At 67.0% G+C, this 53,675-nt stretch carries 59 protein-coding genes and 1 pseudogene (1 of these 60 running past the window's edge); 34 read left to right on the top strand and 26 right to left on the bottom strand.

Features of this window, described 5'->3' with window-relative positions:
* From GGQ97_RS00300 to GGQ97_RS00285, 4 genes are all read left to right on the top strand, one after another.
* Positions 1-470 carry the 3' portion of a carbohydrate ABC transporter permease gene (locus GGQ97_RS00300; protein WP_342448410.1) on the top strand. The gene continues 418 nt to the left of window position 1, outside the view, so 470 of the gene's 888 nt are visible here — the last part of the coding sequence; its start codon lies beyond the left edge, outside the window; it ends in the stop codon at positions 468-470.
* Positions 460-1,302 carry a carbohydrate ABC transporter permease gene (locus tag GGQ97_RS00295; protein WP_342448409.1) on the top strand — a complete coding sequence of 281 codons (843 nt, stop codon included), beginning with the start codon at positions 460-462 and terminating at the stop codon, positions 1,300-1,302. The genes GGQ97_RS00300 and GGQ97_RS00295 overlap by 11 nt, the downstream gene beginning before the upstream one ends.
* Positions 1,299-2,606 carry an ABC transporter substrate-binding protein gene (locus tag GGQ97_RS00290; RefSeq protein ID WP_168067112.1) on the top strand — a complete coding sequence of 436 codons (1,308 nt, stop codon included), beginning with the start codon at positions 1,299-1,301 and terminating at the stop codon, positions 2,604-2,606. The genes GGQ97_RS00295 and GGQ97_RS00290 overlap by 4 nt, the downstream gene beginning before the upstream one ends.
* A gap of 139 nt (positions 2,607-2,745) precedes the next feature.
* Positions 2,746-5,496: a TonB-dependent receptor gene (locus tag GGQ97_RS00285; RefSeq protein WP_168067111.1), complete on the top strand. Its 2,751-nt coding sequence runs from the start codon at positions 2,746-2,748 to the stop codon at positions 5,494-5,496.
* A gap of 45 nt (positions 5,497-5,541) precedes the next feature.
* Here GGQ97_RS00285 and GGQ97_RS00280 read toward each other — a convergent pair whose 3' ends face one another.
* Both GGQ97_RS00280 and GGQ97_RS00275 read right to left on the bottom strand, forming a co-directional pair.
* The gene (locus GGQ97_RS00280) at positions 5,542-6,534 is read right to left on the bottom strand and encodes a glycoside hydrolase family 43 protein (protein ID WP_168067110.1); all 993 of its coding nucleotides are present in this window, start codon (positions 6,532-6,534) and stop codon (positions 5,542-5,544) included.
* A 46-nt stretch (positions 6,535-6,580) separates the two neighbouring features.
* On the bottom strand, positions 6,581-7,942 hold the full coding sequence (locus GGQ97_RS00275; protein ID WP_168067109.1) for a glycoside hydrolase family 43 protein: 1,362 nt from the start codon (positions 7,940-7,942) through the stop codon (positions 6,581-6,583).
* A 103-nt stretch (positions 7,943-8,045) separates the two neighbouring features.
* Here GGQ97_RS00275 and GGQ97_RS00270 point away from each other — a divergent pair, with 103 nt between their 5' ends.
* A complete protein-coding gene (locus tag GGQ97_RS00270) occupies positions 8,046-9,083 on the top strand; it encodes a glycoside hydrolase family 43 protein (RefSeq protein ID WP_168067108.1) in 1,038 nt (345 codons plus the stop codon).
* Here GGQ97_RS00270 and GGQ97_RS00265 read toward each other — a convergent pair.
* Genes GGQ97_RS00265 through GGQ97_RS00255 form a run of 3 tightly spaced genes read right to left on the bottom strand, consistent with a single transcriptional unit; the run spans position 9,080 to position 11,513 of the window.
* Entirely contained in the window at positions 9,080-10,009 is a 930-nt protein-coding gene (locus GGQ97_RS00265; protein WP_168067107.1) for a Gfo/Idh/MocA family protein, read from the bottom strand. The two genes, GGQ97_RS00270 and GGQ97_RS00265, sit on opposite strands and share 4 nt — an antisense overlap.
* Positions 10,006-10,635: a 2-dehydro-3-deoxy-6-phosphogalactonate aldolase gene (locus tag GGQ97_RS00260; protein ID WP_168067106.1), complete on the bottom strand. Its 630-nt coding sequence runs from the start codon at positions 10,633-10,635 to the stop codon at positions 10,006-10,008. The genes GGQ97_RS00265 and GGQ97_RS00260 overlap by 4 nt, the downstream gene beginning before the upstream one ends.
* The gene (locus tag GGQ97_RS00255; protein ID WP_245197772.1) at positions 10,632-11,513 is read right to left on the bottom strand and encodes a 2-dehydro-3-deoxygalactonokinase; all 882 of its coding nucleotides are present in this window, start codon (positions 11,511-11,513) and stop codon (positions 10,632-10,634) included. The genes GGQ97_RS00260 and GGQ97_RS00255 overlap by 4 nt, the downstream gene beginning before the upstream one ends.
* Before the next feature lie 83 nt (positions 11,514-11,596).
* On the opposite strand from GGQ97_RS00255, the gene GGQ97_RS00250 reads away from it, so the two are divergent.
* Genes GGQ97_RS00250 through dgoD form a run of 3 tightly spaced genes read left to right on the top strand, consistent with a single transcriptional unit; the run spans position 11,597 to position 14,983 of the window.
* The gene (locus tag GGQ97_RS00250) at positions 11,597-12,463 is read left to right on the top strand and encodes an SMP-30/gluconolactonase/LRE family protein (protein WP_168067104.1); all 867 of its coding nucleotides are present in this window, start codon (positions 11,597-11,599) and stop codon (positions 12,461-12,463) included.
* 58 nt (positions 12,464-12,521) lie between these two features.
* Complete coding sequence (locus GGQ97_RS00245; RefSeq protein WP_168067103.1) at positions 12,522-13,829, top strand: family 1 glycosylhydrolase; 1,308 nt, start codon at positions 12,522-12,524, stop codon at positions 13,827-13,829.
* Complete coding sequence (gene dgoD, locus GGQ97_RS00240; RefSeq protein WP_168067102.1) at positions 13,826-14,983, top strand: galactonate dehydratase; 1,158 nt, start codon at positions 13,826-13,828, stop codon at positions 14,981-14,983. Before GGQ97_RS00245 ends, dgoD begins: the two co-directional genes overlap by 4 nt.
* A 39-nt stretch (positions 14,984-15,022) precedes the next feature.
* On the opposite strand, the gene GGQ97_RS00235 is transcribed toward dgoD, so the two are convergent.
* Positions 15,023-15,334: a hypothetical protein gene (locus tag GGQ97_RS00235; protein WP_168067101.1), complete on the bottom strand. Its 312-nt coding sequence runs from the start codon at positions 15,332-15,334 to the stop codon at positions 15,023-15,025.
* Between the two features lie 124 nt (positions 15,335-15,458).
* Between GGQ97_RS00235 and GGQ97_RS00230 the strand changes: the two genes are divergently transcribed.
* The 3 genes from GGQ97_RS00230 to GGQ97_RS14485 are packed head-to-tail and all read left to right on the top strand — an operon-like array spanning position 15,459 to position 17,925.
* Entirely contained in the window at positions 15,459-16,346 is an 888-nt protein-coding gene (locus GGQ97_RS00230; protein ID WP_168067100.1) for an aldose 1-epimerase, read from the top strand.
* Positions 16,347-17,132, top strand: coding sequence for a ZIP family metal transporter (locus GGQ97_RS00225; protein ID WP_168067099.1), 786 nt, complete (start codon positions 16,347-16,349; stop codon positions 17,130-17,132). It begins immediately after the preceding gene.
* Between the two features lie 37 nt (positions 17,133-17,169).
* Positions 17,170-17,925 carry a TonB family protein gene (locus GGQ97_RS14485; RefSeq protein WP_168067098.1) on the top strand — a complete coding sequence of 252 codons (756 nt, stop codon included), beginning with the start codon at positions 17,170-17,172 and terminating at the stop codon, positions 17,923-17,925.
* Here the strand turns inward: GGQ97_RS14485 and GGQ97_RS14480 are convergent.
* Positions 17,922-18,725: an energy transducer TonB gene (locus tag GGQ97_RS14480; protein ID WP_168067097.1), complete on the bottom strand. Its 804-nt coding sequence runs from the start codon at positions 18,723-18,725 to the stop codon at positions 17,922-17,924. The genes GGQ97_RS14485 and GGQ97_RS14480 overlap by 4 nt on opposite strands.
* A gap of 12 nt (positions 18,726-18,737) precedes the next feature.
* On the bottom strand, positions 18,738-19,880 hold the full coding sequence (locus tag GGQ97_RS00210; RefSeq protein ID WP_342448408.1) for a potassium channel family protein: 1,143 nt from the start codon (positions 19,878-19,880) through the stop codon (positions 18,738-18,740).
* Between the two features lie 253 nt (positions 19,881-20,133).
* Between GGQ97_RS00210 and GGQ97_RS00205 the strand changes: the two genes are divergently transcribed.
* The gene (locus GGQ97_RS00205; protein ID WP_168067096.1) at positions 20,134-21,867 is read left to right on the top strand and encodes a glucosamine inositolphosphorylceramide transferase family protein; all 1,734 of its coding nucleotides are present in this window, start codon (positions 20,134-20,136) and stop codon (positions 21,865-21,867) included.
* An 8-nt stretch (positions 21,868-21,875) separates the two neighbouring features.
* Here GGQ97_RS00205 and parE read toward each other — a convergent pair whose 3' ends face one another.
* Both parE and GGQ97_RS00195 read right to left on the bottom strand, forming a co-directional pair.
* Complete coding sequence (parE, locus tag GGQ97_RS00200) at positions 21,876-23,858, bottom strand: DNA topoisomerase IV subunit B (RefSeq protein ID WP_168067095.1); 1,983 nt, start codon at positions 23,856-23,858, stop codon at positions 21,876-21,878.
* Between the two features lie 58 nt (positions 23,859-23,916).
* The gene (locus GGQ97_RS00195; RefSeq protein ID WP_168067094.1) at positions 23,917-24,408 is read right to left on the bottom strand and encodes a nuclear transport factor 2 family protein; all 492 of its coding nucleotides are present in this window, start codon (positions 24,406-24,408) and stop codon (positions 23,917-23,919) included.
* Between the two features lie 222 nt (positions 24,409-24,630).
* Here GGQ97_RS00195 and GGQ97_RS00190 point away from each other — a divergent pair, with 222 nt between their 5' ends.
* Entirely contained in the window at positions 24,631-25,119 is a 489-nt protein-coding gene (locus GGQ97_RS00190) for an Hsp20 family protein (RefSeq protein ID WP_168067093.1), read from the top strand.
* Positions 25,120-25,190: 71 nt separating this feature from the next.
* Here the strand turns inward: GGQ97_RS00190 and GGQ97_RS00185 are convergent, their stop codons facing one another.
* Positions 25,191-25,916, bottom strand: a complete 726-nt coding sequence (locus GGQ97_RS00185; RefSeq protein ID WP_168067092.1) for a GcrA family cell cycle regulator — start codon at positions 25,914-25,916, stop codon at positions 25,191-25,193.
* Positions 25,917-26,017: 101 nt separating this feature from the next.
* Between GGQ97_RS00185 and GGQ97_RS00180 the strand changes: the two genes are divergently transcribed.
* The 4 genes from GGQ97_RS00180 to GGQ97_RS00165 all read left to right on the top strand — a co-directional run bounded on the left by GGQ97_RS00180 (position 26,018) and on the right by GGQ97_RS00165 (position 29,688).
* Positions 26,018-26,845, top strand: a complete 828-nt coding sequence (locus tag GGQ97_RS00180) for an ABC transporter permease (RefSeq protein ID WP_168070555.1) — start codon at positions 26,018-26,020, stop codon at positions 26,843-26,845.
* A 121-nt stretch (positions 26,846-26,966) separates the two neighbouring features.
* Entirely contained in the window at positions 26,967-27,536 is a 570-nt protein-coding gene (locus GGQ97_RS00175) for a hypothetical protein (protein WP_168067091.1), read from the top strand.
* A 107-nt stretch (positions 27,537-27,643) separates the two neighbouring features.
* Entirely contained in the window at positions 27,644-28,834 is a 1,191-nt protein-coding gene (locus GGQ97_RS00170) for an aspartate aminotransferase family protein (protein ID WP_168067090.1), read from the top strand.
* Complete coding sequence (locus GGQ97_RS00165; protein ID WP_168067089.1) at positions 28,831-29,688, top strand: tetratricopeptide repeat protein; 858 nt, start codon at positions 28,831-28,833, stop codon at positions 29,686-29,688. The genes GGQ97_RS00170 and GGQ97_RS00165 overlap by 4 nt, the downstream gene beginning before the upstream one ends.
* 64 nt (positions 29,689-29,752) lie before the next feature.
* Here GGQ97_RS00165 and GGQ97_RS00160 read toward each other — a convergent pair whose 3' ends face one another.
* Positions 29,753-30,364 (bottom strand): YceI family protein, encoded by a 612-nt coding sequence (locus GGQ97_RS00160; RefSeq protein WP_168067088.1) that lies wholly within the window; start codon positions 30,362-30,364, stop codon positions 29,753-29,755.
* A gap of 299 nt (positions 30,365-30,663) precedes the next feature.
* On the opposite strand from GGQ97_RS00160, the gene GGQ97_RS00155 reads away from it, so the two are divergent.
* The 6 genes from GGQ97_RS00155 (at position 30,664) to queE (ending at position 34,005) form a co-directional block, all read left to right on the top strand.
* Positions 30,664-30,870 (top strand): cold-shock protein, encoded by a 207-nt coding sequence (locus tag GGQ97_RS00155; RefSeq protein WP_168067087.1) that lies wholly within the window; start codon positions 30,664-30,666, stop codon positions 30,868-30,870.
* Positions 30,871-30,967: 97 nt separating this feature from the next.
* On the top strand, positions 30,968-31,159 hold the full coding sequence (locus tag GGQ97_RS00150; protein ID WP_168067086.1) for a hypothetical protein: 192 nt from the start codon (positions 30,968-30,970) through the stop codon (positions 31,157-31,159).
* Positions 31,160-31,197: 38 nt separating this feature from the next.
* A complete protein-coding gene (gene hslO / locus GGQ97_RS00145; RefSeq protein WP_168067085.1) occupies positions 31,198-32,091 on the top strand; it encodes an Hsp33 family molecular chaperone HslO in 894 nt (297 codons plus the stop codon).
* A 26-nt stretch (positions 32,092-32,117) separates the two neighbouring features.
* A complete protein-coding gene (locus GGQ97_RS00140) occupies positions 32,118-32,519 on the top strand; it encodes a DUF3617 domain-containing protein (RefSeq protein ID WP_168067084.1) in 402 nt (133 codons plus the stop codon).
* Positions 32,520-32,695: 176 nt separating this feature from the next.
* Positions 32,696-33,382, top strand: coding sequence for a 7-cyano-7-deazaguanine synthase QueC (gene queC / locus GGQ97_RS00135; protein WP_168067083.1), 687 nt, complete (start codon positions 32,696-32,698; stop codon positions 33,380-33,382).
* Positions 33,379-34,005, top strand: a complete 627-nt coding sequence (gene queE / locus GGQ97_RS00130; RefSeq protein ID WP_168067082.1) for a 7-carboxy-7-deazaguanine synthase — start codon at positions 33,379-33,381, stop codon at positions 34,003-34,005. The genes queC and queE overlap by 4 nt, the downstream gene beginning before the upstream one ends.
* Positions 34,006-34,012: 7 nt before the next feature.
* Here the strand turns inward: queE and GGQ97_RS00125 are convergent, their stop codons facing one another.
* The 3 genes from GGQ97_RS00125 to lipB form a co-directional block, all read right to left on the bottom strand.
* A complete protein-coding gene (locus GGQ97_RS00125; RefSeq protein ID WP_168067081.1) occupies positions 34,013-34,273 on the bottom strand; it encodes a hypothetical protein in 261 nt (86 codons plus the stop codon).
* Between the two features lie 108 nt (positions 34,274-34,381).
* The gene (locus tag GGQ97_RS00120; RefSeq protein ID WP_168067080.1) at positions 34,382-34,642 is read right to left on the bottom strand and encodes a hypothetical protein; all 261 of its coding nucleotides are present in this window, start codon (positions 34,640-34,642) and stop codon (positions 34,382-34,384) included.
* Between the two features lie 74 nt (positions 34,643-34,716).
* Entirely contained in the window at positions 34,717-35,388 is a 672-nt protein-coding gene (lipB, locus tag GGQ97_RS00115) for a lipoyl(octanoyl) transferase LipB (RefSeq protein ID WP_168067079.1), read from the bottom strand.
* 82 nt (positions 35,389-35,470) lie between these two features.
* Between lipB and GGQ97_RS00110 the strand changes: the two genes are divergently transcribed.
* Positions 35,471-36,274: a hypothetical protein gene (locus tag GGQ97_RS00110; protein ID WP_168067078.1), complete on the top strand. Its 804-nt coding sequence runs from the start codon at positions 35,471-35,473 to the stop codon at positions 36,272-36,274.
* A 3-nt stretch (positions 36,275-36,277) separates the two neighbouring features.
* On the opposite strand, the gene hemF is transcribed toward GGQ97_RS00110, so the two are convergent.
* Entirely contained in the window at positions 36,278-37,123 is an 846-nt protein-coding gene (hemF, locus tag GGQ97_RS00105) for an oxygen-dependent coproporphyrinogen oxidase (RefSeq protein WP_168067077.1), read from the bottom strand.
* A 235-nt stretch (positions 37,124-37,358) separates the two neighbouring features.
* Here hemF and petA point away from each other — a divergent pair, with 235 nt between their 5' ends.
* From petA to GGQ97_RS00085, 4 genes are all read left to right on the top strand, one after another.
* Positions 37,359-37,916 carry a ubiquinol-cytochrome c reductase iron-sulfur subunit gene (petA, locus tag GGQ97_RS00100; protein ID WP_245197969.1) on the top strand — a complete coding sequence of 186 codons (558 nt, stop codon included), beginning with the start codon at positions 37,359-37,361 and terminating at the stop codon, positions 37,914-37,916.
* Positions 37,917-37,927: 11 nt separating this feature from the next.
* A complete protein-coding gene (locus GGQ97_RS00095; protein ID WP_168067075.1) occupies positions 37,928-39,244 on the top strand; it encodes a cytochrome b in 1,317 nt (438 codons plus the stop codon).
* A 16-nt stretch (positions 39,245-39,260) separates the two neighbouring features.
* Positions 39,261-40,205: a cytochrome c1 gene (locus GGQ97_RS00090; protein WP_168067074.1), complete on the top strand. Its 945-nt coding sequence runs from the start codon at positions 39,261-39,263 to the stop codon at positions 40,203-40,205.
* A 77-nt stretch (positions 40,206-40,282) separates the two neighbouring features.
* A complete protein-coding gene (locus GGQ97_RS00085) occupies positions 40,283-40,816 on the top strand; it encodes an adenine phosphoribosyltransferase (RefSeq protein WP_168067073.1) in 534 nt (177 codons plus the stop codon).
* A 21-nt stretch (positions 40,817-40,837) separates the two neighbouring features.
* On the opposite strand, the gene GGQ97_RS00080 is transcribed toward GGQ97_RS00085, so the two are convergent.
* A complete protein-coding gene (locus GGQ97_RS00080; protein ID WP_168067072.1) occupies positions 40,838-41,203 on the bottom strand; it encodes a VOC family protein in 366 nt (121 codons plus the stop codon).
* A 79-nt stretch (positions 41,204-41,282) separates the two neighbouring features.
* Positions 41,283-41,466: pseudogene (locus GGQ97_RS00075) on the bottom strand (DUF933 domain-containing protein); the annotation flags it as partial.
* Positions 41,467-41,517: 51 nt separating this feature from the next.
* Here GGQ97_RS00075 and GGQ97_RS00070 point away from each other — a divergent pair.
* The 3 genes from GGQ97_RS00070 (at position 41,518) to GGQ97_RS00060 (ending at position 42,495) form a co-directional block, all read left to right on the top strand.
* On the top strand, positions 41,518-41,868 hold the full coding sequence (locus GGQ97_RS00070) for a hypothetical protein (RefSeq protein ID WP_168067071.1): 351 nt from the start codon (positions 41,518-41,520) through the stop codon (positions 41,866-41,868).
* Positions 41,869-41,939: 71 nt separating this feature from the next.
* The gene (locus tag GGQ97_RS00065; protein ID WP_168067070.1) at positions 41,940-42,107 is read left to right on the top strand and encodes a hypothetical protein; all 168 of its coding nucleotides are present in this window, start codon (positions 41,940-41,942) and stop codon (positions 42,105-42,107) included.
* Between the two features lie 67 nt (positions 42,108-42,174).
* On the top strand, positions 42,175-42,495 hold the full coding sequence (locus GGQ97_RS00060) for a hypothetical protein (protein WP_168067069.1): 321 nt from the start codon (positions 42,175-42,177) through the stop codon (positions 42,493-42,495).
* A 43-nt stretch (positions 42,496-42,538) separates the two neighbouring features.
* Here the strand turns inward: GGQ97_RS00060 and ychF are convergent, their stop codons facing one another.
* On the bottom strand, positions 42,539-43,639 hold the full coding sequence (ychF, locus tag GGQ97_RS00055; protein ID WP_168067068.1) for a redox-regulated ATPase YchF: 1,101 nt from the start codon (positions 43,637-43,639) through the stop codon (positions 42,539-42,541).
* Positions 43,640-43,782: 143 nt separating this feature from the next.
* Here ychF and GGQ97_RS00050 point away from each other — a divergent pair, with 143 nt between their 5' ends.
* Positions 43,783-45,528 carry a sensor domain-containing diguanylate cyclase gene (locus GGQ97_RS00050; protein ID WP_168067067.1) on the top strand — a complete coding sequence of 582 codons (1,746 nt, stop codon included), beginning with the start codon at positions 43,783-43,785 and terminating at the stop codon, positions 45,526-45,528.
* Here GGQ97_RS00050 and GGQ97_RS00045 read toward each other — a convergent pair.
* The 4 genes from GGQ97_RS00045 to GGQ97_RS00030 all read right to left on the bottom strand — a co-directional run bounded on the left by GGQ97_RS00045 (position 45,525) and on the right by GGQ97_RS00030 (position 48,431).
* Positions 45,525-46,112, bottom strand: coding sequence for a TIGR02466 family protein (locus GGQ97_RS00045; protein ID WP_209022869.1), 588 nt, complete (start codon positions 46,110-46,112; stop codon positions 45,525-45,527). The genes GGQ97_RS00050 and GGQ97_RS00045 overlap by 4 nt on opposite strands.
* The gene (pth, locus tag GGQ97_RS00040) at positions 46,109-46,681 is read right to left on the bottom strand and encodes an aminoacyl-tRNA hydrolase (protein WP_168067065.1); all 573 of its coding nucleotides are present in this window, start codon (positions 46,679-46,681) and stop codon (positions 46,109-46,111) included. Before pth ends, GGQ97_RS00045 begins: the two co-directional genes overlap by 4 nt.
* Before the next feature lie 48 nt (positions 46,682-46,729).
* Positions 46,730-47,365, bottom strand: coding sequence for a 50S ribosomal protein L25/general stress protein Ctc (locus GGQ97_RS00035; protein WP_168067064.1), 636 nt, complete (start codon positions 47,363-47,365; stop codon positions 46,730-46,732).
* A 118-nt stretch (positions 47,366-47,483) separates the two neighbouring features.
* Positions 47,484-48,431 (bottom strand): pseudouridine synthase, encoded by a 948-nt coding sequence (locus GGQ97_RS00030; protein WP_425338704.1) that lies wholly within the window; start codon positions 48,429-48,431, stop codon positions 47,484-47,486.
* Between GGQ97_RS00030 and GGQ97_RS00025 the strand changes: the two genes are divergently transcribed.
* On the top strand, positions 48,415-48,894 hold the full coding sequence (locus GGQ97_RS00025; protein ID WP_168067063.1) for a response regulator: 480 nt from the start codon (positions 48,415-48,417) through the stop codon (positions 48,892-48,894). The two genes, GGQ97_RS00030 and GGQ97_RS00025, sit on opposite strands and share 17 nt — an antisense overlap.
* A gap of 3 nt (positions 48,895-48,897) precedes the next feature.
* Here the strand turns inward: GGQ97_RS00025 and GGQ97_RS00020 are convergent, their stop codons facing one another.
* Complete coding sequence (locus GGQ97_RS00020) at positions 48,898-50,043, bottom strand: aromatic ring-hydroxylating oxygenase subunit alpha (RefSeq protein ID WP_168067062.1); 1,146 nt, start codon at positions 50,041-50,043, stop codon at positions 48,898-48,900.
* A gap of 109 nt (positions 50,044-50,152) precedes the next feature.
* Here GGQ97_RS00020 and GGQ97_RS00015 point away from each other — a divergent pair, with 109 nt between their 5' ends.
* Positions 50,153-51,895 carry an AmpG family muropeptide MFS transporter gene (locus GGQ97_RS00015; protein ID WP_245197768.1) on the top strand — a complete coding sequence of 581 codons (1,743 nt, stop codon included), beginning with the start codon at positions 50,153-50,155 and terminating at the stop codon, positions 51,893-51,895.
* Here the strand turns inward: GGQ97_RS00015 and GGQ97_RS00010 are convergent.
* The gene (locus tag GGQ97_RS00010) at positions 51,892-53,187 is read right to left on the bottom strand and encodes a bifunctional folylpolyglutamate synthase/dihydrofolate synthase (protein ID WP_168067061.1); all 1,296 of its coding nucleotides are present in this window, start codon (positions 53,185-53,187) and stop codon (positions 51,892-51,894) included. The genes GGQ97_RS00015 and GGQ97_RS00010 overlap by 4 nt on opposite strands.
* 33 nt (positions 53,188-53,220) lie before the next feature.
* The coding region (locus GGQ97_RS00005) for an acetyl-CoA carboxylase carboxyltransferase subunit beta (RefSeq protein ID WP_280740492.1) at positions 53,221-53,675 on the bottom strand (455 nt) is incomplete at its 5' end.

The following is a 53,675-nucleotide window of genomic DNA, read 5'->3' as shown; positions in this document are numbered from 1 at the left end:
CGATCGGGGCCGAGCCGATCCCGTTCCTGTCGTCGCCCGACCTTGCGCTGTGGGCGCTGGCGATCACCACCATCTGGTGGTCGATCGGCCTTCCGATGCTGCTGTTCCTGGCCGGGCTGCAGCAGGTCCCGGCCGACCTCTACGAAGCCGCGGCGCTTGACCGTGCAAGCCGGTGGCGGACCTTGCTCAGCATCACGCTTCCCTCGCTCAAGCGCACCACGATCCTGGTCGTGATGCTGCAGACCGCCGCGCAGCTGCAATTGTTCGGGCAAGCGCAACTGCTGACCGCCGGCGGACCGAGCGGCGCGTCGCGAACGGTTGTGCTGTTCATGAACGAGGTGGCGTTCGGGCGCTGGGAGCTCGGCTATGCACAGGCCGCCGCCGAAGTGCTGTTCGCGATCATCCTGGTGGTGACGCTGACCCAATATTGGCTGACCGGCCGGGCAGGGGAGGGCGAGGGTGGCCGCTGATGCCGTAGCCGCCCGCACCCGCCTGCCCTTGCCGGCGGCGATCGCGCTGGGCATCGGTGCTGCGATCATGCTTGCGCCGCTGCTCTGGACGCTGGCGCTGAGCTTCAAGGAAAATGCCGCGCTGGTCGGCAACAGCGGGGCGGCGCTGACCCCGCCGTGGACGCTGGAGAATTACGGCGCGATCCTGGGCAACGGGCAGACCCTGCGCTGGCTGTTCAACAGCCTGATCGTTTCGGCTGGGACGACGCTGGGCGTGCTGATCCTGACCAGCCTCGCCGGCTATGGCTTCGCCCGGCTCGAGTTTCGCGGGCGGCGGGCGCTGTTCCTGTTCGTGCTGATGGGGCTCGCGATCCCGGGGCAGGCGGTGATCCTGTCGCAGCATCAGCTGTTCGCCTGGGCCAACCTCCACAACAGCTATCCGGGGCTGATCCTGCCGGGGCTGACCACCAGCTTCGGCGTGTTCTTCATGACCCAATATATGCGGGCGATCCCGCGCGAACTGGACGAGGCGGCGCTGCTCGACGGGGCGAGCCACTGGCGCATCTTCACCCGCATCATCCTGCCGCTGACGGTGCCGGCGCAATCGACGCTGGCGGTTTTCACCTTCCTCGGGTCCTGGAACGATTACTGGTGGCCGCTGATCAGCGTCACCCGCAGCGAGATGTACACGCTGACCGTCGGCCTGGCGGCGGCGCAGATGAATTACGCGCAGACCAGCGGGCTCGGCTTCCTGATGGCGCAGGCGGTGTTCGCGTCGCTGCCGATCTTCATCGTTTACCTGATCTTCCAGAAGCAGATCATCGCGGCGATGGCCGGGACGGCGCTGAAATGAGGCGCGTGCTGGCGCTTGCCGCGGCGGTGCTGCTCGGCAGCTGTACGTCCGACGAGCGCGGGCAGGGGCTTTATATCCAGCGCTTCTTCGGCGAGTGCACCAGCGCCTATGGCACCGCGACCGACGTCGCCAGGGCGGAAGGCGAATGCGGGATCGTCACCACGATGATCAACGCCTTCCGCGCTGCGCATCCGGAGGCGCGGGTCAGCCAGAATGTGGTCGCCTGGCCCGGCTACAGCCAGCTTACGGCGCAGCTTGCCGCGCGCCAGCCGCCCGACCTCGTGACGATGCACAGCGGCGTCATTCCCGATTATGCCGGCAAGGGCCTGCTGGAGCCGGTCGAGCCCTATCTCGCGGCGGCGGGGCTGGCCCCCGGCATCTTCACGCCCGCCGCGCGGCAGGGGGTGACGTGGGACGGCCGGATGTACGGCCTGCCGTGGGACACGCATGGCGGGTTGTGGCACATCAACCTGGCCCTGTTCCGCAAGGCCGGGCTGGTCGACGCCGACGGCAAGCCGATCCTTCCGCGCAGCCCGGAGGAACTGCTCGCGCAAGGCCGCCAGTTTCGTCAGCGGACCGGCAAGCCCTACCTGATCCAGAGCCTGGTCGGCGATCCGGCGGGGGCAGCGCGGATCCTCTACACCTATATGATGGCGCAAGGCGCGCCGCTGTTCAGCGACCCCCGGCACATCCGCTTGAACACGCCCGAAGGACGGCGGGTGGCCGAGCTGTTCGCGCAAGTGACGCGCGAGGGGATCGGCACCAGCAACATGGACACGCCCGCCGCGATCGCCGCCTTCATGAGCGGCGAGGGCGGGGTCTATCCGACCGGGACATGGATGATCGGCCAGTTCGAAACCGAGGAGAAGACCCGCGGGCGGCCACTGTTCGGAAGCTATTCGGTGCAGCCCTTTCCGCAGCTTTACGGAAAGAACCTGATGTTTGTGTCGGGTCATGCCTGGGTCGTGCCCAGGCGTGAGCGGACCGCGACGGAAAAGCAGGCGATTGCCGACTTCTTCCGCTTCATGGCGGCGCGCAACGGCGACTGGGCGCGGACCGGGCATCTGCCGGCGATCCAGGCACAGGTCGACGGCCCCGCCTTTCGCTCCTTGCCGCATCGCCAGGACATTGCGGTGGTCGCCACCATCGGCCGGGCGCTGCCGGACGGGGTGCTCCGGCAGAATGCGATCGAGGGGCTGGTGGGTGAGGAAATGGCGGCGGCGATCACCGGGCAGAAGCCGGTGCCCCAGGCGCTCGCCGATGCCGAGCGGCGGGTGAACGAGTTCCTGGCCGAAGTGCAGTAGTCACCTTTCTGCAACAGCGGCCTGACGATAGGAAAGTTAACCGCCCCTCTCATTGTCGCTTTCGCGAAAGCGGGTGTAGCGTTGCCCCAACAGGGGCGTTTGGGTGTTCCCGGCGCCAGGAGGCCTGGGGGAGAAACATATGCGCATCCGGACATTCGCCCTCGCTTCAGCGAGCTTCACCGCGATGGCGGTTGCCACTCCGGCCGCCGCGCAACAGCAGCCCGCCGACCCCGCGGTCGAACAGACCAGTGAAGCGGACGATGCCGCTGCTGCCGACGACGACACGATCGTCGTCACCGGCCTCCGCCGCTCGCTCCAGTCCGCGGTCAATCTGAAGCGCAACAGCGAGCAGCAGATCGACGCCATCGTCGCCGAGGATATCGGCAAGCTGCCCGACATCGCCGTGTCCGAAACCGCTGCGCGCATTCCCGGCCTGCAGGTGACGCGGCGCGGGGGCGAGGCGGACACGGTGCTGGTCCGCGGCCTCCCCGATTTCGCAACGACCTACAATGGGCGGGAGATCTTCACCGCCGAAACCCGCGTCGTCGCCCTGCAGGATTTCCCGAGCGCCAACATCGCCGCCCTGGAAGTGTACAAGACCACCACCGCGAACCTGGTCGAGGCCGGCCTTGCCGGTGAGGTCAACGTCCGCTCGCGGCGCCCCTTCGACTTCCAGGGTCTCGAGATCGCGGGGTCGGCCTGGGCGCTGTATACGAAGCAGGCGGGCAAGTGGAACCCGAACGTCAACCTGCTGGTGTCCAATCGCTGGGGCTTCGGCGATGGCGGCGAAATCGGCGTCCTCCTGAACTACAGCCGGACCGAGCTCGACTATCTCGACAGCGAGCCGAGCAACACCGACTTCATCGCGCCCGGCCCGGCCGGACGCTTTCCCGACATCCAGCGCTTGTTCTACCGCAGCGGCAACCGCGTGCGCCCGTCGATCAATGGCGCGATCCAGCTGAAGGTGTCGCCCGACGTCCAGTTCTATGTCGAAGGATTGTGGCAGGGCTTCCGCAACAAGGTCAGCGATCGCCTGTGGGAGCAGCCGCTGTACGGCGGCACCTTGTCGAACGTCGTCCTGCGCCCCGGCACCGACCTCCTTTCCAGCGGCACCGTCACCAATCCGGGCGGTGACATCTTCAGCTTCCAGGGTGCGACCTTCAACAAGACCGACACCTATCAGTTCGCCGCCGGCGGCAGCGCCGACCTCGGCCGGCTGAGGCTGACCGCCGATGTCGCCCGCACCCGTTCGACCTTCCGCGGATCGACGGAGTCGGTCGACACGGTGTTCCGCCCGACCGGACCGTTCAGCGTGAACTTCAACAACGAGGTTCCCGAGTTCAGCTACGGCACGCTGCCCGGCCTCGACAATGTCGCCAACTACCGCTTCCGCGGGCTCTACGAGGAAGACCAGAAGTCGCAGGGCGACGACTGGCAGTTCCGGGTCGACGGCCAGTATGAAACCGGGTTCGGCTTCCTTCCGACGATCGAGGCGGGCGCCCGCTACACCACCCGCGATGCCGCGCGCCGGTTCGGCAATCGCTATGCCTTCCTGCTTCCGCTGAACATTCCGGCAAGCGCGCTTCCGATCGATTACGCGTTCAACCGGCCGGGCTTCCGCGGGACCGACGTGCAGGGCTTCCGCAGCTTCCTGACCCCGACCTACAACAGCGTGCGCGACAGCCTTGGCGAGCTTCGCCAGTTCATCATCAGCCGCTGCCCGAGCATCCTGCCGGGCGATCCGGGCAATGGCTGCGCAAGCTACACGCTGGACCCGGTCGCGGCCGATCCGCGCTCACGCTACACCGCCAGCGAAGATTCGCTCGCCGGTTACGTCCAGGGCCGCTTCGCCTTCGGTGAGAATTTCGACGGCGTGCTCGGCCTTCGCGCTGTTCGCACCGAGAGCGAGGTCAAGGGCACCAGCCGGATCAACAACGTCTTCACCCCGGTCGATGTCGGCAACAAGTACACCGACTGGCTGCCCAATGGCTCGGTCCGCTGGCGCTTCCTGCCTGGCGCGCAGCTGCGGCTGTCGGCAACGCAGACGCGCACCAAGCCGACCTTTGCCGACCTCAACCCGGCATCGGATACCGGTGCTCCGGTCGGCCAGTGCAATGCGGCGGGGCAGTCGACGACGTCCAACCCGTTCGATTGCGTCCGGCGCGGCGGGGGCGGCAACCCGTTCCTGCAGCCGTTCAAGTCGAACAACTATGACGCTAGCCTGGAATATTATTTCGGGCGCGGTGGCCTGCTCGCCGCCGCCGTCTTCCGCCGCGACCTGAAGGGGTTCTTCCAGAACCAGACGTTGCGCTACATCGACCCCAATCTGGGCGCGCTTGAACTGAATGCGCCGGTCAACACCAATGCGGCGAAGATCGACGGCGCGGAGGTGCAATTCTCGAGCTTCTTCGACTGGGGCTTCGTGCCCGGCTTCTTGCGCAACTTCGGCGCACAGGCGAACCTCACCTATCTCGAAACCGAGATCACCGACCCCAACACGATCATCGGCCAGCGGGATATCTACGGCGTCAGCAAGTGGACCTACAACCTGGTCGGAATGTACGAGAATGCCGGTTTCTCGGCGCGGGTGAGCTACAACAAGCGGGGCAAGTTCCTCGGCTTCATCGACATTCGCGACAACAACAATCCGGCCAGCTTCGGCGGCGACTATTACTATCAGTATGGCAAGCCGTCGGGCCGCCTCGACATGTCGGCAAGCTACACTATCAACGATCGCCTCACCGTGTTCGGCGATTGGACCAATATCCTCGAGAAGCCGTATCGCGAGTATCTGAGTTCGGCCCGCAACGGTGCGGCGCGGGCGGAGTACATCCGCTTCCTGCGCTATGACGAGACGACCTTCAGCGTGGGCATCCGCGCCCGCCTCTGATGGGCACGAGGGGGCTTCTGCACCGGTGGTGCGGAAGCCCTTCCGTCAGCGGGCCGGGCGCAGGCTTGGCGCGATAGCGGGGGCGTTATTCTCCCATCCGAACGGTGCGACGTAGAGGAAGCGCTTGCCCTCGCCCTTGCGGCAGCCCTTGGTGGTCGACCAGCCGTGGAAGCTGATAAAGGTCCCGCCATTGGCGCGGAACACCGACTGGTGGCCGGGGCCTGACAGGCAGCCTTCCTTGCCGGGGCGCGCATAGCTGTTGAGGATCGGGGTGGGGCCGGCGTCTGTGCAGGGGCCCAGCGGACCCGCACAGCGCGCCCAGTTCATCGCATAAGGCGACAGCCGCTGGTCGTCGTTCCACCCGAAATAGCCGCCCGAATAGAGCATCGCGTAACCGTCGGGCACGCGGAGCATGGTCGGGGCCTCGATCACGCGCTGCTCCCACGCGTCCTCGTCGGTGAGGCCGATGTCCTTGGCCGCGGCGGCAAGCTTCAGGCCGTCGGGGGTGAGCGGCGCGCCCCACAGGCGGCTGCGCTTGCCGATGCGGTTCCCGTCGGCCTTCCAGTAGAGATAGAGCTTGCCGTCCTTGTCACGGAACGGGTTGGCGTCGATCGATCCGCCAAGCTCGAACTGGCAGACCATCGGTTCGGCCGAGCGGTCGACGAACGGCCCGCGCGGCGACGTGCTGACGGCGACGCCGAGGCACTGCTTGTCCTGCGCGCGGTGATTGGCGGTGTAGTAGAGGAGGTAGTTGGCGCCGACCTTCATCACCTCGGGTGCCCAGGTGAAGCCCTGCTTCACCCACGGGGCGAGGGTCGGCATGGCGTCCTGCTTCTTGCCCGCAGTGTCGCGCACCGGGGTCCAGCTGATCAGGTCGCGGCTGACCGCCATCGGCACGTTCTCGCCGTCGTTGGTGGCGTAGGCGATGAAGCTGCCATTGCCCTCCGCCATCACAAAAGCGTCGGGGAAGTTGTCGCGCAGCACCGGCTCCATGATCGGTTGCTGCTGGGCCGTGGCGGCGGTGCTTGCCAGGATCAACGCACTCAAAGCCAGTCGCCGCACGCTTACTCTCCCCATCGGTCCGTCACGGAACCAGCGTTACCTCGTCGCCGCTGAACGCCAGGCCAACGGTCATCAAGGCGCGGAACACGTTATAGCCGCCAGTGCCGGGATGAAAGGCGTGGAAGAACAGCCGCGGCTCGCCGTCGCTTCCGACCGACACCGAGGCATGGCCGGGCGCCGTCCAGTCGGGATGCGAGCGCAGCAGCGGCTGGTCGGCCTTGCGCCACGGTCCGGTCAGCCGGTCGGCGACGGCATAGCCGATACCGTAGCTGGGCGAGGTGAAGTCGTTGCCGGCGTAGAACAGGTAGTAGCGGCCATCCTGGCGGGTGAGATAGGGCCCCTCGATCAGGTGGCCTTCCCAGTCGAGGTCGTTGGCGAGAAGCAGGTGCTGATCGCCGACGAGGCTGCGGCCGTCGGCGCCGATCTGCCGGGCGTAGATGGGGGTCGCCATATTCTCGATGACGTGGGCGGCGATTCCGCTCCGCTCCAGCGCGGCCTTGACCCTGCGCCAGTTGGCAAGCGCCGCGCGGATCAGCGGCTGCATCAGGAAGAAGCGCTCCATCGGACGGCGGCTATTGGCGAAGGGCTGGATCGCGGCACAGAAAGCGGCGGTGCGGCGGTCGCCTTCGTCGTCGAACAGGGCGGGGATGAGATCCAAATTCTCGCGCAGCAGCGCGGCGAGCGGGCGCGGCCAGTGGCTGTTGCTGTCCTTTTTCCAGAGCAGCCACGGCGTGCCGTCCGCATCGACGTAGACATGGCTGTCGATCACGGTGCCGGTCAGCAGCGGCGCGCCATTGTCGGTCCACGGCCCGGCGGGATGGGCTGCGCGGGCAAGTCCGATGGCAAGGGTGCGGTCGAGGCCGCGGGCGGTGTAGCTGAGCCAATATTCCTCGCCGACGCGGGCGATCTCGGGCGCCCAGAAATCGCCGACCTTGAGCCCGGCGGCGGTCCAATCGGGCGTCTGGCCTTCCTCGAACACGAAACCCATCGGCTTCCAGCTCTCGAGGTCGGTGGAATGGAGGATGGGAAAGGCGTCGGGTGCGTCGTTGGAGGTCGCGACCAGCCACCAGCCGTCGCCGGTGCGAAGCACGGCGGGATCGCCATAGCCCGACAGGATGCGGGGGTGGAGGTTGCCGGTGATCAGCGGACGCCAAGGGGGTGCGGCATAGTCCTGCGGCGGCTCGGCATGGTGCGGGCGGCGCGTGCCGAAGTCGGCGTGCAGCGCGTCGAACATCTCGGCAAAGGCCTCGGGCTCGGGTCCGTCGACGCGGTAGGACCGGACTCCGCTGCCGTCGCTGGGTGAGACGTTGAGCGCGAAACCCTCACCCTCCTCGACCGGTTCGACAGCAAAGGTCAGCAGGGGGGTGCCGGGCGAGAGGGCCATACCGTCCACTTCGTGTGATTTCATGAGCTTGGGATCGGTCGCGAGCATGGCGGCGGCAATCCCCCTAGGCAAGGCTGGGCCGCGAAGCCTAGGCTGCCGGCCCATGAAAGACATCCTGCCCGGCCTGCTCCTGCTGCTGTCCGCCTGCGCCACGGTGTCGCCGCCGGTCACTTATCAGAACCCGGTGATCGACCAGGACTTTCCCGATCCGGCAGTGGTCCGCGCGCCCGACCGCAGCTTCTATGTCTATGCGACGCAGGGCGGTGATCCGATGCGCAACATCCAGGCGGCGCGGTCGAGCGATCTGGTGAGCTGGACGCAGCTGCCCGATGTCCTGCCGGTCAAGCCACGGTGGGCGAGCCGGACGCAGGATTTCTGGGCGCCCGACGTCATTCGGCGCGGCGCAAAGTGGCTGCTCTATTATTCGGCCAAGCCAGATGCAGCGTTGAGCGACGACAAGCGCGGGCTTTGCCTGGCGGTAGCGAGCGCGGACCGGCCCGAGGGGCCGTTCACCGACATGGGCAAGCCTTTGCTTTGCGGCCAGGGGTTCGTGAACATCGATCCGTTCGCGTTCGACGATCCGGCGACGGGCAAGACCTTGCTCTACTGGGGATCCGGCTTCGGACCGATCAAGGTGCAGGAGCTTGGGGCCGACGGCATGTCCTTTGCGCCGGGCAGCACGCCCGTCAACCTGGTGCCGGTGGTCCGGACCGAGGATGCGCGCGAATATCGCCGGCTGGTCGAGGGTGCGTGGGTGACCGTGCGCGACGGCTGGTATTACCTGTTCTTCTCGGGCGACAATTGCTGCGGGCCCAAAGCGCATTATGCGACCATGGTGGCGCGCAGCCGATCGGCGACCGGGCCGTTCGAGGTGCGGACAAGGCCGCTCTATCTAGTGCTGGAAGCGAACGAGCGCTGGGTCGCACCGGGCCACAACAGCGTCATCCCTGACGATGCGGGAAGTGACTGGATCCTCTATCATGGGGTCGATGCGCGGCGGCCGAGGACCAGGCCGACCGATGACGTGAACACTCGGCGGGTGATGCTGCTGGATCGGTTGGAATGGCGCGACGGCTGGCCGGAGATTGCCGGCAAAAGCCCCACCAGTTCGTCGCAGCCTGGGCCAGTGGTTCGGCGCTAGACGGTCACTGCCTCCACCGTCTCGCGCTTTCCAACCAGCAGCGAGTCGGCGACCAGGCGGAGGGGTTCGACGTCGACCAGGCTTTCGCGGCAGTCGATCAATTGGGCGAAGCGGGCGTAGAGGTCGGGATATTCGCCGATCCCGCTTGCCGCGACCTCATCCCCGTTGAGCAGCAGCCGCGCGCCGCCGTCGAGGAGCTTCAGGGTGGCACCGTCGGCGGTCTCGATCTCGATGGTCCATTCCTCGCCGTCGGTCTTGCGCCAGTCGAGGCTTGCGCTGAGCGGTCCGTCGGCGGCGGGTGAGGTGAAGGCGAGTTCGGCCGCGATCGGGGTGTGGGCATTGGCCGGGTAGAAGAGGGTGCCTTCGCGCACGAACAAGGGCGCGGGAAGGATTGCGGTCGCGACCGAGAAAGCGTTGATGCCGGGGTCGAACACGCCGAAGCCGCCCGCGTCGAACACCCATTGCTGGCCCGGGTGCCACTTGTGCACGTCTTCATGCCAAATGATCTTCATCGTGGCGATGCGCTGGCCGGCGAGCAGCCTCGCCGCCGCCGCGACTCCGCCGTTGTGCTGGGCGTGCCAGGTGGTGAAGAGGGTAGTGCCCGCGGCTTCCGCCAGGCGGCGCAGTTCCTCCACCTCGCCAAGGGTCGCGCAGGGTGGCTTTTCGAGCAGCAGGTGGAGACCGCGCGCGATGCACAGCTTCGCGATCTCGTAACGCGGGCCGGGCGGCGTGGTGATCGCTGCCGCATCGAGGTCGGGAAGGGCGGCGAGGAGGTCCTCGGCCGAGGTGAAGTTGGGCGCGGGGCCGTTGCCCTGGCGGCTGACTGAAGCAGCCAGTTCGAACCGGGGATTGCCGGCGATCGCGGGGACATGCTGGTCCTCGGCGATCTTGCCGAAGCCAATGATGGCGGTGCGGAGCGGCTTCATGCCTTGCATCCCGCGACATAGGCCGCGGCGCGCGCGTGCACTTCGTCGGCGCTGCGACCCGGGGTGTAGAGGCCCGAGCCAAGCCCGAAGCCATTGGCGCCCGCCTTGAGCCAGGCCTGCATCGAATCGGGCTGGATTCCGCCGACGACCAGCACCGGCACCGCCTTGGGCAGGACCGCCCGCTGCGACTTGAGAAGCGCGGGCGTGGCGCCTTCGGCCGGGAACAGCTTCAGCGCCTGCGCCCCGGCGTCGAGCGCGACAAAGGCCTCGGTCGGGGTGAAGTAGCCGGGAGCGGCGACCATGTCGGCCTGCACCGCGGCGGAGATGACCTGGGCGTTCGTGTTGGGGGCGACGACAAGCCGCCCGCCGGCGTCCTTGACCCGGGCGACGCTGAGCGTGTCGAGAACGGTGCCGGCGCCGACCAGGGCGCGGTCGCCGAGGGCCTGCGCGAGGCGGTCGATGCTTTCGAAGGGGTTGGGGCTGTTGAGCGGTACCTCGATGATGGAGATTCCGGCCGACAGGATCGCTTCACCCACCGCGACGACCTCGTCGGGGGTTACACCGCGGATGATCGCGACCAGCGGGCAGTCGCCGAGATAGCGGGTGAAATCCTCTTCGGCGGTCATGACAATTGCTCCACGGTGGCGTTGGTCCCGGCGAGGAAGGCGGCTTCCCCGTCGACCTGGTGGTTGGGCCGGCCGAACTGGGTCAGCGCGGCGGAGTAGAGCCGCGTCAACGCACCGCGCCCCATGACGACCACCTCGCCGTCGGGCATGCCCTTGACCCCCGTGCGCAGGTCGGCGCCGATCAGAAGGCCGCTGACGAAGCTTGCGACTTCGTCCTCGGCGAGGCTGCCGAGCAGCACCCGGGCGCGGACGGTGAACAGGTCGGCGGTGAGCGCGCGCCCCTCGAGCCCGCGGGAGACGCCTTCGGAGAACATCTCGCCGGGTTGGGCCTCGACCTCGAGCCACGACTTGAGCAGACTCTGTGCCTTGAGGATGGAGAACATCTCGCCGGTCATGACGGTTCGGAAGCGGGTCAGGCGGCCGCCCTGCATCAGCGCCCACTTGTTGTGGGTGCCGGGGTGGCAGATGAGCGCGTCGGCGCCGCACAGGCCGGCCGCGACCGCGCCGAAGAACTGGGTTTCCTCGCCCCGCATCACGTCGCCGCGAAGGCCGTCGACGAAGGAAGCGCCGGGAACGATGAAGGCCCGGGCCTCTGGCACTTCGACCAAGGAGGCGGCGAGCGTTGCGAGGTCGAGCGGGCAGGGCAAGTAGGGGGCCGGGACCCACCCGCCGCGCGCGCCGACCATGCCGGCCATCAGCAGGGGCAAGTCGCCGAGGCGTTCACGGACGGTCGCGACCTCCGCCGGGAAGCCGCCGGGGGGGACGCTGGTGAAGCCGAGGTCGTCGGCGAACTCCGCCTCGACCGCGCCGGCTCGCACCCGCCAGGCACGCCGGTTGGTGGTGCCCCAGTCGACCGCGATATATCCGTCTGTCCACATGCCCGTGCTCATGCCAACAAAAGCGACAAAGGGCGACAAGGGTTCTACCCAAAGGCGTCAGGCGCGTTATTTTGGAAGGTGCAATGGAAGTCACCTGCATAGCCGATGTGAAAGCGTTGCTGGGCGAGGGCCCGCATTGGGACGCCGAGACCGGGCTGCTTTCCTTTGTCGACATCAAGGGGCGGCGGCTGTTCCTGGTCGAGCCCGACGGCGCCAACCTGCGGGAGATCGCTACCCCATTCCGGATCGGAAGCCTGATCCCGCGGGCGAGCGGCGGCCATATCGCCGGGACCGAGCATGGGATCGCGCACGTCGATCTCGGCCTCGAGCGGTTCGAACTGATGTTCGATCCCGAGGAGGATCGCGAAACCAACCGCTTCAACGACGCCAAGGTCGATCGCAGCGGCCGGCTCTACGCCGGGACCATGGACGACGAGGAAAGGGCCGCGACCGGCGCCTTGTACCGGATCGACAAGAAGCTTGCCTGCACCCGGATCGACGACGGGTTCCGGGTGACCAACGGCCCGGCGTTCAGCCCCGACGGAAAGACCATGTACGTCAACGACAGCGGACGGCAGGTGACCTATCGCTATGACCTGGCGCCCGACGGCACTCCGCTCAACAAGCTGGAGCTTGCCCGCTACGGCGAGGGTGAGGGCTATCCCGACGGGATGACGGTGGATTCCGAAGGGTGCCTGTGGATCGCCTTCTGGGACGGCTGGTGCCTGCGCCGCCTCAGCCCCGGCGGCGAGCGGCTGCAGGAACTGCGCGTTCCGGTGCAGCGGCCGACCAGTTGCGCCTTCGGGGGCCCATCGCTCGACCGTCTTTTCATCACTTCCGCCCGCATCGGGCTCGACGAAGCGGGCCTTGCTTCGCAACCTTATGCCGGCGGGCTGTTTATGACGGTACCCGGCGTCGTCGGCCTGGTGGAGCAGCCGTTCGCGGGCTGACCTCGATCACCGTCAATCGACCTGCCGCAGCTGCCAGGAGGCAATAATCGCCAATTTCATGTTTGCCACGGGGATCGAGAACAGCATCCCCACCATCAACGGCGGCAAGACCCGCGTCGACCAGATGGAGGCTTCAGATCATTATCGCCGCTGGCGCGAGGATTTCGATTGCGTCGAGGACATGGGGATCGAATATCTCCGCTTCGGCCCGCCGCTGCACAAGACCTTCCTCGGCCCCGGCAAATATGACTGGGAGTTCGCCGACCTCACCCTGAACGATTTGAAGCGGCGCGAGATCACGCCGATCGTGGACCTCTGCCACTTCGGCGTGCCCGACTGGATCGGCAATTTCCAGAATCCCGATTTCAGCCAGCAATTCGCCAATTACGCCGCCGATTTTGCCGAGCGTTATCCGTGGATCCAGCTCTACACGCCAGTGAACGAGATGTTCATTTGCGCCGCCTTCAGCGCCAAATATGGCTGGTGGAACGAGCAGGAGCGGACCGACCTCAGCTTCGTCACCGCGATCAAGCATATCGTGAAAGCCAATGTGCTGGCGATGGTGGAGATATTGAAGCGGCGGCCGGACGCCATCTTCATTCAGTCGGAATCATCCGAATATTTCCACGCCGACAGCCCGGCCGCGATCGGCCCGGCCGAGGTGCTGAACAGCCGCCGTTTCCTGACGCTCGACCTCAATTACGGGCGCCGGGTCGACAGCGAGATGTACGAATATCTGATGGATAACGGGATGACCCGGGAGGAATATCACTTCTTCCTCGGCAACCGGCTGAAGCAGCACTGTATCCTCGGCAACGATTATTACCGCACCAACGAGCACCGCGTACACGCCGACGGGCGGACCGAAGCGGCGGGCGAGACCTTCGGCTATTGCGAGATCACGCGGCAATATCACAACCGCTACCGCCTCCCTATCATGCATACCGAGACCAACATGCGCGAAGGACCGACGGGGCAGGAAGCGGTGCAGTGGTTGTGGAAGGAATGGGCCAACGTGCTGCGCCTGCGCAATGTGGGCATCCCGACCGTGGGCTTTACCTGGTACAGCCTGACCGACCAGGTCGACTGGGACACCGCACTGCGCGAGAAGAACGGCAACGTGAACCCGCTCGGGCTGTACGACCTCAACCGCAATCTGCGTAACGTCGGCAAGGCCTACAAGCAGCTGATCAAGGACTGGCGCGACGTGCTTCCCGCTTCGTCCGTGTGCCTGGCGGTGCCGATCAAGCCGATCGGCCACGATTGCTGGCCGCCGCGCGATGATTATGCCGGCAAGCAGGTCGAAGCGCAGGACAAGGGCCTGGCGCTCGGCAATCAGTCGCAATCGACCCCGGAGTCCGCATGATGGCGCTTCCCGAGCTCAAGATCGGTCGGATCGAGACCTTCCTCGTGCCGCCGCGCTGGCTGTTCGTGCGGGTGGAGACGGTGGACGGGGCGCACGGCTGGGGCGAGGCGAGCCTCGAGGGCCATGCCGAGGCTGTGAACGGCGCGTTCGAGGCGATCCGCGACCGCTTCCTCGGGCATGACGCGCGGCGGATCGAGGACATCTGGCAGATCGCCTATCGCGGTGGCTTCTATCGCGGCGGCGCGGTCCTGATGAGTGCGCTGTCGGGGCTCGACCAGGCGCTGTGGGACCTCAAGGGCAAGGCGCTCGGCGTGCCGGCGTGGGAGCTGATGGGCGGGCGCGTGCGCGACAGGATCCGTGCCTATGCGTGGATCGGCGGCGACAAGCCGCACGAGATCGACAGCGCCGCCGCGGCGCGGAAGGCGCAGGGGTTCAGTGCGGTCAAGATGAATGCCACCGCCGAGCTCGACTGGATCGGCACGCCGAGGCTGTTCGACGAGGTGATCCGGCGGGTCGAGGCGGCGCAGGCGCAAGGCATGGACGTCGGGCTCGATTTCCACGGGCGGGTCCACCGCCCGATGGCCAAGCAGCTTGCCAAGGTGCTGGAGCCCTTGGGGCTGCTGTTCATCGAGGAGCCGCTGCTGAGCGAGAACCCCGAAGGGCTGGCCGAGATCGCCGGACTGGTCTCGACCCCGATCGCGCTTGGCGAGCGGCTTTATTCACGATGGGACTTCAAGCAGTTCTTCGAGCGCGGCGCGGTGGACATCATCCAGCCCGACCTCAGCCACGCCGGCGGGATTTCGGAATGCCGCCGGATCGCGGCGATGGCCGAAGCCTATGACGTGGCGGTGGCGCCGCACTGCCCGCTTGGACCTCTGGCGCTCGCCGCCTGCCTGCAGCTTGCCGCCAATGCCCCCAATGTCGCGATCCAGGAAATGAGCCTCGGCATCCACTACAACGTCGGGCACGACCTGCTGGAGTTCATCACCGATCCCGAAGTGCTGACCCCGGTCGACGGTTTCCTGCCGATCCCGCAAAAGCCCGGGCTTGGCGTCACCATCGACGAAGACAAGGTGCGTGCGGTGGCCAAGGAAGGCCATCGCTGGCGCAACCCGATCTGGCGCCACGCGGACGGCAGCTTCGCGGAATGGTGAACAGGCGTTCGTCCCGGACGTGACCGGGACGAACGGGGCTCAGGCCGCCCGGCGCTTTGCCGGTGACGCCTGCTCGAACGGCACTTCGTCGAGCTGCGCGGCGATCGCGGCGATCGCTTCGCCAGCGGCGGAGTCGGCGCTGTACTTGGCGTCGGCGGCCTGTTCCTCGGCGGTCAGTTCACGCCAGTAGCTGATCGACAGGCGGCGACCGAACACATCGTCGCCACGCATCTTGAGCTCAGGCTCGGCGATGTCGGGAAGACTGTCACGAATGGCAGTCAATGTCGTGATCAACCGGTCAAGCGACGTGTACTCGCTGACTTCGATATAGTCTTTGACGCGTGTGCGCATGATCGCATCCCTCCCCGGAGCGGGGCTGTTGTTTCGCGCCGTGATTCCAACATCGCAAGCGCTGCGACGACAATTATCCCCAGATCAGTTGCGATGCTCTGAACAAATGGCCAAGAACCGGTTCATGTTGCAGGACGACCACATGCTTGCGCTCCGCGCCGGCGATCTCGAACTGGTGCTGAGCCCGGCGCTTGGTGGGGCGATCCGCGACCTGAGCTGGACGCGTGACGGACGCCGCATTCCCCTCATGCGGGCGAGCCGCGAGGCGGCGGACAGCGTGCTCGACATGGCGAGCTTCCCGCTGGTCCCTTTCGTCAATCGCATTCGCGGCGGGCGGTTCACGTTTCGCGGGCGCGAGGTGGTGCTGAAGCCCAATATGGCGGGCGACATCTCGCCGCTGCACGGGCAGGGCTGGCTTGCGCCCTGGACGGTGAAAGACGCTGGCGAAAATCATGCCGAACTGCATTTCACCCACGAGGCAGGCGAATGGCCGTGGGCCTATGAGGCGGTGCAGGTGGTGACGCTGGACGAACGCGGACTGTCGCTGCGCTTGCAGTGCCGCAACCGCGACAGCGAGCCGATGCCCTGCGGACTTGGCCAGCATCCTTACTTCCCCTGCACCGCCGAAACCCGCATTGCCACCGCGGTCCGCAGCACCTTCGAGATCGACGAGCATGTCCTGCCGACCGGCGAGGTGCCGGCGACCGGGCGCTATGACCTCAGCGACCGGGCGGTCTGCGGGCAGGACCTCGACCACGGGTTCGGCGGCTGGGGAGGACAGGCCGTGATGACCGATCCGGCGTGGCCGGCGCCGCTCCGGCTTTCGAGCCCGGATGCTCGCTTCTTCCAGCTTTATTCACCGAGGGAGGGGGGCATTTTCGTGGCCGAGCCAGTGACCCACGCCAATGCCGCGCTGAACGAGCCCGAGGAGCGCTGGGGCGAGCTTGGGCTGCGGGTGCTCGCGCCGGGCGAAGAAATGCATCTGGACATGCGGCTGGAGCTCGCTTCCTAAGTGGCCGGGGACCTTATCGCCGCAGGTACGCTTGCGAGCTTCCTGGCCGGGCAGGCCACTACGCTTGGGGCGCTCCCGGTCTTCTTCCTCAAGGGGATCAGCCAGCGCACGCAGAACATCTTCCTCGGCTTTGCCGCTGGGATCATGCTGGCGGCGAGCTTCTTCTCGCTGATCATTCCCGGGCTCGAGGCTGCGGGAGATCTGCACGGCGGCAACAAGACGATCGCCGCGCTGATCGTCGCATCGGCGGTCCTGCTCGGTGCCGGCACCCTTCACCTGCTCAACCGCGTGGCGCCGCACGAGCATTTCATCCTTGGGCCGATGAGCGGGGCCGAGCGAAGCAAGCTGGCGCGCATCTGGCTGTTCGTGATCGCCATTTCGCTGCACAACTTCCCCGAAGGACTGGCGGTCGGCGTGAGTTTCGGGAGCCCCGATCATACCGCCGGCTACGCCACCGCGTTCGGGATCGGTCTGCAGAACATTCCGGAGGGCCTGGCAGTAGCGCTCAGCCTGGCGGCGGTGGGCTACGGGCGGATGTTCTCCTTCGTCATCGCGGTGCTGACCGGGCTGATCGAGCCGGTCGGAGGCTTTCTCGGCATCTCGGCGATCTCGCTGTCGAGCGAGTTGCTGCCGTGGGGCCTGGGCTTTGCCGGTGGCGCGATGATCTGGGTGGTGTCGAGCGAGATCATCCCTGAAACGCACCGCGACCACCAGGAAGGCACCGCGACCTTTGCGCTGATGATCGGGCTGGCGGTGATGATGAGCCTCGACTGGATCTACGGTTAACGGAGCAGTCGGACCTGTTCCGCTAGACAGTCGGCCGATGCAGCCTTCTCCCCTCAATAGTCGCGAGCGCATTGGAGCGATCACCCTGGTGATCCTTGTCCACGTCGGGGTGATTGCCGGGCTGCTGACCCTGGGATCCTCGCCGGGGGTCCGTGAGAGCCTGCAGAAGCCGCTCGAGATCTTCGATGTCGTGCTGCCGCCGCCCGAGCCGCCGCCACCGCCGCCGGTGGTGGTCGAGAGCCGTGCCGCGCCGAAGGAGGAAGGGGCCGCAGCGCCGCCGGCTCGGCAGGCCGAGGCCGCGCCGGTCAAGCGGGTCGAGCCGGTGGTCCAGCTTCCGCCGACCCCGCCGCCCGTGATCGCAGCACCGACGCCGGGTGCCGGAGCCGCGCCGACTGCGGGGGCCGCACCGGTCGATGGGCCGGGAAGCGGCGCCGGGGGGCAGGGCAACGGGACCGGGTCCGGAGGCTCGGGAACGGGTCCCGGAGGCGGCGGAAACGGCGGCGAGGGTGCCGGGCCGTCGGTGATCCAGAGCACGACGCTGACCGGTCGGAGCTATCCGCGCGAGGTGCTGCGCGCGTGGCCGCGGGGCGGGCGGGTGTTCATCGCGGTGCGGGTGCAGGTCGATGGCCGGGCCACCGACTGCAAGGTCAACCGGTCGAGCGGCAATCCGATCGTCGACCAGTGGACCTGCCGGCTGGTCGAGGAGCGGGTGCGGTTCCGGCCGGCGGTCGACGGGCAGGGCCGTCCCGAGGTGCGCTGGTACGGCTACATCCAGGCGCCGGTGAACTTCTAGTCGCGGACCTCGACCGGATCGACCCAGCGGTCGGCGCCGGGACGGGGGATCCACTCATTGCTCCCGGGGATCCACGCTTCGACCGGCTGGCCCGCGGTGTTGGTCGCGGGATACCAACGGAGCCGGCGGATGGCCGCGTTGCAGGTGGCGGCATCGAGGCCCGGGAAGCCGCTCGAGCGGGTCACGCGGCAATCGCGGACCCGGCCGTCGGTCGCGACCAAGATGCGGAAGCGTACGAGGCCGCGCGCGCCCTGCGCCTGCACCTGCGGAGGGACATCGCGCCATTCCATCCTGCCGCTGCGATATTCGGGCTCCTGCGCCATCCCGCCCGCACCACCGCCGCCGGTGCCATTGCCGAAGCGTCCGGCGCCGAGGCCGTCGCCTTCACCGCCGCGGCCGGTGCCGGGGCCGTCGACCGGCGCGGCGCCGGGATTGGGGGCGGTGCCGGTGCCGGCGATCGGCGCAGCGGGAAGCGGTGGGGGAACGGGCAGGCGGATCACCGGCGGCGGAGCGACCACGGGGGTCGGGGTGTTCTTCAGCGCCGGCGGGCCGGCGGCGCCTTCGGGATCGGCGGCACGCTCGGTCGGCTTGGGCGCGGGCTCGGGAAGCATCGGGACGGCGGGCGGCTCGGGCTCTGGCCGGTCGGTGATGTCGAGAAGGGTCAGCGGCTCGGCCAGCTTGGCCGGGACGGGGGTGACGCCGAGCCCGGTCAGCAAGGCATAGCCGATCCCGAGGTGGATCAGCGCGGCAAGACCGACGGAACGGGCGCGATCGGCGTTCGAGGCGAGCTGGCGGCGCATCACCGACGGTCCCTAGGCGGGCAAGGCTGAACCCCGACTTGCTCCCTTCGCCGCGCGGGCGTGCTGGCCGGGAGCGCCTTCGCCGAACAGTTCGATGATCCGGTCGCCCTCCTGCAGCGTGCAGGCGCCGGGATCCTCGAAGCTGATCGCCTCCCCGTCGCGGATGATGCGCAGGCCGACGCCGGTGTCGATCTCGGCCAATTGGCGGCCGACTTCTTCCGCCCCGACCATCCGCTCGCGCAGCTGGACCCGGCCGCGCGCCGAGGCGAGGTCGGCGAGATAGTCGGCGACGCCCGAGCCCTGCGCCGAGCCGGCCATCAGCAGGCCCGAGAAGCTGACCGGGTTGATCACGGTGGTGGCACCGGCGGCGCGGGCCGGAAGCTCGTTGTCGGAAGCCCGCACCGAGACGGTGATCCTGAGGTCGGGAGCGAGGTGCCGGGCGGTCAGGCAGACCAGGATCGAGGTGTCGTCGCGGCCGGCGGTAACCAGCAGCGCGCGCGCCCGCTCGACATGCACCGCCTGCAGCGTGGCGTCACGGGTGGCGTCTCCCTGCAGCACCATGCAGCCATAATCGTGGGCGTGGGTGAGGGCTTCCTCGTCGCAGTCGATCACCACCAAAGAGGACGGCTCGCTGCCGCGGGCGACCAGTTCGGCGACCGCTTCGGAGCCGCTGCTGCCGAACCCTGCGACGATGATGTGGTCGGTCAGACCAGCTTGAAGTCGGCGCATCAGATATTTGTCCCACAGGCGTTTGATGAAGAAGCTGTATGCGGTCCCGGCGAGGATCAGCAGGAAGAAGATGCGGATCGGGGTCACCACCAGGGCATCGAACAAGCGCGCCCGTTCGGTGATGGGCACGATGTCGCCGTAGCCGGTCGTGGTGGCGCTGATCATGGTGAAGTAGATGATGTCGGCGAGGCTGATCTTGCCGTCGTACATGTCCTTCAGGCTGTCGCGCTCGATCCAGTGGAAGCCGATGATCAGCGCCAGCAGCAGCGCCATGATCCCGAGCCGGATGGCAAGCTGGGTGCGGATCCCGAACTTCGAGCGGCGGCGCAACTGCAACTGGCTGATCGCCCACGGCACTTGGCGATTGGTCAGCACCCGTGCCGAGGCGTGGGCGAAACGGCTGGGCTGTGGCGAGCGGGCGGACACGGGGGCGAAACGATGTCAGGCGCACTAAGGTCCGGCGCGATCGTGCAGTGATGAATTCAAGGCGATGCGGCGTTGCTGCGCTTCTCAGTAACAAACAAAGATTACCGGTAATCACGGGCGGCCTTACTTCCACTTGTGGGACGAACGTTTAAAGACAGTTGGCGATCATGCTCCCTGCAATTCGCTTCGGGGTCGGTTCGGTAAAAGGGTGCAGGTTCACGTGACATCTCCCGGCATCCCGGAAACCAGTACCTTGGAAAAGGAGATCAGCGAGCAAACGTCGGACAAGGGCGGTCGCCGAGTCCTGCGATTCGGCGTGATGTGCGAAGAGCAAGGTCTTACCGACTGGCAGGCTCGGTGCATCGAAGATCTGCTGAAGGTCGATGGCGTGGAAGTAGCGCTGCTGATCATGCGCGACGGGCAGCCTTCGGCGCCGCCCCCCGCTCCTCCTCGCCGACCCGGCGGCAAGCGCCTTCTGTGGCGGGTCTATCGCCGCTTCATCCTCGACCGGTCGTCGCAGGCGGCGAGGCTGGTGCCGTGGCCAACATGGCAGCAGGACGTCGCCGTGTCGCGGGTTCGCGTCGAGCCGGTGGGACGCTTCGGAGAGCGATTCGCCCCGGAATCAGTCGCCGATATCCGGTCCCACAATCTGGATTTTCTGCTTCGCTTCGGATTCGGGATCTTGAAGGGCGAAGTGCTGGAGGCGGCACGTTACGGTATCTGGTCATTCCATCACGGCGATCCCGCAAGCTACCGCGGAATGCCGCCGGGCTTCTGGGAGATCCATGACGGCAATCCCGTCACCGGAGCGGTGTTGCAGCGGCTGACAGAACGTCTCGACGCCGGGGTTGTCCTCCACGCCGGACATTTCCAGACCCGCCACGCCTCCTATGTGCGAAGCCGTGACGACCTGCTGTTCGGAACGGGCGAGTGGCCAGCCCGTATCTGCAAGGAGATCCTGAGCGGCAACGATGCCGCGCTGCACGCCGACCCCATCAGGGACGAGGGACCCATCAAGTATGAGCCTGGAGACCGGGCGATGCTGACCTTTCTGTGGAGGCAGGCACGGGCATGGGTCGCCAATCAGGTCCGCTTCACCTTCTTCCAGCAGCAATGGACAGTCGGAATTCTCCCGGCGCCCGTGCACGAGGTGGCTCTTGCCCCGCCGGGAGCGGAAGCTCGCCAGGTGCAATGGCTCCCCGAGCCCCGTGGCCGGTTTCTCGCCGATCCGTTCGCGGTGGAAATGGCTGATCGGTCAGGATTGCTGATCCTCGCCGAGGACTTCGACTGGAACCAGAACATTGGACGAGTTTCCGCCGTCCGCATAGCCGGAGGTAAAGCCAGCGAGCCGCGCCTCGCACCGAGCTTGCCTTACCATCTTTCCTACCCCTATCTCGTTCGTCACGCCGACCGCTTGTACTGCATTCCCGAGTCCAGTCAGTCGGGACGCGTCGAACTACACTTGCTCGACGAAGAGGGCCTCGACTGGAACCTCGAGGCGATCCTGATCGAGGGGCGGCATTTGCTGGATTCGACGGTCTTCCAGCATGACGGCAGATGGTGGTTGCTGGCGACCGACGCGGACGATGGAGCCAATCTCAAGCTCCGGGGATGGTTCGCTGATGACCTGCATGGTCCCTGGCAGGAACATGCCCTCAACCCTCTCAAGACCGATGTCCGGTCGGCGCGGCCAGCGGGACGACCGTTCGTCCACGAGGGGGCGCTATACCGCCCGGCACAGGACTGTTCGCGGGTTTACGGCGGCGGGGTCGCGATCAATCGGGTCACCGCGCTGTCCCCCACCAGCTTCGAGGAGGAGACCGTGCGCACGATCCTTCCCGATCCCCGATGGCCCTATCGCGATGGCTTCCACACGATCTGCGGCGAGGGCGAAAGCACGATTATCGATGCTTGCCGCAACGCCTTCAGCTTGCGAGGTGCGGTGAACGAGATCCTTCGAAAAGCACGCTCTTTCGTCCGCCGCTAGCGAGAAGCTCAGGCGTCCAGCTCTTCCCCGCTTATCGCCGCTGCCCGGCTCTGGATGAAGGCGAAGCGGTGTTCGGGGTTCTTGCCCATCAGCCGGTCGACCAGGTCCTTGACCGGCTGGCGGTCCTCATATTGGCTCGGCAGCGTGACCTTGAGGAGCGAGCGGGTGGCGGGGTCCATCGTCGTCTCCTTCAATTGGTTGGGGTTCATCTCCCCCAGGCCCTTGAAGCGGCTGACGTCGACTTTCTTGTTCTTGAACTCTGCCTTCTCCAGCTCGGCGCGGTGGGCGTCGTCGCGGGCGTAGAGGGTCTTGGTGCCGGCGGTCAGGCGGTAGAGCGGCGGCTGGGCGAGGAACAGGTGGCCGCGGCGAACCAGGTCGGGCATTTCCTGGAAAAAGAAGGTCATCAGCAGGGTCGCGATGTGGGCGCCGTCGACGTCGGCGTCGGTCATGATGATGATCTTTTCGTAGCGCAGCGCCGCTTCGTCGAACTTGTCGCGGATGCCGCAGCCCAGCGCCAGCTGGAGGTCGGCGACTTCCTGGTTGGCGCGGATCTTGTCGGCGGTGGCTGACGCCACGTTGAGGATCTTGCCGCGGATCGGCAGGATCGCCTGCGTCTTGCGGTTGCGGGCCTGCTTGGCCGAGCCGCCGGCGCTGTCGCCTTCGACGATGAACAATTCGGTGCCTGCGGGCTCATCGGACGAGCAGTCGGTGAGCTTGCCCGGCAGGCGGAGCTTGCGGGCGGAGGTGGCGGTCTTGCGCTTCACCTCGCGCTCGGCGCGGCGCTTGAGGCGTTCCTCCATCCGCTCGACGATCGAGCCCAAGAGCGCGCGGCCGCGGTCCATGTTGTCGGTCAGGAAATGGTCGACATGGTCGCGCATCGCGGCTTCGACGAAGCGGGCGGCTTCGAGGGAGGTCAGGCGGTCCTTGGTCTGCGATTGGAAGTGCGGATTGCGGATGAAGACGGAGAGATAGCATTCGCAACTCTGCATGACGTCGTCGGCGGTGATGTCCTTGGCGCGCTTGTTGCCGACAAGGTCGCCGAAGGCGCGGACGCCCTTGGTCAGCGCGGCGCGCAGGCCCGCTTCGTGGGTGCCGCCGTCGGGGGTGGGGATGGTGTTGCAATAATAAGAGGTGAAGCCGTCGCTCCACAGCGGCCAGGCGACCGCCCATTCGCAGCGGCCTTGGCCGTCGGGGAAGTCGGCGGCGCCGGCAAAGGGCTGGGCGGTGACGCATTCGCGGCCTTCGAGCTGCTCGGCGAGCGCATCGCCGAGGCCGTTGGCGAACTGCAGGACGGCGCTCTCGGGGACCTTGTCGGAGGCGAGCGAGGGGTCGCACTTCCAGCGAATCTCGACCCCGGCGAAGAGATAGGCCTTGGAGCGGGCGAGGCGGAACAGGCGCTCGGGATCGAACGCCAGTTCGCCGAAGATTTCGGGGTCGGGATGAAAGGCGACGGTGGTGCCGCGGCGGTTGGGGGCGGCGCCGACTTCCTCGAGCGGACCGGTGGCGAGGCCCTTGGCGAAGATCTGGCGGTACAGCTTCTTCTCGCGCGCGACCTCGATCACCGTCTCGGTCGAGAGCGCGTTGACGACGCTGATGCCGACGCCGTGGAGGCCGCCGGAGGTCGAGTAGGCCTTGCCCTCGAACTTGCCGCCCGAGTGGAGCGTGGTGAGGATGACCTCGAGCGCCGACTTGCCGGGATATTTGGGGTGCGGGTCGACCGGGATGCCGCGGCCGTTGTCGCTGACGGTCAGGCGATTGCCTGGTTCGAGCGTGATCTCGATGCGCGACGCGTGGCCCGCGACCGCTTCGTCCATGCAATTGTCGATGACCTCGGCGGCGAGGTGATGAAGCGCGCGCTCGTCGGTGCCGCCGATATACATGCCGGGACGGCGGCGTACGGGTTCCAGCCCTTCGAGCACCTCGATCGCGGAGGCGTCGTAGTCGGATGCAGGCGGAAGCGGTGCCCCCCCGGGCCCAAACAGGTCGGTCATGGTGGGACGGTTGTAGGGGAGTGGACGGGCGAAGGGAACAGGGGGCGAACGCCAGTTCCTAGGGTTTGCCGAGGGGCAGGCCGGCGGCGAGCGCGGCGGTGACCGGGTTCATATATTCTTTCATGCCGCGGATCCGGCCGCGATGAAGATCGAAGCGCAGGACGTAGCGGTTGCGGTAGACGGCCCCGGTGGCGAGCAGCATGTCGCCTCGAGCCTCGACAAACACGGTGCGACCGTCGGCGGAGGGGGTGAAATCGGCTTCGGTCCAGCCGATCCGGGCGATCTTGGCGAACGCGCCGTCGACATAGCCGGTGAGGACCGCGTCACGCCCGGTGAAGCGGCGCCATGAGCCGGCTTCGGTCTTGCCGGAGCGGTCGAAGGGATATTGGAACACCGCCGCGTCATCAATCAGCGCGGCCACCGCCGAGCGATCCTTGGCAGTCATCGCGGCGAGAAAGGCGCGGACCGGGGCGGCGGGGTCGGGCCGGGCGGTAGCCGGTGCGGCGAGGGGAAGCGCGAGAAGCAGGAACAGCAGCAGCCGGCGGGTCATGGCGGTCCTCGGAGGTTACTCCAAGCTTGATAGGCGGGCCGGGCATCTGGCGGGCGGGCCGGGGCGGAAACGGTGGCGGGGCAGGGGTTCGCACCCCCTCTTGAACCGGAAAAAGTGGCCTCCAACATTGCTCCTGCCGGGCGCCGCTTGAGGGCCTGGTGACGGGCCGGGGCTTGTCGCTTCCTGCCCGCCTTGTTGCTCAACTCTTCAGGAGGACAAGACGTGCGTAGTGCTTTTGATTTCACCCCGTTTCGCCGCAGCGCTGTGGGGTTCGACCGGCTGTTCGACATGCTGGAAAGCAGCGCGGCATCCGGAGCGGGGGAGAATTACCCGCCGTTCGACCTCATCCGCACCAGCGAGCATGAGTATCGGATCGAGATCGCCGTGGCCGGCTTCCGCCGCGAGGAGATCGATATCACCAGCCACCAGAACGTGCTGATCATTCGTGGTCGCAAGGCCGACGAAGGCGGCGCCGATTACATCCATCGCGGTATCGCCACCCGCAGCTTCGAGCGGCGCTTCGCGCTGGCCGACCATGTGCAGGTGACCGGTGCCGATCTGGCGGACGGCATGCTGGCGCTGACGCTGAAGCGCGAGATCCCCGAAGCGATGAAGCCGCGCCGGATCGAGATCGGCGGAACGGCCCAGCCGCGGCACGACCGGATCGAGGCCGAGGTGAACAGCGAGACGCGCCAGAGCGAAACCGCCTGACGCATCATCGCCAACGAAAAGGGCTCCGGAGGCGAATGCTTCCGGAGCCCTTTTCCATGTTGGCCGAAGATTTAGCGTACCCGCGGGCCGCCGTAGGGGAGCGGCGGCGGGGGGCGGCGGTCGCGGCGTGGCAGCTGCGCCTGGTAGGCGACGCCGCAATGCTGGACGCAATAAGGATAGCCGGGGTTGGCCTGCTGGCCGCAGAAGTGGAAATCGGGCTCGCCCGGGTGACCCATCGGCCATTTGCAGATGCGGTCGTTGAGGTCGAGCAGGCCGGTCTTGTCGGCGATCTCGGGCGCGGGCTTGGCCGGAACCAGGCGACGCGGCGGGGCCGGGGGGATCGGGGGCTGCTGGTCGCCCGGGCCCTGGCGAACGAAGCCGCCCGGACCGATCGAGCGATAGACCATCACCGTCTCACCGGTCTTGGCGGCGGGAGCGGCGGCGGGGGCCGGGGCGGGCGTGGCGGCAGGCGCGACCGGGAGGTCGTCGTCCGGCATCGGCGCGGCGCTTTCGAGGATGGCGGCAATCGCCGGCTTCTCACGGACCCGCGACGGGGCCGAGCGTTCGGACGCCGGAGCCGCAGTCGAGGCCGGCGCGGCGGCGGCGGCCGTGGCCGATGCGCTCTTGTCCTCGCCCGCCTTGACCGGCGACGGACGCGAATCGAGGCCGAGGCGGTGTGCCTTGCCGATCACCGCGTTGCGGCTGACGCCGCCAAGATCGTCGGCGATCGCGCTTGCGGTCTTGCCTTCGGCCCACATCGCCTTCAGCCGCTCGATTCTCTCGTCAGTCCAGCTCATTCTTTGCGTCGCTTTGCTTCTTCGGGTTAACCGGTTGCCGTCCCAGCCCGCAGCCGATAGGCGCTGATCGCGTGAACGACCAGCCCTCATCCATCCCTGCGATGCCAGGCCAGCCGCGCCGCGCCTTCGCCATGACGCCCGGGGACGTGCGCCTCAAGGGCGTGAACTGGGGCGGCCTCAAGACCCTCTATGTCAAGGAGGTGCGCCGCTTTTTCAAGGTCCAGACCCAGACCATCTGGGCGCCGGCGGTGACCACCCTCCTGTTCCTGGTGATTTTCTCGGTCGCGCTGGGCGGCGCCAGCCGGCAGGTGATGGGCGTCCCGTTCCCGAGCTTCATCGCGCCCGGGCTGATCATCATGGCGATGATCCAGAACGCCTTCGCCAATTCGAGCTTCTCGCTGCTGGTTGGCAAGATCCAGGGGACGATCGTCGATTACCTGATGCCGCCGCTGTCGGTCGGCGAACTGATCGCCGGGCTGATCGGCGCGTCGGTCACCCGCGCGGTGCTGGTCGGCTGCGCGGTGTGGCTGGCGATGGCGCTGTGGCCGGGAGTCGACGTCAGGGTGATCCACCCGCTGAGCGTGATCTGGTTCGGGCTGATGGGATCGCTGCTGCTGAGCTTCCTCGGGCTGATCACCAGCATCTGGGCCGAGAAGTTCGATCATGCGGCGGCGGTGACCAATTTCGTGGTCGCTCCGCTGTCGCTGCTGAGCGGGACCTTCTATTCGGTCGAGGCGCTGAGCCCGCTGTTCCGGGGCATCAGCCATGCCAATCCCTTCTTCTACGTCATCTCCGGCTTCCGCCACGGATTCCTGTCGGAAGCCGATTCGCCGATCCTGTTTGGGGCGGTGCTGCTGCTGGTACTCAACCTTGCGCTGTTCGCGCTCTGCTATGGCCTTCTGAAGAGCGGGTGGAAGATCAAGAACTAGGCTTTTCAGCCACTTGGTCGTTTCGAGCGCTGAACAAGAGATAACGGGCATGTTCAGCCTGCGGAACCATGACGGGGCGTAGAACTTCTCTCATCAAGCCTCGATGAGGGAGAGTAAGCTCATGAAGAAGTTCCTGTTTGCCGCCGCCGGTCTTGCCGCCGTCGCCGCCGCCACTCCTGCCAGCGCCCAGGGCTATTATGGCCAGCAGCCCGGCTATTACCCGCAGTACGGTCAGCAGTACGGCTATCAGAACCAGCAGCAGCTGGTGCAGTTCTACATTAGCCGTGCCGATCAGCTGCGTCAGCGGGTCGAGCGTTTCGACGGACGTGACCGGATCAGCGAGCGTGAGGCCAGCCGCCTGCGCGCCGCCGCGATCGACCTGCAGAACCGCACCCGCAGCTATGCCCGCAACGGGATCAACGCGAGCGAGCAGCGTGACCTCGACAATCGCTTCGCGCAGTTGCAGCAGCGCATCGCGATCCAGGCCCGTGATGGCAACAACCGCTACGGCAACGGCTATGGCCGCGGTGTCGGCGGCGGCCGCGACCGCGACCGGGACGGCATTCGCGACAACCGCGATGGCTATGTCGACCTGAACCGCAACGGCGTCGACGATCGCCGCGAGGGGTTCATCGACAATAACCGCAACGGGATCGACGATCGCCGCGAGGGTTATCCCTACCGCCGCTAAGCGGCACGAGCCGAGGGGTTAACCTTCCCCTCGGCCCGGGCTAAGAGGGCGCGGCTCCCACCTCGGGGGCCGCGCCCTTTTTCTTTTGTTCTCCAGGAGCCCGTTTCATGGCCATCACGCCGCTCATGCCCGTCTATCCGCGTTGCGAGGTGCGGCCGGTCCGAGGCGAAGGCGTGTGGCTGATCGGCGAGGGCGGCGAGCGCTATCTCGATTTCGCCAGCGGCATCGCGGTCAACCTGCTCGGCCACAGCCATCCGCATCTGATCGGCGCGATCCAGAGGCAGGCCGAGACGCTGATGCACGTGTCGAACCTGTACGGCAGCCCGCAGGGCGAAAGCCTGGCGCAACGGCTGGTCGACCTGACCTTTGCCGACACGGTGTTCTTCACCAATTCGGGCGCCGAAGCGGTGGAATGCGCGATCAAGACCGCGCGCCGCTATCATCATGCGGCGGGCAATCCGCACAAGAACAAGCTGATCACTTTCTCCAACGCCTTCCACGGGCGGACCATGGCGACGATCTCGGCGACCGACCAGGTCAAGCTGCGCGACGGCTTCGCGCCGTTGCTCGAGGGCTTCGAGGTGGTGGCGTTCGACGATCTGGACGCGGCGCTTGCGGCGATCGACGAGAATACCGCGGGCTTCCTGCTCGAGCCGGTGCAGGGCGAGGGCGGCATCCGTCCGGCGAGCCAGGAGTTCATGGCCGGCCTGCGCAAGGCCTGCGACGAGCATGACCTGATGCTGGTACTGGACGAGGTGCAGTGCGGCGTGGCGCGCACCGGCAGCCTTTACGCCTACGAACAATATGGGATCGAGCCGGACATCCTTGCGACCGCCAAGGGCATCGGCGGCGGCTTCCCGCTGGGCGCCTGCCTGGCCACCGAAAAGGCGGCGAGCGGAATGGTGATCGGCACCCACGGCAGCACCTACGGCGGCAATCCGCTGGCGATGGCGGCGGGCAATGCGGTGCTGGACGTCGTCTCGACGCCCGAATTCCTGGCGCAGGTCCGCGAGACCGGGCAGCGGCTGCGCGCGGCCCTGGAGCAGATGATCCCCAACCACGACGGCTTGTTCGAAAGCGTCCGCGGCATGGGCCTGATGCTCGGCATCAAGATGAAGACCGACAGCCGTGCGTTCGTCGGTTATCTGCGCACCCGCGGCATCCTGACGGTGGCGGCTGGCGACAATGTGGTGCGCGTCCTCCCGCCGCTGATCATCGACGACAATGACATCCGCGCCTTCGTCGATGGCCTGAGCGCAGCGTCGGCGGATTATGAGGTGCCGGCCGAGGCGGCTTGAGCGTCGACCTGACGCCCTGGCTGATCGCCGGCGCCTTCGCGGCCTTCGGCGTCGGCCTGCTAATCTACTGCGTGCGCGGCTTCCGGCGCGGCCGGATCGTGCCGATGATCCGCTATTATCGGAACGAGCCCTATGATCGGCGGCGCGAACCCAAGAGGTTCTGGGTGTCGCTAATATACAATGGCCTGCTGGCGGGTGGGCTGGTGGTCGGAAGCATGGCCGCTCTGCAGGCGGAACGGCGACGGGTGCACGAGCGCCCGTTCCGCGACGCCTGCCTTGCCGATCGGCCCGACCGCACTCCGTACGACGTCATCGCCGCCTGCGACCGCTGGATCGCCGAAGCAAGGCCGTGGGGCTTCGATCTCGGGCTTGCCCGGGCGACCCAGGCGCATGCCCATTCGTTGCTGGGCGAACGGGAGCAGGCGACGCTTCTGCGGCGGGCTGCGATCGGCGCCTATGGCCGATCGCTCAGCGGCTATCCGGAGGACAGTGCTGCGCACTGGAACAGTGCCGCGCTGATGGTTGCGAACGGCGACTTTGAACAGGCGCGACTGTCCTTAGAGGCCTATGTCGCGCTGGAGCCCGACCGGGGCAACGGCTGGCTGGAACTGGGGATGGTCGACCTGTGGGTGCGAAAGCCGCAGGACGCGATCGTCAACCTGACCCGCGCGGTCGAGCGGCTGCCGGGGGAGGCACGGCCGCTGGCGGGGCGCGGTCTCGCCTTCCTGATGGCCGGGGACCGTGAACGGGCGGCCGCCGACATTGGCGCGGCGCGCAAGTTGGATCCGGATCATCCGTTGGTAACGGACGCGGTTCGGATGCTAGGACCGGAAAGCCCGCAGGCGCCGCGCTGAGCGCCGTCGTGGGTAAGAAGGGCGACCGGAGGCGAGGTGCCGGTCCGGCCGCCCGATCCCTCGCTTACTTCTCAAAGGCGGCGGTGATCTCGAGGTTGACCTCGTCCGACACCGCCGGGACCGCGTAGCCGAGGTTGAAGTCGCTGCGCTTCAGCCTGGCGGTGGCGGAGAAGCCGACCGTCTGCTTCTTGTTCATCGGGTTGGCGCCGGCGCCGTGGAGGCGGGCGTCGAGCGTGAGCGGCTTGGTCACGCCGCGCAGGGTAAGGTCGCCGGCAATGGTCGCCTGGGTTCCGCGAACGGTCACGCTGCGCGACACGAAGCGGGCGGTCGGGAACTTGGCGGTGTCAAACAGGTCGGCGGTGGCGAGGTGCTTGGCGAAGCCGGGCGAGGTGACGGTCAACCCCGACAACGGAATGTCGATCGCGACCTTGGCGGCGCGGGGGTTGGAGGGATCGATGTCGAGCGTCCCGCTCATCGCGCCGACCATCCCGTACAGGCGGCTGAAGCCGAAGTGATCGACCGACCAGACGACCTGCGTGTGGTTGGCGTCCACCGTGTAGCGACCGGCCTGGACGGACTTGGCGGCGGCGGCCGGCGCCGGCGGTGCGGGCTGGGCCGCGATGGCGGCGGTGCCGGCAAGGGTCAGTGCAGCGGCAAAGGCGAGGCGCTTGGTCATGGGGTTCGGAGCTCCTGTTGGATGGTATTCTTTCGTAACCACGTAACTGCGCGTGCCCGGCCCCGATCGCAAGAAGGCACATGGCTGTGACCCGCTCGCAAGGGCTGCCCCCAGCCGCCTTTGAAGAGACCGAACGGGAACCAAGGTTGTAATTTCGGGCGCCGAAGCGTATATGGAGATGGCTATCAGTCGCAAGTTTTGACGGTCTACGGCGCTTTGCGGCTCCTTACTCCTTCTCTCCATGCTGCTCCTAGCGTGCTGCCCGGCACTCGGGTGGCGCTACGAGAAGGACTACCACCATGATCACCGGAACCGTCAAATTCTTCAACGCCGACAAGGGCTATGGCTTCATCTCGCCCGAGGACGGAAGCGGCGACGCTTTTGTTCACATTTCGGCGGTTGAAGCGGCCGGCATGCGTACGCTCGATCGGGACCAGAAGGTTCAGTACGAGCTGCAGAGCGGCCGTGATGGTCGCGCGAGCGCTGTGAATCTGCAGAGCGCTTAAAGCCTGAGTCAAAGGGGAACGGCCCGCTTGTGTGATGGCGTGCGGGCCGTTTTCTTTCACTCTCCTGTCCACCCCCAGCGAAGGAAGACAGCCCCCGATGTCCACCCTCCAATTCTATTCCGAGCGCGCCGCCGAGTGCCGCCGCGACGCCGATGCCGCCAGCCTCGAGAACGTCAAGCGCCGCAACCTGGAAGCCGCCGAAGCCTGGGAAGCCATGGCCGAGCGCCTGACCCGCACCAATGCCCACCGCGATGCCAATGAGGCAGCCCGCGAGGCACGTTCCGTCTAACGGTTGAGGTCGGCAGGGGGGCTTCCTATCTCCCCTGCATGACCCCCGAAATCCTTACTCTCGATGCCGCCCTCGGCGTGACCGTTCCGGCGCGTCACGCCCGCGGCCGTGCCGCCCGCATCGGCCCTGCGCTGCGCACGATCCTGTCCGCCCATGCCTATCCCCCGCCGATCGAGAAGCTGCTGGCCGAGGCGCTGGCACTGACCGCGTTGCTGGGATCGTTGCTCAAGGACCCCGGCGGGCAACTGACGCTCCAGGCGCAGACCCAGGGCGGAGTCGTCGACCTGCTGGTCTGCGACTACAAGGGCGGCGAATTGCGCGGCTATGTCCGCCACGATCCCGTCAAGCTGGCCGATGCCGCCCACGCCCCGACGCTCAAGACGCTGTTCGGCGAAGGCTATCTTGCGATCACCTTCGACCAGCCGGCGACGCAGGAGCGCTATCAGGGCATCGTGCCGCTGGAGGGCGAAAGCCTGGGCGCTGCGGCGCAAAGCTATTTCAGCCAGTCCGAGCAGATCCCCTCGATCGTCCGCCTTGCGGCCGAGCGAAAGGAAGACGGCTGGGTTGCCGGCGGAATCCTGTTCCAGCACCTGCCCGAGGGTGAGGAAGGACGCGAGCGGCTGCACACCCGGCTTGACCATCCGGACTGGGACCATGTCGCGGTGCTGGCCGGATCGGTCCGCCCCGATGAGCTGACCGACGAAACCCTGTCGCTCGACGCCCTGGTGTGGCGCCTGTTCCACGAGGAAGAGGAAGTCCGCGTGGTGCCGGGCGCGCCGCTGTCGCGCGGGTGCCGCTGCGATCCCGACTATGTCCGTTCGGTCATCGCTCGATTTCCCGAGGACGAGCGCGAGCAGATGAAGAATGACGAGGGCGTGATCCGGGTGGATTGCGAATTCTGCTCGACCAGCTTTCCGTTAGTCTTCGATTGAAACGGAAGCGTGATAAAAGCGCCGGAATGAGAGTCGCACCCTTTCTGTTGCTTGCGGTGCTGGCCGGCGGATGGGCCGGGGCTGCGCAGGCACCCTCGGTCCTGCCGGGGGTGGAGCCCGGCCTGTGGGAAGTCAGCCGCGATGCGACCGGGCGCGGGGCCCGGCGCGGCTGCTTGCGCGATATCCAGCTGCTGGCGACCTATGCCCATGCCGGCGACCGCTGCAACCGGACGATCCTGGTCAATTCGCCGCGGCGATTGCTGATGGCGCTGGAATGCGGAGCGGGCGACTTCGGCCGGTCGGAGATCACCGTCACCACGCCGCGCTCGCTCAAGATCGAAACCCAGGGATTTCACCGCGGGGAGCCCTTCGACCTCAATATTTATGCCCGGCGGGTCGGAGAATGTCCTATTTCCGGTCGACGTTAAGGCGCTGTTTAACCATAAGCTGCTAGGAAGATGCGGTGCCCGGCCCCTGGTCGGGCACGCTTTCCTCCCTGACGGGCCATCGAGCCCGAACCTGGGCCGCCCTTCGGGGCGGCCCTTCTTTTTCGGGGCGCCGGATTTTGCCTTTCGAATCCCCCCGTCCTATGGGCCCGCGCGCCATGACTGCTACCCCACCCACCGCCGTTGTCCTGCTGTCGGGCGGGCTCGACTCCATGGTCTGCGCCGCGCTGGCGCGGGAGCGGGGCTTCCGGGTCTGCGCGCTGACGGTCGATTATGGCCAGCGGCACCGGGTCGAGCTGGAGGCGGCGAAGCGGATCGCGGCCGACCTGGCCGACCGTCACGTCGTGCTGCCGCTCGACCTGCGCGCGTTCGGCGGCTCCGCGCTGACCGCCGATGTCGCGGTCCCCAAGGACGGCGTGGGAGAGGGCATTCCGGTCACCTACGTCCCTGCGCGCAACACCATCTTCCTCAGTCTGGCGTTGGGCCTTGCCGAGGCGAGCGGCGCGCGCGACCTGTTCGTGGGCGTCAACGCGCTCGATTATTCGGGCTACCCCGATTGCCGGCCCGATTTCGTCGCCGCGTTCGAGGGCCTTGCCAACCTTGCGACCAAGGCCGGAGTCGAAGGCGATCCCTTCACCATCCACGCCCCGCTGCAGGAGATGACCAAGGCCGATATCGCGCGCGAAGCGGCGCGGCTGGGACTCGATGCAGGGCTGAGTCACAGCTGCTACGATCCGGGCGCCGATGGCGGAGCGTGCGGAACCTGCGACGCCTGCCGCCTGCGCTCCCGGGGATTCGAGGAAGCGGGGCTGCCCGATCCGACCCGCTACGCGGCGGCACCATGACCTATGCGGTCAAGGAATGCTTCCTGACGCTGCAGGGCGAAGGGGTGCAGAGCGGTTCGCGTGCGGTGTTCCTGCGCTTTGCCGGATGCAATTTGTGGAGCGGGCGCGAGGCCGGTCGCGCCGCGGCGCAGTGCCGCTTCTGCGATACCGATTTCGTCGGCACCGACGGGGTGAATGGCGGCAAGTTCGCCACCGCCGAGGCGCTTGCCGACCTGGTCGAACGCCTGTGGGGCGAGGGGCCCGAGCAGCGGCTGGTGGTGGTGACCGGGGGCGAGCCAATGCTGCAGCTGGACGCCGCGTTAGTCGACGCCTTGCATGCGCGCGGATTCCGGATTGCGGCGGAAAGCAACGGGACGCTTGCCGCGACTCCCGGGATCGACTGGCTGTGCGTCAGTCCCAAGGCCGGGACCGAGGTGGTCCAGCGGTCGGGCGACGAGCTGAAGCTGGTCTGGCCCCAGGCGGGAATTGACCTTGCCGAGATCGAGCGCTGGGATTTTCGCCACTTCCTGATCCAGCCGATGGACGGGCCGGAAGGCAGCGTCGAGGCTGCAGTCGCGGTGGCGATGGAGCGGCCGCGCTGGCGGCTGACCCTGCAGGCCCACAAGATCGTGGGCCTCGCCTGAGGCGAACTCAGGCTTCGTTGTCGCTTTCGTTCGCTTGATTGGCCGGCCCGGCGTCGTTCGCATCGAAGGCGGGCGGTGGCATGTCGTTTGCCATGCGCGAATCGTCGGCGGTGGCGGCATCGATCGCGGTGACGTCGCCGGCGACCACGTTCACCTGCTCAAGCCCGGCGTCCCCGACGCTTTCGTTGACCGTGGCGGGCTGCTTGTCGCCGCACCCGGCGAGAAGCAGGAGCGGCACGAGGGCGAGTGGGAGGAAGCTGCGCGACATGGGGGAGGGGCTAGCCGCTTTGTCCGCAACAGAAAAGGGGCCGCCGGCGTGATGCCGACGGCCCCTTTCCCGAGAACATCCGGGTTCCCGAAGGATCCCGGAAGCGACTTACATCGCGTTGTTCATCATCATGTTGGCGTCGTTGGCCATCATGTTGGCGTCGGCAGCCATGTTGGCGTCGGCAGCCATGTTGCTGTCCATGGTCATGTTGGCGTCCATGGTCATGTTGGCGTCCATCGCGTTCATGTCGGCGACGGCGTTGGTGTCGACAGCCATGTTCTCTTCCATGGCGGTGTTGTTGGCGGCTTCATTGCTGCTGCAAGCCGACAGAGCGAGGGCCGCGGTGGCGACCAGGATCAGAGCACGCATTCGATTCACTCCCTAAGAAAGTCGATCTGGCGTGGCCTTCCACGTCGCAAATCAGCGGGCTGTGTAGTGGCTCCTCACGCGCTCGCCAAGAGGGGTGACGAATGACCTAGTTTTGCGAGGAAGGCCGGGAAGGCTTTTTCGAGTGCCCGGTCGAGGTCGGACATGCCGGCGTCGACCCCCAAGGCGGCAATACTGGTGACCCCGTGGGTCGCGATTCCACACGGCACGATACCGCCGAAATGCGACAGATCGGGGACCAGGTTGATCGAAAAGCCGTGCAGCGTCACCCACCGCTTCACCCTGACCCCGATAGCGCCGATCTTGGCTTCGGCCGCGCCTTCGCCGGTCCAGATGCCGATCCGGCCCGGCGAACGATGCGCCTCGACGCCGAGCGCTGCCAGCGCGTCGATCACCCATCCCTCGAGCGCATGGACGAAGCAGCGGATGTCGCGTCCCCGCGCGGCGAGGTCGAGGGTCAGATAGCCGACCCGCTGCCCCGGCCCATGATAAGTATAGCGCCCGCCGCGTCCGGCATCGAAGACCGGAAAGCCCTGCGGGTTGAACAGTTCGGCCGGGTCGGCGCTGGTGCCGGCGGTGAACAACGGTGGATGCTCGATCAGCCAGACCCGCTCGGCGGCGGTACCCTCGCGCACCGCGGCGGCGCGGGCTTCCATGTCGAGGAGGGCCCGGGGGTAGGGAATGAGGCCGTCGCTGACCTGCCATTCGATGCCGTCGATGCTGCGCATGGCGTCTTCCAAGCCATGAAAAGTGGCCAAGGGGCAAGAGGGCGGCTACATCTTGCCGATGCAACAACAGGGTGGGTCAGGGATGAAGCTGTCGATCGGTCAGGCGTGGGACGAGGCGAGGGGCGTCTTCCGGGCCGACGGCAAGGCGATTTTCGCCGTGGCCCTGGCGCTGACGGTGTTGCCGGGAGCAATCCTGGAAACGATCGCTCCGAGCAACCTGCGCACCAACGAGACCCCGTGGTGGATCGCGCTGCTGGGCCTGGTCGCCGCCTTGCTCAGCCTGACCAGCCAGATCGCGATCAGCCGTATCGCGCTTGGACCATCGACCACCGTCGGAGGCGCGCTGGCCCTGGCCTTTCGCCGGATGCCGGCGCTGTTCGGCGCCTTGCTGCTGGCGATCCTGCCGTTCGCGCTGGTGCTGACCACGATCGGCATGACGCAGGGTACCGATCTCACCCCGGCCACTGTCCCGCCGGCGATGGCCGGTGCAGTGCTTCTGATCATGCTGGTCGGCCTGTTCGTCCTGATCCGGCTGCTGTTCCTGACTCCGCTCAGCGCCGAGCGCCGCGAGGGGCCAATAGCGTTGCTGCGATCGGCCTGGCAGCTGTCGCGCGGCCATTTCCTCAAGCTGCTGGGCGTGATCCTGCTGCTTCTGCTGGTCGCCCTGCTGCTGGTCGGCGCGCTTGGCGGCGCGGTGTCGGCGGTGGCGATCCTTGCCCTTGGCCCGATCGCTCCGGGCAACCTTAGCGCCCTTCTGGTGGCGCTGGTCCAGCAGGGGCTTGCGGCAATGGTGTCGGTGCTGTTCGTGGTGGTTGTTTGCCGCCTCTACGCGCAGGCCGCCGGCGAGGGATTCGTCAGGTCGGTGCCGGACGCCGGGCGCGACTAGGCCCTAGCTCCACTTCGCCAGCGGCGGGAGGCTCATCAGGATCGCGTCGACGTTGCCGTTGGTCTTGAGCCCGAAGATCGTGCCGCGGTCGTAGAGCAGGTTGAATTCGGCATAGCGGCCGCGAAATTCGAGCAGGCGGTCCATCTCGGCCTCGTTCCAGCCTTGCCCCATGCGGCGACGGACGATCGGCGGATAAGCGGCGAGAAACGCCTCGCCGACGTCGCGGGTAAAGGCGAAGGCGGCGTCGAAGTCGCCTTCCAGCCGGTCGTAGAAGATCCCGCCGACTCCGCGCGCGACCTTGCGGTGGGGAAGCCAGAAATATTCCTCGCACCATTTGGAATAGCGTTCGTAATAATCGGCGCCGTGCGCGTCGCACGCCGCCTTGAGTTCGGCATGGAAGGCGGCGGTGTCCTCGGGATAGGGAATCGCCGGATTGAGGTCGGCCCCGCCGCCGAACCAGCGCCGTGCGGTGCACAGGAACCGGGTGTTCATGTGGACGGCCGGCACGTGCGGATTGGCCATGTGCGCAACCAGGCTGATCCCGGTGGCGAAGAAGCGATTGCCGTTCTCGGCGCTGCCGGGGATCGATTTCGCGAATTCCTCGGAAAAGGTGCCGCCGACGGTGGAGACGTTGACCCCGACCTTTTCGAAGACCTTGCCCTTCATCAGCCCGCGGACGCCGCCGCCGCCGGGCTCGCCCGAGGGATCCTCGCGGTCCCACGGCAGATAGTCGAAGGAGGCGTCCGAGCCCGCCTCGCGCTCGATCGCCTCGAACTCGGCGCAGATACGGGTGCGCAGGTTTTCGAACCAGGCGCGGGCGGCGGATTGTTGCTCGTCGAGTGCTTCCATGGGCCGGGAGGCTAGCGGCTCGGGCGTGGGACGCCAATGATCGAGATCAAAGGAAGATCGTTTCGGCGCCCTCACCGACCAATGGACCCTTGAGGAGCGATGAACGGCCCGCTATCAGGCGCGCGATCATCCGCTCCGCCTTACCGGCGCGGGACTCACGTCATGCACCCGACCGGTGCGAACAAGCGAGCTCAAGGACCCGTTGATGGCCACCGTCGAAACAACCCAGCCGCTGATGCCCGGCGAGCCAAGCGCGGCCGAAGCCGGCGACCCGGGCGTGCGCCGCCGCGATTTCATCAACATCGCCGCGGTGAGCTTCGCCGGCGTCGGTGCGGTGACCGCGATCGCGCCGTTGCTGATGCAGGCCGCTCCGTCGGCCGACGTCCGCGCGCTGTCGTCGATCGAGGTCGACATTTCCAAGATCATGCCCGGCCAGGGGATCAAGACCAGCTGGCGCAAGCAGCCGGTGTTCATCAAGCAGCTGACGCCGGCCGAAATCCAGGCCGCCAATGCAGTGCAGCTGAGCGAACTGCGCGATCCGCAGAGCCTTGCCGACCGCACCAAGCCCGGCAAGGCCCAGTGGCTGATCACGCTCGGCGTCTGCACCCACCTCGGCTGCGTGCCGCTCGGCATCGGCGAGGGGGAAACCAAGGGTGATTTCGGCGGCTATTTCTGCCCGTGCCACGGGTCGCACTATGACACCGCCGCGCGCATTCGTAAGGGTCCGGCTCCGCTGAACCTGCATGTGCCCGATTATGAATTTGCTAGCGACACCGTTGTCCGGATCGGTTGAGGACTGACACAATGAGCTTTGCCTGGGCCAAGCCCTACGAACCCACCTCGCCGTTCATGCGCTGGATGGACCAGCGCCTGCCGCTGCCGCGCCTGGTTTATGGCGCCATCGGCGGCGGTTATCCGGTGCCGCGCAACCTGAACTATTTCTGGAACTTCGGGGTCCTCGCGGGCCTCGCGCTGATGATCCAGATCATCACCGGCATCGTGCTGGCGATGCATTATTACAGCTATGCCGGCGGCGCGTTCGACAGCGTCGAGCGGATCATGCGCGACGTTAACGCGGGCTGGGTCCTCCGCTACGTCCACCAGAACGGCGCGAGCTTCTTCTTCGCGATCGTCTACATCCACATCTTCCGCGGCCTTTATTACGGTTCCTACAAGGCACCGCGCGAGATGGTGTGGCTGCTTGGCCTGGTCATCTACCTGCTGATGATGGCCACCGCCTTCATGGGCTACGTCCTGCCGTGGGGCCAGATGAGCTACTGGGGCGCGCAGGTCATCACCGGCTTCTTCTCGGCCATTCCGGTGGTCGGCGAGCCGCTCAGGGTCTTCATCCTCGGCGGGTTCGCGCCCGACCAGGCCGCGCTGACCCGCTTCTTCTCGCTCCACTACCTGCTGCCGTTCGTGATCGCGGGCGTCACCATCCTCAAGATCTGGGCGCTGCACATCCCGGGTTCGTCGAACCCGACGGGCGTCGACGTCAAGGACGAGAAGGACACCCTGCCGTTCCACCCGTTCTACACGGCCAAGGACGGCTTCGGGATCGGCGTCGCGCTGCTGATCTTCGCGCTGGTGGTGTTCTTCTTCCCGTACAGCCTTGGCCACCCCGACAATTACGTCGAGGCCAACCCGCTGGTGACCCCGGCGCACATCGTTCCCGAATGGTATTTCTGGCCGTTCTACGCGATCCTGCGCGCCTTCACGGTGGACTTCATCCTGCCCGCCAAGCTGTGGGGCGTGCTGGCGATGTTCAGCTCGATCCTGCTGCTGTTCTTCCTGACCTGGCTGGACCGCTCGCCGATCCGCTCGACCAGCTATCGTCCGGTCTACCGGGTGTTCTTCTGGGTGCTGGTGGCCGACATCGCTCTGCTGGGCTATTGCGGCGTGATGCCGGCCGAGCAGCCGTACATCGCGCTCAGCCAGATCGCGGCGGCTTACTACTTCGCCCACTTCCTGATCATCCTGCCGCTCGTCTCGAAGTTCGAGAAGCCGCGGCCGCTCCCCAACAGCATCTCCGAGAGCGTGCTGCATGGCGAAACCAAGGAGAGCCGGCCTTACGGTCTTGCTCCCTCGGGTCCGACCACCGCTGCTCAGCCGGCCGAATAAGAAAGTAGACAGACCCATGGTCCGCATCATCGGTTTCTTCGTCGGGCTTGGCTTTGTCGGCGTCCTGCTGATCAGCCTCGTCGTCAACGGCGTCGACTATTTCCGGAACCCGCCGGAACACGCCGCTTATTATTACTTCCACAAGGACCCGCGCGAGGCGGAGCTTCCTTCGGACGGCATGGCGGGCAAGTTCGACCGCCAGCAGCTGCAGCGCGGCTTCCAGGTCTACAAGGAAGTCTGCTCGGCCTGCCACAGCCTGAAGTATGTCAGCTTCTACCAGCTGACCGACCTTGGCTATTCGGAAGCCGAAGTGAAGGCGATCGCCAACCAGTGGGCGATCGAGGTGCCGTCGGTGAATCCGGACACGGGTGAAGCGGCGACCCGCAAGGCGCTGGTGTCCGACCGCTTCCCGTCGCCCTATCCGAACGAGACGGCGGCGCGCGCGGCCAACAACAATGCCTATCCGCCCGACCTCAGCCTGATGACCGAGGCCCGTCACGACGGCGCTAACTACGTCTATTCGCTGCTGACCGGCTACGTCGACCAGGCCGGGTACAAGAATTCCAAGGGGCAGGAACTGCTCAAGGAATTCCCGGAAGCAGCAACCCCGCCGGGGCTGTATTTCAACCCCTATTTCGCCAACCTCAACATCGCGATGCCGGCCCCAATCGTGTCGGACGGTCAGGTGACCTATGCCGACGGAACCAAGGCGACCAAGGACCAGATGGCCAAGGACGTCGCGGCGTTCCTGGTGTGGACGGCCGAGCCGACCCTGGAGAACCGCCACCGCACCGGTTGGGCAGTGGTGATCTTCCTTCTGATCGCGACGGTTCTCGCCTACCTTTCGTATCGCAACATCTGGGCCAATGCGAAGCGCGAGGTGTCGATCCGCGGTCCGCTCGATCCCGACTTCCGCGAGCGGATGGACGAGCAGAAGGCCGACCGCGGCATCGCCGGCTAGGCGACGCCATTACGGCAAACGACCGGAAAGGCTCTCGTCGAGGGACGGGAGCCTTTTCTGTTTGGGGACAAAGCCACATGACCCGAGACGATCTGCGCGCGCTGGTTCGCACGATCCCCGACCATCCCAAGCCCGGGATCCTGTTCCGAGACGTCACCACCCTGCTGCTGCACGCGGAAGGCTTCGCCGCCGCGATCGATGCGCTGGCGGCGACGGTGCCCGAGCGGCCTGACCTCATCGCGGGCATGGAAGCGCGCGGCTTCGTGGTGGCGACCGCGCTTGCGCTAAGGCTGGAAGCGGGGCTGCTGCTGATCCGCAAGGACGGCAAGCTACCGGGCGCCACCATCGCCGAGGATTATGCGCTGGAATATGGCACCGACCGGCTGACCATGCATGTCGACGCCTGCGCGCCCGGTGCCACCGTGCTGCTGGCCGACGACCTCATCGCGACGGGTGGGACGGCGCTGGCGGCGGCCCGATTGGTCCGCAGGGCCGGGGCGGTGGTGATCGGAGCGCGCTTCCTGATCGACCTGCCGGACCTGGGCGGCGCGGCAAGGCTTCAGGCCGACGGGATCGAGACTCAGAGCCTGCTCGCATTCGAGGGGCATTGAACCAGCGACGATTACCGGATTCTAGATTTCCCCGGCCCGCGCGGGGCGGCCGATCCGCACCAGCACCCCGTCGGGATCACCGACCGCGAATTCGTACGTGCCCCACGGCTTGCGGTGCGGAGCGCTCTTCTCGATGATGATGTCACGGACTCGGTCGGCAACCGCATCGACATCCTCGCAGAACAGGAACATCCCGTGCGAATTGCGCTCGGGGATGACCCAGCCGGCCTCTGCGGGGCGCAGGATGATTTGCCAGCTCGCGCCATCGGTCATGATCCGGAAACCGGCGTCGCCGCCGCTGACCGAGAAGCCCAGGCGCTCGTTAAAGGCCTGGGTCCGCTCGATGTCATTGCACGGCAGGATCGGGCTGATCTGGTGCTTGGTCATGGCTGCATGATGCCACCATCCACCCAGCCCGTCACCGTACGCGTATTCTGGCGATCCTTCGCCCTACCGGGCGGTCAGCCTAGACGTTGAACTTGAAGTGCAGCACGTCGCCGTCAGCGACGACATATTCCTTGGTTTCCTGGCGCAGCTTGCCGGCGTTGCGCGCGCCCGCTTCGCCGCCCAGCGCGACATAAATCGTCGAAGGCGATGGTTTCTGCGCGGATGAAGCCGCGCTCGAAGTCGGAGTGGATCGCGCCGGCAGCCCGTGCAGGGTTGCGGTTCGCGCCTGCCGGACCATATGGAAGGGCAGGATCATGGACGTTTCTGACACCAGGCGGACGACCCGGCACCGCGGCCTCGCGCTGCTGCTAGCCCTGTTCTACGGGGTCCTGACGGGTGCCAGCCTGGCGCCCGTGCCGGTCGAAGCCCAGCCCAGCGCCGCCGCCTTTACCAAGCGTGCCGTCCTCGCCCCGGCGGCGACCGGCGGCCGGGCGGCGATCAAGAGTCAGCGGCAGGCACCCGATCCGATCATCCTCCCGCCGCTTGCCCGCGAGGTCAGGACGTTTGTCCTTCTCCCCGTCAGTGAGCAGGCGACAGTCTCCCGGCGTCTCGACGCTACCTCCGGCGGCGCGCCGTATCGCGCCAGGGCCCCTCCAGCCGCCTGATCGATCCTTTTCACGCATCGAACAGTTCTTGCCGCAGCCCCGAGTGCTGACGGCAGCAATGGAGATTTGCCATGTCGACCCAGACCCTGCGGCTGACCACGCTCAGCTATGACATCGATCGCGCGCTTGCCGGCGAGCTTCGGAGGGAGCAGCCGAGCCCGCTTCGCGTGTTCCGGCTGCGGCGCCTCAAGCAGGTGATCAGGACGCGGTTCGAGCGGCTGATCCGCCGCCGCCGCTGACGGCGCCTTTCCCAATTCGTTAGACCGGCGCCGGGCGGCGATGTCGCCCGGCGCCGCTGGAGTATGCATGACGTCCCATGACGACGCAGGTCGCGCCCGCTGGGCGGACGACCTTCAATCCCTCACGCGCCTCGAACAGCTGCTGATGCGCTATCCCAAGCTCGACCCCGCCGAGAATCGCGAGGTGGGGCAACTACTTGTGCAGACCGGGCCGCTCGACATGGGCCTGCTGTCCGCCAACCAGGCGGCGTGGACCCAGGCCGAGCGTTATCGCGCGGAGAACCCGCACCTGTTCAGGATGAGCGTCACCAAGCGGCTAGGCCTAGCGGCGCTGGCGCTGCTGACGGTCGCCATCATCTGGTGGCTGGCAGACATCGGCCTGCCGTAAGCGGAAGGGCGGGTGCGGCGACCGGGCCGCACCCGCCGAAGCCTCAGACGTTGAACTTGAAGTGCAGCACGTCGCCGTCGGCGACGACATATTCCTTGCCTTCCTGGCGGAGCTTGCCGGCGTCGCGGGCGCCCGCTTCGCCGCCCAGCGCGACATAATCGTCGAAGGCGATGGTTTCGGCGCGGATGAAGCCGCGCTCGAAGTCGGAGTGGATCGCGCCGGCCGCCTGCGGGGCCTTGGCGCCGCGCTCGACCGTCCAGGCCCGCGCTTCCTTGGGGCCGACGGTGAAGAAGGTGATCAGGTGGAGGAGGTCGTAGCCGGCGCGGATGACGCGGGCGAGGCCGGTTTCGGTAAGGCCAAGCTCGGCCAGGAATTCGAGCTTGTCGGCATCGTCCATACCCGTCAGCTCGGATTCGATCGCCGCCGAGACGACCACCGCATTGGCGCCCTCGGCCTTGGCCTTGGCGAATACCTGTTCGGAAAGGGCATTGCCGTTGGCGGCATCCTCCTCGTTGACGTTGCAGACGTAGAGGATCGGCTTGGCGGTGATCAGCTGGGCCTGGGCGAACACCCGGGCTTCTTCCTCGTCCTTGGGCTCCGTCAGGCGCGCGGGCTTGCCCTCGCGCAGCAGGTCGAGCGCCTGGGACAGGACCGAGGCCGCGATCTTGCTTTCCTTGTCGCCCTGCTGGCCCTTCTTGACGAGATTGGGGACGCGCTTCTCGAGGCTTTCGAGGTCGGCGAGCAGCAGCTCGGTCTCGACCACCTCGGCGTCGGCCAGCGGATCGACCTTGTTGGCGACATGCTGGATGTCGTCATTCTCGAAACAGCGCAGGACGTGGACGATGGCGTCCACCTCGCGGATGTTGCCGAGGAATTGGTTGCCGAGGCCCTCGCCCTTGCTTGCGCCCTTCACCAGACCGGCAATGTCGACGAAGCCCAACTGGGTGGCGATGATCTTGGCCGACTTGGCGATCTCCGCCAGCTTGTCGAGGCGCGGGTCGGGGACCGCGACCTGGCCGACGTTGGGCTCGATCGTGCAGAAGGGATAATTGGCCGCCTGCGCCGCCTGCGTCTCGGTGAGCGCATTGAAGAGGGTCGATTTGCCGACGTTCGGCAGGCCGACTATGCCGCAGCGGAAGCCCATTGGGAGTGTCTCGGATAGGAGGAAGGAAAGTGGCGGCCGTCTAGCCCGCAGTGGCCGCGCGGGCAACGTCCGGTGCCAGTTTCATCCGAAATGGCTGTTATTCCTCACCCGTTCTTAACCCTGATCCGCCACCGATATCCACGATGACCCTGAAGATGATGCTTGCTCGCCAATGGATGCTGGCGCTTGGCTACGCTGTGCTCGCGGGATTGGCGGTGACTCTGACCCGCTTCGACGGTGGAGTAGCCTTCCTGTGGGGGGCGAGCGCCCTGCTGATCGCGGCGCTGGTCCGAACGTCGATGCGCAACTGGTGGGCGCCGCTGCTGACCTGCTCGGTGGTCGGTGTCCTGGTGACGGGCTTCCTCGGTCTCGGCTGGGCGGTGGCGCCGTTCCTGCTGATCGCCAACATGGGCGAGGCGGTGATCGCTGGCTATCTGCTGAAGCGCGACCGCAGCAGCGGCGAACTGATGGCCAGCCTCAGCTGGTTCGGGCGGTTCGTGGTGGCGATGCTGATCGGGCCGGTGCTGATGGCCCCGGTCGCCGGAACGGTCCTGTGGGCTTTTGGCGGCAGTTTCACCGCAACCATGAAACATTTCGCGATCGGCCACGCGCTCGGCAACCTGGCGCTGACGCCGATCGCCTACATGCTGACCGGCCGCGCCGCGCGCCAGGAAACGCGGCGGATCCTGAAGCGGCACAAGAAGACGGCGCTGACGCTGCTTCCGACGGTCGGGCTGATCGTCTTTTTCACCTTCTGGCAGTCGAGCTGGCCGATCCTGTTTTTGCCGGTGATGTGGGTCGTGCTGGTGACCTTCCGCCTCGGCCGGCTCGGCGCCGCAGTCAGCCTTGCTTTGCTGACGGGGGTCGGGGGCCTGCTGACCGCCAAGGGGCTGGGTCCGGTATCGCTGACCGGTGCAACGCTCGGCGACCGGATGCAATTCTTTCAATTCTACCTGGCGGCAACGGTGCTGACGGTGATTCCGATCGCTGCCGACCTGCACAACCGCCAGAAGCTCAATCGCAGCCTGCGCCGGAGCGAAGCCGAATTCCGGCTGCTTGCAGAGCATTGCACCGACGTGATCATGCGCATCTCGGTGGATGGCAAGATCCTCTACGCCTCGCCGTCGGTCGAGCTGGTCACTGGCTACCACCCGAGCGAACTGGTCGGGCGCCACAGCCGGGTCCTGATCGATGCGGCAGACTTTGCGCGCGTCCGGGACGAGCATCGCGCCACCCTTGCGGCGGGCGGCGAAGCGCGGACCTACAGTTATCGCACGGTGGTGCGGAGCGGCGAGCAGCGCTGGTTCTCGACCCACGGCCGCGCCCTGCTCGACGAGGATGGCGAACCGATCGAACTGCTGTCCTACATCCGCGACATCACCGGTGCGAAGGCCGACGAGCGCGAATGGGTGCAGGCGGCGCTGACCGACAGCCTGACCGGCCTGCACAATCGCCGCGCGTTCGAGCGGGCCGCGGGCGGGCGCATGGTTGCCGGGGAGGCGGGAGCGGATTGCGTCGCGCTGCTCGATCTCGACCGGTTCAAGAGCATCAACGACCGCTTCGGCCATGACGCCGGCGACGAGGTGCTGAAGCGTTTCGCGGAGGTCGCGCTGAAGCTGACCCGCCCGGGCGACATGCTCGCGCGGCTCGGCGGCGAGGAGTTCGGCCTGCTGTTCGCGGACACGTCAATCGAGCAGGCGTATGAGATCTGCGAACGGATCCGGCGCGAAGTGAGCCAGACGGTGACGGTTGCGGAGGTTCGGATCACCGTCAGCGGCGGCGTGGCACCGCTCGGCTCCGATGGCCTGGCCGCCGCGCTCAAGTCGGCGGACGAGGCCTTGTATCGCGCCAAGCAGGGGGGACGCGACCAGCTGCTGCTGGCGGCCTAGGCGAAGTTGAAGCTGACGCTCAGTCGTTCGCCGCGCGCGGTGCCCGGCAGCACTTCGTGGCGCAGCCAGCTTTCCCATAGCAGGAGCTGGCCGGGGCGCGGATGAATGGTGACGAAGGGGCGAAGCGGCTCAGGCGCGTCGGGTCGCCGGGTCGGTGCGGCCATCATAATCGGCAGGCGCGGATCCTCGAAGCGGATCGCGCCACTGCCATCGGGAATGTCGATGTAGAGCGTGCCCGACAGGATCGAATGCGGGTGGATGTGCGCGCTGTGATGGCCGCCGGGCTTCAGGACATTGACCCACAGGCTGTCGAGCTTGGGCTTGACGTCCCAGGCGAGGTCGCGCGCGAAGGTGGCGGCGTGGCGGGTCAGGGCCCTGGCAAGGTCGGCGAAGGCGGGATCGCGACGCGGCAGGTCGTTCAGCGAGGCGTAGCTGGTGTAGCCCTTGTAGCCATGCTCCCTGGCCCAGCGGCGGCCCGCGCCGTCGTCCTCGGCAAGGCTGTGGATCGAGTGGGCCAGCTCGTCGAGGTCGAGCTCCAGGTCGGCTTCGTAAAGCGGGGTGGCAAACAGCTGGCGCATGGTCAGTCCTGGTGCAGTCTCATGGCGACGTCTCTCATGAAGCGGGCATCGTCGCCTTTTGCCAGCCAGTCGGCTTCGGACGCGAGGGCGGCGAGGAGATCGGACAGCGGCTCCATCTCGCTCTTGGCGTAATTGCCAAGGACGTACCCGGTCACCCGGTCCTTATGGCCGGGGTGGCCGATGCCGATGCGGACGCGGCGGAAGTCGGGGCCCAAAGCGGCGTTGATCGAGCGCAGGCCGTTGTGTCCGGCAAGTCCGCCTCCGACGCGGACCTTGACCTTCATCGGGGCAAGGTCGAGCTCGTCGTGGAAGACGGTGAGCGCGCCTTCATCGAGCTTGAAGAAATGCAGCGCCTGCTGAACCGCATCGCCGCTGTCGTTCATGAAGGTCTGGGGTTTCAGCAGCAGGATCTTCTGCCCGCCGATACGGCCTTCGGCGATGAGGCCGCGAAACTTCTTCTGCCAGGGAGAGAAGCCGTGCACCTCGGCCAGGGTGTCGAGCGCCATGAAGCCGACATTGTGCCGATGCAGCGCATATTGCGCGCCGGGATTACCGAGGCCGGTCCAGATCTGCATCGGAAGGGGAACTCCCCTCCTGCCATGAAGCAGGAGGGGAGAAACCGGTTACTCGCTGTCGCCGGCGGCTTCTTCGCCTTCGCCGTCGACAGTGGTGTCACCCTCGTCGCTCTTCAGCGCCGACGGGGCCACGATCGTCGCGATGGTGAAATCGCGGTCGGTGATGGTCGGAACCGCACCCTTGGGCAGGGTGACGTTCGAGATGTGGATCGAATCGCCCACGTCGAGCCCCTTGAGGCTGACTTCGATGTCGTCGGCGATTTCCGACGCGTCGCAGACGAGCTCGATCTCGTGCTTGACGATGTTGAGCACCGCGCCGCGCTTGATGCCGGGGCTTTCCTCTTCGTCGGTGAAGCGCACGGGCACGTTGACGGTGACCTTGCTGTGCTCACCAATGCGCAGGAAGTCGACATGGACCGGGCGGCTGGTGACAGGGTGGAACTGCACGTCCTTGGGAAGGGTGCGCGTCGTCTTGCCACCGGCGTCGATCATCACGACCGAGTTCATGAAGTGGCCGGTAGAGAGCATCTTGGCGAGGATCTTCTCCTCGACGTGGATGCTCAGCGGCTCCTGATTGGCGCCATAGACAACGGCGGGGACCCGGCCCGAATTACGCAGCTCACGGGAGGCTCCCTTGCCAGCCCGATCGCGCGTTTCGGCGGTCAGCGTCAGCTGTTCGCTCATACGTGCATTCCTTTGAATTGAATTACAGAACCGCTCCCCACGCCTCCAGGGATGACCATGCAGGAGCGGGCGGGCGCATAGCGCGGGTGGGCCGCAAAGGCAACTTGCGCGCGCCCGCTCAGGGCTGGCGTGGTTCCTTCGCTGCCGGTGTCTTCAGCGTCTGGCGGAAGCGGAACAGCTCCTCGCGCTGGACTTCGCCGACCTGGCCGGGGTCGAGGTCGAGCATGTCAAACGGGCCGTAGCTGACCCGGATCAGGCGGCTGACCTGTAGCCCAAGATGCTCGAGCACGCGGCGGACTTCGCGGTTCTTGCCCTCGGTCAGCGCCAGTTCGATCCAGCAATTGGCACCGGTACGGCGTTCGAGATTCGCGTCGATCGAGCCGTAACGCATGCCCTCGATCTCGATCCCGTCGGCAAGCTCCTCGAGCTGGGCCTGGCTGACCTCTCCGAACGCGCGGGCGCGGTAGCGGCGAACGACGGCGGTGGCGGGTAGTTCAAGCTGGCGCTTGAGTTCGCCGTCGTTGGTGAGGAGCAACAACCCTTCGGTCATATAGTCGAGGCGGCCGACCGGCATCACGCGGGGCAGGCCGCCGGGCAGGCGGTCGTAAATGGTCGGGCGACCCTTGGGATCGTTGGCAGCGGTGAGGCAGCCGGCAGGCTTGTAGAAGCGCCACAAACGGGCGGCAGCAGGCGGGGCGACGGGCTTGCCGTCGACGGTCACGCCGCGCAGATTCTCGAGGAGGGTCGCCGGGGTGGTCAGTATTTCGCCGTCGAGCGCGATCCGGCGGTCCTCGATCATCCGCTCGATATCGCGGCGCGAGGCCACTCCGGCCCTGGCAAGCAGCTTGGCGATCCGCTGCGGACCAGTCTCGCGCGGGGGGCCGGGCGGCTTGCCCCGCGGGCCGCTCGGGATCGGCCGGGCCGGCCTCGCGCCTGTGGCGGTCGGGGCACGACGCGGCGATTTCGCGGGGCCGTGCGGCGGGCGGGGACCGCGGGGGCCCGTCGGTCGTTGGGGGGGCAAAAGGTCAATCCTCTTCGAAGGCGAAACGATGCTGTTCGGCACCAAGGAACGTCACGTCAAGCGCATCCTGATCGTGGAGGACGAGCCGCTGGTGGCGTTCGACAATGAAACAATGGTGAGCAACGCCGGCTACACGGTCGTGGCGACGGTGGATAGCGTGCGTGAAGCGTTGGCGATCCTGGAGCGCGAAGTCGGTCGCGCCGGCGGTGAGGAAGCAGGGACTCCGGAACGGGGGATCGATCTCATCCTGAGCGACATCACGCTGACCGGCCGGCGCAGCGGGATCGATCTGGCTGCCGAGGCGACGGCGCGCGGCATTCCGGTGCTGTTCGCGACTGCAAATCCGCCCGAGGACGGGGGCGGCAACGCGCTTGGCGTCCTGTGCAAGCCGTATAACGAAGGGCGGCTGAAGGCGGCGCTGAAAGCGGTCGAGGAGCTGATCGCGGGCAAGGGCAAGGTCAAGGCACCGAACGGCGTGATCCTCTACAACCGGCCGCTCGCCGCCTGAGGGTCAGCGGGCCAGGGCCCGGTCGATCATCGCGTGGAAATCGGCGAGGCCATGCTCCAGCGTGCCGAGCGTAATTTCGTCGACCAGCCCGCTTGCGAGGCCCCGGTGACAGAGCGCGGCGGCGCGGAAATCCTCGGCCGCGAACGTGCCCTCGTCGAGCAGGGTCCAGCTCTTGTCCCAGTGCCGCTCTTCCTCCGCGTCTCGAGGGGGCGCGGGGATCAGCATGATGTCCTCGACCAGGGTGCGCCCGACATCCTGCGGCCAGCAGGTCAGGATGTTGAGGTAATCGGGGCTCATGACGAGGATGGTGTTGGGGAACAGGTGATAGGTGAAGGTCATCGCCTTGCGGAGTTGGCGCCAGTCGTCGCGATCGATGCGGCCGAGGTAGTCGGTGCGCCCGACTGCGGCGCGCTGGTGCGGGCCGATGCGGTCGGCGACGGTGATGCCGTCGTCGAAGAAGGGCGCGATGGTCTGCGCGTGAAGCCGCTGGACGTGATAGCTTTCGAGGAAGGCGTCGACGATCAGCTTCCAGTTGGCGGCGACCTCGTGCGTGCGCCGCCGGTAGAGGTGGAGGTCGGGCAGGGCGAAGGCGTCGAGATCGGGCGCAAGGGCCTCGGCAGGCGAAAAGTCGGCGGCAGGATCCCGCGCGAACCAGATCAGGCCGCCGCTCTCGATGGCGGGGAAGCGGCGAAGTCCCATGGCGTCCTTGTCGAGGCCGGGAAAACAGTCAGCGCGGGGCAGGCCGGCGAGCGCGCCATCGGGCATGTAAGCCCACGCATGATAGGGACAGACGATCCGCTTGGCCGGGACGATTCCGGTGGCCTCGACCAGCCGGGTGCCGCGGTGGCGGCAGACGTTGGCGAGGACGTGGATCTGGCCATCGCTGTCACGGCTGACGATCAGCGGCAGGCCATAGCCGTCGTGCGCAACGGCGGTGCGCGGGCTTGGCAGCATCGCCGAGGGGCCGAGCACCAGTGGCAGGCGGGCGAACAGGCGTTCCTGCTCGGCCGCGAACCGCGCTTCGTCGGTGTAGACCGCGGGGGGCAGGCGGACGATCCCGTCGCCCAGCAACTCGCCGCCGCTTGCCAGCCGTTCGGCAAGCGCAAGCTGGCCGGGCGTCGGGCGGGTCGACTTGGCCGGTGCGTCCATCGCGGCAGACTGCGCCTAGCGGCAGGCGGGCGCAAGCACTCACGGGCTGTTCAGGGGAATTGCGGCTGCTAGACGAGGAGAAGTGCACGAAGCGGGAAGGGAATAGTCCTTGGCGACAGCGGCGGCAGCGGACGACACGGCAAAGGTTGAGCAGCCCAAGGGCTGGCGCCTGATCAGGACTGCCCTTTCCAACCGCAAGACTGCGGTGATGCTGGCCTTCGGCTTTGGCGCCGGGCTTCCCTTCACCTTGCTGATCGGCACCCTGAACGCCTGGCTCGGGGAATGGCAGATCGACCTTGCCACCATCGGCGTGCTGTCGTGGATCGGACTTGCCTATGCCTTCAAGTTCCTGTGGTCGCCCCTGGTCGATCGGGTTCGCTTGCCCGGTCTGGAACGGCTCGGGCGGCGGCGCGGGTGGCTGCTCCTCTGCCAGATCATCCTCACCCTGACCTTTTTCGGGCTGTCGCTGTCGGATCCGCGCCTGGCGCTCGGCACCTTTGCCTTGATCGCGGTGGTCGGCGCGTTCGCATCGGCGACACAGGACGTGGTGATCGACGCGTGGCGGATCGACGTCGCCGACGAGCAAGCGCCGGTGGAAATCCTGTCGTCCATCTACCAGCTTGGCTTTCGTATCGCGGCGCTGATCGGCGGCGCGCTGGCGCTGGTCCTGTCCGAACGGATGAGCTGGCCGACGGTCTATGCGGTAATGGGCGTGTTCATGGGATTGACACTGATCGCGACGTTGCTCGCGCCCGACACCCCGCGCACCGCGTCCGAAGAGCAGCAGACGGCGCTTCGCCGCACGGGCGCGATTTCGCCCAAGCTGCGCGCGATCGGGCTCGGCATCGTCGGGCTCGGCTGGGCGTGGGCGATCTGGACGGTGGGCGCGTTCATGGCGAACATGCTGGGCGGAGCGGTCGATCCGGCGACTGGAAAGCCGCCGAGCGTGGGCGACTTCACCAAGACCTATGGCCCGCTGATCGTCGGTGCGACCGTGCTGATCCCCGCAATCGTGGCGGCGGTATTCAACTGGCTTGCCGCGCGGCCCGGCTATGTCCTGACCAGCGACGTGCCGGCCTCAAGCGGGCTCGAGCGCACCGCCGACCATGCCTATAGCGCGCTGATCCTCCCACTTGCCGAACTGGTCCGCCGCATGGGCTGGGGCGTCATCATCGTGATGGGACTGATCCTCAGCTATCGCATCACCGACAACATCTGGGGCAGCTTCGCCTTCCCCTTCTATCTCCAGGAACTGAAGTACACCGGCGACGAAGTGGCGTTCGCGTCCAAGATCTTCGGCGTGTTCATGACCATGGCCGGAATCGCGATCGGCGGGATCATGTTCGCGACCGTGGGGCGGATGCCGACCCTGATGATCGGCGCGATCGTGGCGGCGGCGAGCAATCTCCTCTATGCCGACCTCGCATCAGGGGCGGTCTATATCGATGCCTTTGCGCGGACCTTCGGGCTCGACGCCTTCGGGCATGACCTGCGGATGGTGCGGCTGCTGATCGCCATCTCGGGCGAGAATATCGCGGGCGGTCTCGCGGGCGCGGCGTTCGTCGCTTACCTGTCGTCGATCACCAGCCGCGAGTTCAGCGCGGTGCAATATGCTCTGTTGTCGTCGCTTACCTTCCTGATCGGCTCGCTGGGCCGGGCGGCGCTGGGCGAGATGATCGACCAGGTCGGCTATGCGCCGGTGTTCTACCTGACCGCGACGATCGGCCTGGTCGCCGTGGCGTTCGTCGCGCTCGAATGGGCGCGGCAGGGCTGGACGGGGCGGCGCGCGCGGACGAATGGGCCGGTACCGTCGGGCGATGCGGCCCGCGCGGCGGAAGGCGACACCGCCTAGTCCGGCGCTTCCTCGTTGAGCGCGAGGACCTCGCCCGCGAGGTAGAGCGAGCCGGCGATGAGGATCGCGGCGCCGGGAGGCGCGCTGGCGAGCGCGGATCGCAGGTCGTCGGCGGCGTGGGCGGGGAGGCCCTGGGCGGTGGCGGTGGCGGCGAGGGCGTCGGCGGTCATCGCGAGCGGATGGTCGAAGCCGATGGCGTGGACCTCTTCGACCAGCCCGCGGAAGGGGGCGAGCAGGGCGGCGGCGTCCTTGGTGGTGAGAGCGCCCGCGATCAGGTGAAGCGGGCGGCCTTTCGTGAGTTCGGTGATGCTGGCGGCGAGGACTTCGGCGGCCTGTGCATTGTGTCCGCCGTCCAGCCAGACGTCGCGGGTTCCGATCAGCGGGCCGGGGCACAGCTTCTGCAGGCGGGCGGGCCAGCGGACCTCGGTCATGGCGCGGGCGAGGGCCGGATCGGGACAGGCGACCGCATCCTGATGGCGGAGCATGGCGACCGCGAGCGCCGCATTGTCGGCCTGGTGCGGGCCGGGCAGGGCGGGGAGGGGCAGGTCGAGACTGCCGTGGGCGTCGCGATAGCGCAGGCGTCCATCCTCGACCTGGCCGTGCCACTGCCTGCCCTGAACGAACAAAGGCGCGGACCGGGCACTTGCCACCTCGCGGACGCGGACGGCGATTTCGGCCGGATAGCCGAGGGTGACGAGCGGCACGTCCGGTCTGGCGATGGCGGCTTTTTCGCCGGCGATCTCCGCCAGGGTTTGTCCCAGCCATTGCTGGTGATCGAGCCCGAGCGCGGCGATTCCGGTGACGGCCGGGCGAGAAATCACGTTGGTGGCGTCGAGGCGGCCACCCATGCCGACTTCCAGCACCAGCGCGTCGGCGGGGGTGCGGGCGAAGGCGAGGAAAGCGACGGCGGCGGTCGCCTCGAAGAAGCTTGGCGCGATCTCTGAGGAGACATCCAGCACTTCCTCCAGCAAGGCGGCGAGCGCGTCGTCCTCGATCAGCCGGCCGGCAAGGCGGATGCGTTCGTTGAAGCGGACCAGGTGCGGCGACGAGAAGACGTGCACGCGGTGCCCCGCAGCCTCGAGCGCGGCGCGAAGGAAAGCGCAGGTCGAGCCCTTGCCGTTGGTCCCGGCGACGTGAAACACCGGGGGAAGCCGCAGCTGGGGATTGCCCAGCCGGTCGAGCAGGGCGGTGATGCGCTCCAGCCCGAGCCGATCGCCACCGGGGGACAGGGCCTCCAGCCGCGCCAGCTGCGCCGCGACCCCGGGGTGCGAGGAGCGCGCGAAGTCAGCCAATCCGCCCTCCCGCAGGCGGGAGGGGGAGCAGGCTCACGCCGCTGCCCGCGCCGGAACCAGATAATCGATCAGGCTGGCGAGCGTCGCGCGAACGTCGCGGCGGTGGGTGACCATGTCGATCATCCCATGCTCGAGCAGATATTCGGCGCGCTGGAAGCCCTCGGGCAGCTTCTCGCGGATGGTCTGCTCGATCACCCGCTGTCCGGCGAAGCCGATCAGGGCGCCGGGCTCGGCAATCTGGACGTCGCCGAGCATCGCGTAGGAAGCGGTGACGCCGCCGGTGGTTGGGTCGGTCAGCACAACGATGTAGGGGAGGCCCGCTTCGCGCAGCATCTCGATCGCGACGGTCGCGCGGGGCATCTGCATCAGGCTGAGGATGCCCTCCTGCATGCGCGCGCCGCCGGCGGCGGTGAAGATGATGTACGGCGCGTGGGCCGCGATCGCGGCCTGCACCCCGGCGACAAAGGCCGAGCCGACCGCAACCCCCA

Origin of the sequence: Sphingomonas kaistensis (assembly GCF_011927725.1) — a bacterium.
Lineage (GTDB): Bacteria > Pseudomonadota > Alphaproteobacteria > Sphingomonadales > Sphingomonadaceae > Sphingomicrobium > Sphingomicrobium kaistense.
Note: the sequence above shows the minus strand (reverse complement) of the source record. Positions and strands in the feature narration are given on the sequence as shown.

Bases quoted from the DNA above. Each gene is read 5' to 3' on its own strand.
- GGQ97_RS00290 (WP_168067112.1), top strand. From the start codon at position 1,299: ATGAGGCGCGTGCTGGCGCTTGCCGCGGCGGTGCTGCTCGGCAGCTGT.
- GGQ97_RS00285 (WP_168067111.1), top strand. From the start codon at position 2,746: ATGCGCATCCGGACATTCGCCCTCGCTTCAGCGAGCTTCACCGCGATG.
- GGQ97_RS00275 (WP_168067109.1), bottom strand. From the start codon at position 7,942: ATGGCCCTCTCGCCCGGCACCCCCCTGCTGACCTTTGCTGTCGAACCG.
- GGQ97_RS00270 (WP_168067108.1), top strand. From the start codon at position 8,046: ATGAAAGACATCCTGCCCGGCCTGCTCCTGCTGCTGTCCGCCTGCGCC.
- GGQ97_RS00265 (WP_168067107.1), bottom strand. From the start codon at position 10,009: ATGAAGCCGCTCCGCACCGCCATCATTGGCTTCGGCAAGATCGCCGAG.
- GGQ97_RS00260 (WP_168067106.1), bottom strand. From the start codon at position 10,635: ATGACCGCCGAAGAGGATTTCACCCGCTATCTCGGCGACTGCCCGCTG.
- GGQ97_RS00255 (WP_245197772.1), bottom strand. From the start codon at position 11,513: ATGTGGACAGACGGATATATCGCGGTCGACTGGGGCACCACCAACCGG.
- GGQ97_RS00250 (WP_168067104.1), top strand. From the start codon at position 11,597: ATGGAAGTCACCTGCATAGCCGATGTGAAAGCGTTGCTGGGCGAGGGC.
- GGQ97_RS00245 (WP_168067103.1), top strand. From the start codon at position 12,522: ATGTTTGCCACGGGGATCGAGAACAGCATCCCCACCATCAACGGCGGC.
- dgoD (WP_168067102.1), top strand. From the start codon at position 13,826: ATGATGGCGCTTCCCGAGCTCAAGATCGGTCGGATCGAGACCTTCCTC.
- GGQ97_RS00235 (WP_168067101.1), bottom strand. From the start codon at position 15,334: ATGCGCACACGCGTCAAAGACTATATCGAAGTCAGCGAGTACACGTCG.
- GGQ97_RS00230 (WP_168067100.1), top strand. From the start codon at position 15,459: ATGTTGCAGGACGACCACATGCTTGCGCTCCGCGCCGGCGATCTCGAA.
- GGQ97_RS14485 (WP_168067098.1), top strand. From the start codon at position 17,170: ATGCAGCCTTCTCCCCTCAATAGTCGCGAGCGCATTGGAGCGATCACC.
- GGQ97_RS14480 (WP_168067097.1), bottom strand. From the start codon at position 18,725: ATGCGCCGCCAGCTCGCCTCGAACGCCGATCGCGCCCGTTCCGTCGGT.
- parE (WP_168067095.1), bottom strand. From the start codon at position 23,858: ATGACCGACCTGTTTGGGCCCGGGGGGGCACCGCTTCCGCCTGCATCC.
- GGQ97_RS00195 (WP_168067094.1), bottom strand. From the start codon at position 24,408: ATGACCCGCCGGCTGCTGCTGTTCCTGCTTCTCGCGCTTCCCCTCGCC.
- GGQ97_RS00185 (WP_168067092.1), bottom strand. From the start codon at position 25,916: ATGAGCTGGACTGACGAGAGAATCGAGCGGCTGAAGGCGATGTGGGCC.
- GGQ97_RS00180 (WP_168070555.1), top strand. From the start codon at position 26,018: ATGCCAGGCCAGCCGCGCCGCGCCTTCGCCATGACGCCCGGGGACGTG.
- GGQ97_RS00175 (WP_168067091.1), top strand. From the start codon at position 26,967: ATGAAGAAGTTCCTGTTTGCCGCCGCCGGTCTTGCCGCCGTCGCCGCC.
- GGQ97_RS00170 (WP_168067090.1), top strand. From the start codon at position 27,644: ATGGCCATCACGCCGCTCATGCCCGTCTATCCGCGTTGCGAGGTGCGG.
- GGQ97_RS00160 (WP_168067088.1), bottom strand. From the start codon at position 30,364: ATGACCAAGCGCCTCGCCTTTGCCGCTGCACTGACCCTTGCCGGCACC.
- GGQ97_RS00155 (WP_168067087.1), top strand. From the start codon at position 30,664: ATGATCACCGGAACCGTCAAATTCTTCAACGCCGACAAGGGCTATGGC.
- GGQ97_RS00150 (WP_168067086.1), top strand. From the start codon at position 30,968: ATGTCCACCCTCCAATTCTATTCCGAGCGCGCCGCCGAGTGCCGCCGC.
- hslO (WP_168067085.1), top strand. From the start codon at position 31,198: ATGACCCCCGAAATCCTTACTCTCGATGCCGCCCTCGGCGTGACCGTT.
- GGQ97_RS00140 (WP_168067084.1), top strand. From the start codon at position 32,118: ATGAGAGTCGCACCCTTTCTGTTGCTTGCGGTGCTGGCCGGCGGATGG.
- queC (WP_168067083.1), top strand. From the start codon at position 32,696: ATGACTGCTACCCCACCCACCGCCGTTGTCCTGCTGTCGGGCGGGCTC.
- queE (WP_168067082.1), top strand. From the start codon at position 33,379: ATGACCTATGCGGTCAAGGAATGCTTCCTGACGCTGCAGGGCGAAGGG.
- GGQ97_RS00125 (WP_168067081.1), bottom strand. From the start codon at position 34,273: ATGTCGCGCAGCTTCCTCCCACTCGCCCTCGTGCCGCTCCTGCTTCTC.
- GGQ97_RS00120 (WP_168067080.1), bottom strand. From the start codon at position 34,642: ATGCGTGCTCTGATCCTGGTCGCCACCGCGGCCCTCGCTCTGTCGGCT.
- lipB (WP_168067079.1), bottom strand. From the start codon at position 35,388: ATGCGCAGCATCGACGGCATCGAATGGCAGGTCAGCGACGGCCTCATT.
- GGQ97_RS00110 (WP_168067078.1), top strand. From the start codon at position 35,471: ATGAAGCTGTCGATCGGTCAGGCGTGGGACGAGGCGAGGGGCGTCTTC.
- hemF (WP_168067077.1), bottom strand. From the start codon at position 37,123: ATGGAAGCACTCGACGAGCAACAATCCGCCGCCCGCGCCTGGTTCGAA.
- petA (WP_245197969.1), top strand. From the start codon at position 37,359: ATGCCCGGCGAGCCAAGCGCGGCCGAAGCCGGCGACCCGGGCGTGCGC.
- GGQ97_RS00095 (WP_168067075.1), top strand. From the start codon at position 37,928: ATGAGCTTTGCCTGGGCCAAGCCCTACGAACCCACCTCGCCGTTCATG.
- GGQ97_RS00090 (WP_168067074.1), top strand. From the start codon at position 39,261: ATGGTCCGCATCATCGGTTTCTTCGTCGGGCTTGGCTTTGTCGGCGTC.
- GGQ97_RS00085 (WP_168067073.1), top strand. From the start codon at position 40,283: ATGACCCGAGACGATCTGCGCGCGCTGGTTCGCACGATCCCCGACCAT.
- GGQ97_RS00080 (WP_168067072.1), bottom strand. From the start codon at position 41,203: ATGACCAAGCACCAGATCAGCCCGATCCTGCCGTGCAATGACATCGAG.
- GGQ97_RS00070 (WP_168067071.1), top strand. From the start codon at position 41,518: ATGGACGTTTCTGACACCAGGCGGACGACCCGGCACCGCGGCCTCGCG.
- GGQ97_RS00065 (WP_168067070.1), top strand. From the start codon at position 41,940: ATGTCGACCCAGACCCTGCGGCTGACCACGCTCAGCTATGACATCGAT.
- GGQ97_RS00060 (WP_168067069.1), top strand. From the start codon at position 42,175: ATGACGTCCCATGACGACGCAGGTCGCGCCCGCTGGGCGGACGACCTT.
- ychF (WP_168067068.1), bottom strand. From the start codon at position 43,639: ATGGGCTTCCGCTGCGGCATAGTCGGCCTGCCGAACGTCGGCAAATCG.
- GGQ97_RS00050 (WP_168067067.1), top strand. From the start codon at position 43,783: ATGACCCTGAAGATGATGCTTGCTCGCCAATGGATGCTGGCGCTTGGC.
- pth (WP_168067065.1), bottom strand. From the start codon at position 46,681: ATGCAGATCTGGACCGGCCTCGGTAATCCCGGCGCGCAATATGCGCTG.
- GGQ97_RS00035 (WP_168067064.1), bottom strand. From the start codon at position 47,365: ATGAGCGAACAGCTGACGCTGACCGCCGAAACGCGCGATCGGGCTGGC.
- GGQ97_RS00025 (WP_168067063.1), top strand. From the start codon at position 48,415: ATGCTGTTCGGCACCAAGGAACGTCACGTCAAGCGCATCCTGATCGTG.
- GGQ97_RS00020 (WP_168067062.1), bottom strand. From the start codon at position 50,043: ATGGACGCACCGGCCAAGTCGACCCGCCCGACGCCCGGCCAGCTTGCG.